The organism is Streptomyces sp. NPDC096152 (genome assembly GCF_044763235.1).
Lineage (GTDB): Bacteria > Actinomycetota > Actinomycetes > Streptomycetales > Streptomycetaceae > Streptomyces.
The window spans coordinates 1,200,865-1,249,362 of record NZ_JBIWFW010000001.1; the positions used below are offsets into that span (position 1 = coordinate 1,200,865).

A 48,498-nucleotide genomic window follows, 5' to 3' on the forward strand; every position below is an offset into this window, starting at 1 on the left:
TGGTTCCTCAGCCGATCGCGGTGACCACCACGGCCACGCTCGGGTGATCCGGCAGCGCCTCCGCGACCGCCGCGCGGATCTGCCGGGCCACCTCCACGGCCCGCTGATCCGTGCGGAGCGCCACCTCCACCCGCACATGCCGGTGCGGCAGCGCGGCCGTCGCCCGCCGCTCCTCGATGTGCACCGGCCGGCCGAGTCCGCCGAGCGCGCCGGCCAGGCGCAGTACACCGGGGACGGCCAGCACGGCCTCGGACACCCGGGTCGCGTCGGTGCCCGCGGGACCCTCGCCCCGGCCGCCCTCGCCGCCCCCGCCGCTCTCCGGGCTCTCGGCGCCTCCAGCGCCGCCGGCTCCCTCGGCCCCTCCGCCGCTCTCGGCGGTGCGGCCGGTGCCGGCCGGGCCGCCGGCCGCGGCAGCCCCCGCGCCCTCCGCTCCCTGCGCCTGCTCGCTCCCCTCGAAGCCCGCGGCCTCCTCGGCCTCTCCGGTGTCCCCGGTCAGCAGCGCCGTCACCCGAAGGTCGACGTCGGTCACCGTCAGGCCGAGGGCCTGTGCCGCGGCCGTCGCGAGAGTCTCCCGCAGGCGTGCCGCCGTGGTGGGCAGCGGCTCGTCCGCCGTCGCGGCGAAGTCCGCGGACACGCGCAGGTCACCGGGCGGCAGCGCGCTCGGCGGAGCGGGGACGGCCGGGTCACGGGCGCTCCCCGGGTCGGCCAGGGTGATGCGCAGGGTCCCCAGCCGTACCCCCGGTGTGCGCTCGGCCGCCCGCCGCAGTACGGCCTCGGCCGCCCGCTCCGTGATCCACGCGCCGTCACTCGGGCCGCCCAGCGGCAGGAGCCTGCCGAGCGCCAGCTGGTGCCGCACCGTCCGCGTCCATCCGTCCGCCGTCATTGCTCCAGCCTGCCGTATCGCGGGGCGCGCGACCCGCCAAGGCCACTTACGGTGGTGGGGGGACGACCGAAAGGGGCGTACGGCGATGACCGATATGACGGAGCCGAACCGGGCGCGCACGGCCGAGGGCGGGACGGACGTGCCGGAGACGAGTGCGGCCCGCAAGGGCCAGGTGACGCGCCGTGGCTTGGGCGACCCCGGCGGGCGGGGGCGCACCACCATCGCCGACGGCGTCGTGGAGAAGATCGCCGGACTCGCCGCGCGCGACGTGCTGGGCGTGCACGCCATGGGCAGCGGTCTCTCGCGGACCTTCGGGGCCGTGCGGGACCGTGTACCGGGCGGCGCCAAGTCGGTGACCCGGGGTGTGAAGGCCGAGGTCGGCGAGGTGCAGACCGCGCTCGACCTGGAGATCGTCGTCGACTACGGCGTGTCGATCACCGATGTGGCGCGCGACGTCCGGGAGAACGTGATCGCGGCCGTGGAGCGGATGACCGGCCTGGAAGTGGTCGAGGTCAACATCGCCGTGAGTGATGTGAAGCTTCCGGAGGAAGAGGAGGAGGAACCGGAGCCGCGGATCCAATGACGGCCCCGGTGACCGATCCGGTGTCACCCCGGTGGGGGCACGCCTCCCCGGGACGACCGCACGACCCTCGACGGCAGTGAAGCTACGGCAGTGGAGCTGAGGAGCGCAGCATGAGCATGGCCGTGGTCGGCATGATCGCCGGCCTGGCATTGGGCTTCGCCGGGTACTTCGGCGGGTTCGGTGCCTTTCTGCTGGTGGCGGCCCTGGGCGCCGTCGGGTTCGTCGTCGGCCGGTTCCTGGAGGGGGACCTGGAGCTGGGCGACTTCTTCCGCTCCCGTGACAACCGCCGGCGGTGACCTCCGTGAGTGGCGGGGCGGGTGAGCTCCGCAGACCCCCGGCCGCCGGATCCGCCGCCCCCCGGCCCGCCGCCGTCGGGCCGCCGGGCTCCGTCGCGCCGGGCGAGCGGGGCGCCCTCCGCGTCGCCGACCGGGTCGTCGCGAAGATCGCCGCGCAGGCCGCCCGCGAGGCGCTCGGCCCGCTGCCGCCGGACGTCGCGTCCCCGCACGCCATGGTGGCCGTGCACCACGACGCCGCGCACATCCACATCCACCTCGACCTCGCCTACCCGTGCGACGTCGGCGGCCGGTGCCGCGCGGTGCGTCGTCAAGTGGAGGAGCGGGTAGGCGCGTTGGTGGGAATGCGGGTGCCGGAGGTCGCCGTCCGCGTGGAGCGGCTGCATCTGGTGCCCGCGCACGGCGCGGTACAGGGGAGGACACGATGAGCGAGCCCTCGGGCTCCGAGAACACCACCAGGCCCCTGCCTGTCCTGGAGAAGGCGGACGCCGGACCGGACGGGTCGGCGGCACCGGACGCGCACGAGCCCGGGCCGGTCCTCGACGGGCAGGACGGGGGCGGCCGCCGCTTCTGGTCCGCCCGCCGGATCCCCGCGGGCGTCGTCGCCGCGCTGCTGCTGATCGTCGCCGCCGCGTTCCTGTACGACATCGCCGCCGTGCGCGCCCACCGTCCCGCCATGCGCTGGCGCCGCGAGCTGGCCCGGCAGCTGGCCGCGCGGCCCCTGGACGACACCTGGGTGCTGGTCGGCGCCGGCGTCGCCGCGGTCCTCGGCCTGTGGCTGATCGTGCTAGCACTCACCCCGGGGCTGCGGCGGCTCCTGCCGATGCGGCGCACGCACGCCGACGTCCGCGCGGGGCTGCACCGGGAGGCGGCCGCGCTGGTGCTGCGCGACCGGGCCATGGAGATCGCCGGTGTGCAGTCCGCCCGCGTCCGGCTGCACCGGCGCAGGGCCGACGTGCGCGCGGTCGTGCACTTCCGCGAACTCGACGACGTACGCGCCGACCTGGACACCGTGCTCACCGAGGCGGTCGCGGGGCTGGGGCTGGCCCGGCCGCCGGCGCTGACGGTGCACGTCGTCCGGCCCGGACGGAAGGGGTGAGGGCCGTGATCGGGGTCGTCAACCGGGTACTGATCGGACTCGTCGGGCTGGTGCTGCTCGTGGTCGGCGGCTCGGTGCTCGCCGTCGGGCTGGGGGTGCGTCCGCCCGCGTGGATCCACGGCGGACGGCACGACGTGCTGCTGAGCACCGCCGAACGGACCAGGTGGCGGGAGACCGGCTGGTGGTGGCCGACCGTCATCGCGGCGCTGGCCGTGCTCGTGCTGCTCGCCCTGTGGTGGCTGACGGCGGTGCTGCGCCGGCGCCGGCTCACCGAGGTCCTCGTCGACACCGGCGACGGCGAGGGCGCGCTGCTGCGGGGGCGGGCCCTGGAGGCCGTCCTGTCCGCGGACGCGGAGGGGATGGACGGCGTCGAACGGGCCCACGTCCGCCTCACCGGCCGCCGGGACGCCCCCGCCACCCATGTACGGCTCCTGCTGGAGCCCCACGTGGATCCGGGGACGGCCCTGTACGAGCTGACGGACGGGGCTCTGGCCCGTGCGCGGGACTCGGCGGCCCTCGCGTCCCTCCCGGCCGAGGTCCGGCTGCTGGGCGTCAAGCACCGCGCGGAGCGGGTGAGCTGACGGCGGCGGGGAGGCACGCGGCCCCGGCGCCCGGCCCGCGGCTTCCTCCGCGAGGGGGACGACGAACCACGGACCGGGCACGCGGGCCGCGGGAGAAGACCGCGGGCCCGACGCCGCGGGCCGCGAAGGGGACGACGAACCGCGAGCCGGGGACGGGGGGCGTCCCCCGGCGGAACGCGGCGGCCCCTGTGCTCAGAACCCGTGCCGCATCCCGCCGTCCACCGGCAGCATCACGCCCGTCAGATACGAGGCGGCCGGGGACAGCAGGAACGCCGCCGTCCGCCCGAACTCCTCCGGCGTCCCGTACCGGCGCAGCGGAATCCGCGCCTCGTTCGCCGCCCGCGTCGCCTCGGGGTCCGCCGACAACCCGTCCAGCTCGCGCACCCGGTCCGTGTCGATGCGGGCCGGAAGCAGGCCCACGACCCGGATGCCGCGCGGGCCCAGCTCGTCCGCCAGTGACTTGGCGAACCCGGCGAGACCGGGACGCAGCCCGTTGGAGATGGTCAGCCCCGGGATCGGCTCGTGCACCGAGCCGGACAGCACGAACCCGATGACACCGCCCGCCTCCAGCTCTGCGGCGGCCGCGCGGGCCAGTCGCACCGCGCCCAGGAACACGGACTCGAACGCCGCCTGCCACTGCTCGTCGGTGTTGTCGGCGACGAAGCCGGGCGGCGGACCGCCCACGCTGACGAGGACGCCGTCGAAGCCGCCGAAGTGCTCGCGGGCCGCCGCGATCAGGCGGGCGGCGGCCTCCGGCTCCGCGTTGTCCACGGCCACCCCGACGGCGCCCGCGCCCAGCTCGGCCGCCGCGTCCGCGACCCGCCGCTCGTCCCGCCCCGTGATGACCACCTTCGCCCCGTCGGCGACGAGCTCGCGCGCGGCCGCGTTGCCCAGTCCGCGCGTGGCCCCGGTGACGACGTACACCCGGTCCTTCAGTCCAAGATCCATGGCCCCTATCCTGCCTCCTCACTCCCGTACAGGGCGAGGGCGGTGTTCACCAGGCCGATGTGGCTGAACGCCTGCGGGAAGTTGCCGAGCTGACGGCCGGACACCGGGTCGTACTCCTCCGACAGCAGGCCCACGTCGTTGGCGAGGCCCGTCAGCCGTTCGAACAGCTCCCGCGCCTCCTTCGTGCGCCCGGTCAGGTGCAGCGCGTCCGCCAGCCAGAACGAGCAGACCAGGAACGTGCCCTCACCGCCCGGCAGCCCGTCGACGGCCGTCGCGTCCGCGCTGTAGCGGCGCACCAGGCCCCTCTCGCCGAGCTCGGCACGCACCGCGTCGACGGTGCCGATCACCCGAGGGTCGTCCGGCGGCAGGAAGCCCACCCGCGGGATCAGCAGCAGGGCGGCGTCCAGCTCGGCGGAGCCGTAGGACTGGGTGAACGTGTTGCGGTCGGGGTCGTAGCCCTTCGCGCACACCTCGCGGTGCACCTCGTCCCGCAGGGCGCGCCAGCCGTCCAGGTCCCCCGGCAGCCCCGGGTCCTCCTCCAGGGCGCGCACCGCGCGGTCGGCGGCCACCCACACCATGACCTTCGAGTGCACGAAGTGCCGCCGCCCGCCGCGCACCTCCCACAGCCCCTCGTCGGGCTGCCGCCACGCCTCGCGCAGGAACTCGAGCAGCGCGCACTGCAGGGACCACACGTCCGGCTTGGCGGACAGGCCCGAGCGCCGGGCCAACGCGAGGGAGTCCATCACCTCGCCGTACACGTCGAGCTGGCGCTGGGTCACGGCCTCGTTGCCGATCCGTACGGGCGTCGAGCCGGCGAAGCCGGACAGCCACGGCAGCTCGAACTCCGGCAGCCGGCGCTCGCCCGCCACCCCGTACATGATCTGGAGGTCGGCCGGGTCGCCCGCGACCGCGCGCAGCAGCCAGTCGCGCCACGACTCGGCCTCCTGCCGGTATCCGGCCGACAGCAGCGCGCCGAGCGTGAGGGTGGAGTCGCGCAGCCAGCAGTAGCGGTAGTCCCAGTTGCGCACCCCGCCCAACTCCTCGGGCAGGGAGGTGGTGGCGGCGGCGACCACGCCGCCGGTCGGCTTGTAGGTGAGGGCCTTGAGGGTGATCAGGGAGCGGACGACCAGGTCCCGGTGCGGGCCGTCGTAGCGGCAGTGGGCCGCCCACGCCCGCCAGTCCTCGACGCTGTGCGCGAGCGACTCGTAAGGGTCGACCAGCGGCGGGCGCGGCTCGTGCGAGGGGTGCCAGGTCAGCACGAACGCCACCTTCTCCCCGGCGGCCACGGTGAACTCCGCGTGCGTGCCGAAGTCCTCGCCCCAGGTGGGCACCTCCGGCTCGCTGCGCAGCCATGCCGAGTCCGGTCCCGCGACGGCGACCCGGTGGCCGTCGGTCCGGCGCACCCACGGCACGATCGAGCCGTAGTCGAAGCGCAGCCGGAGGGTGCTGCGCACGGTCACCCGGCCGCTGAGGCCCTCCACGATGCGGACCAGGTCGGGGGCGCGGTCGCGCTGCGGCATCAGGTCGGTGACCCGCACGGAGCCCTCCGGGGTGTCCCACTCGGTGTCGAGGACGAGCGTGTCCTCGCGGTAGGCGCGGCGGGTGCAGGGGCCGGTGACGCCCCGTGGGGCGATGCGCCAGTGGCCGTTGTCCTCGTCGCCGAGCAGCCTGGCGAAGCAGGCGCCGGAGTCGAAGCGGGGCAGGCAGAGCCAGTCGACGGAACCGTCCCGGCCCACCAGGGCGGCGGTCTGCTCGTCGCCGACGATCGCGTAGTCCTCTATCCGTGGCTGCACGGATGCCGGATGCCCGGCCGGAGGACAAGGCAATCAGCGCGGGCGGCGATCAGGGGACGCCGCGGTCAGACCGCGGCCGGCTCCGTGTCCGTGGCGGACTGCCGTGCCGCCGCTGCCGCCTCCGCGCGTTCCCTGGCCTCGCGCCGGGCCAGGATCACCCAGCCGACCGGGACGCACGCCGAGAACAGCCACCACTGGATGGCGTAGGCCAGGTGCGGACCGATGTCGTTGTGCTCGGGGTCGGGGAGCAGTTCGGGACCGCCGCCCCGGGGCGCGGGGGAGGTCAGCTCGACGTAGCCGCCGAGGACCTGCTTGCCGAGCCGCCGCGCCTGCTGCCCGCTGCTGATCAGCATCACCTGGCGGTCGGGCAGGCCCTTGACGTTCTTGATGCCGCTCTGCGCGGTCGTCTCGTCCGGCATCAGCCGCCCGGTGACGGTGGTCTCGCCCCGCTCGGGCGCCGGGATGCTCGGGAACGCGGTCTGTGCGCCGTTCGCCGGGATCCAGCCCCGGTTGACCATGAGGACCCGGCCGTCGTCGAGGACGAAGGGGGTCAGGACGTGGTAGCCGACCTCGCCGTCGGCGTTGGTGCGACGGCGTACGACCTCTTCGTCCGCGGTGTCGAAGTGCCCCTTCGCGGTCACCCGGCGGTACAGGTCGGAGTGCTTCACCTCGGCGCCGGGCGAGGTCAGCGACTCGGCCGGCACGGGCCGGGCCGCCAGCGAGCCGGCGATCACCTGGTTCAGCGCGACCTTGTGCTCGTGGCGGTGCAGCTGCCAGAAGCCCAGCCGGATCATCGTCGGGATCAGCGCGATCGCGACGATCGTGAGGATCACCCACTGGCGGGTCAGGACGAAGCGGTACACCCCACGACCGTACCTCTCGGGCCGTGGGGTGTTTTCGGCAGGGGTGTCCCTCGGAGGGGTTTCAGGCGTGGTCGACGATCCCGACCCTCCCTTCGGCGCGGGCGCAGTGGGCGCCGCAGTAGAAGTGGCCCTCGACCTCGACGCCCTGGCCGATGATCTGGACACGACAGTGCTCGCAGATCGGTGCCATGCGGTGGATCGCGCAGGAGAAGCAGTCGAAGACGTGCACCGCGCCCTGGGCATGCACCTCGAAGGTCATTCCGTAGTCATTGCCGCATACTTCGCATCTCGCCATGGGGCACAGCGTGAGCGCCGCCCGCCGCGCGGGCGAGCGGGCGGCGGGCGAGTCGCCCGGCAATCACCCATCCGTACGGTCGGCGCCGTACCGGTCCCCGCCGCCCTCCGCGGGCTCGACGTCCCGCAGCAGCTGACCGAAGGCCGCCTCGTCCACCACCGGGGTGCCGTACTGCCGCGCCTTGGCAGCCTTGGACGTGCCGGAGTCCGGATCGTTGGTGACGAGCAGGCTGGTCAGCCGGGACAGGCTGGTGGCCACGTGCAGCCCGGCCTCGGTCGCGCGGTCCTCCAGCAGCTCGCGGTCGACCGAGGTGTCGCCGGAGAACGCCACCCGCATCCCCTGCCTGAGCCGCCCGCCCTCCTCGTACCGACCCGGGTTGGGGTAGGGGCAGGCGGGCCGCCTGCGGGAGGCGCGCCAACTGCCCGGCCGGTAGCCGCCGTAGCCGCCCGTCTGCTGGCGCGGCACGGGCCGGTCCGTCCACTCCGTCAGCGGCAGGCACTCCAGCAGCGGCAGCCGTACGCCGCCTGCCGCCGCCGCCCTGAGGCTCGGCCGGAACGCCTCCGCCAGCACCCGCGCGTCGTCCAGCGCGTGGTGCGCCCGCTGCTGGACGACGCCGAAGTGCGCGGCCAGCGACTCCAGCTTGTGGTTGGGCAGGGGCAGGCCGAGCTCCTTGGACAGCGCGATCGTGCACAGCCGCTGCCGCACCGGGGCCTCGCGCCGTGCCCGCGCGTACTCACGGGCGATCATCTGCCAGTCGAAGACCGCGTTGTGCGCGACGAGCACCCGGCCCGCGAGCCGGGCGGCGAACTCCTCGGCGACGTCCGCGAAGAGCGGCGCGCCCTCGAGCACTTCGCTCGTCAGACCGTGGATCCACACCGGGCCCGGGTCGCGCTCCGGATTCACCAGCGTGTACCAGTGGTCCTCGACCTCGCCGCGCGCGTCCAGCCGGTACACCGCAGCGGAGATGATGCGGTCGTCGCGGGCCAGGCCGGTGGTCTCCACGTCAACGACCGCGTATCCCAGCGGATACGCGGCCGGCCACGATGTGGGGGAGGACGCTGCGGTCGTGCGGTCTTCGAGCATGGTCACTGAGGATAAGGGCCCCGACTGACAGCCCGGTCCCGCAGGTGCCCGCACATCACCTGAAAACGGGCAGAGTTCACGCCGTGAGCCGGTGGCGGTGCGGGCCCGGTGACACCGGGAGTGGGATGCTCGTACATGTGACGGAACCGCTGCACGAAGAGGAGCACGGCGCCCTCGGCTCCCGCCTCAACTGGCTGCGGGCCGCGGTCCTCGGCGCCAACGACGGCATCGTGTCCACCGCGGGCCTCGTGGTCGGCGTCGCGGGCGCGACCGACTCCCGCTCCGCCCTGCTGACCGCCGGTCTGGCCGGACTGCTCGCCGGGTCGATGTCGATGGCCGCGGGGGAGTACGTCTCGGTGTCGACCCAACGCGACTCCGAGCGGGCCGCGCTGGCGATGGAGAAGCGCGAGCTGCGGGAGCGGCCCGGCGCGGAACTGGAGGAGCTGACCGGGCTGTTGGAGGAGCGCGGACTGTCCCGCGAGGTCGCCGCGGAGGCGGCGGAGCAGCTCACCGCGAGGGACGCGCTGCGGGCCCACGCGCGCGTGGAGCTCGGCATCGACCCCGACGAACTGACGAACCCCTGGCACGCGGCCGGGGCGAGCTTCCTGGCGTTCACCGTCGGCGCCCTGCTCCCGCTGCTCGCGATCGTCCTGCCCCCGGCGTCGTGGCGGCTGGCCGTCACCGTCGGCTCCGTGCTCGCCGCCCTCGCCCTCACCGGCTGGAGCAGCGCCCGCCTGGGCGCGGCGCGACCGGGCCGCGCGGTCCTGCGCAACGTGGGAGGCGGCGCCCTGGCGATGGGCGTGACGTACGCGGCGGGGGCGCTGCTGGGCGCGGCGGGGGTCTAGTGCCGTGACCGGAGGGTTCACCGGCTCGCGCGAACCATTCCGGCCACAGCACTAGGTACGGTGGATGGGACGCTCGGCCATCCCCCGAGCGCAGTCCCCCGGCCCGGGACCCGGCCTGAGACCCGGACCGAGACCCGGCCAGAGAACCAGAAGGACCTTCGTCATGCGCGCCACCACCATCCACGCCCCCTACGACATGCGGGTGGAGGAGGTGCCCGAGCCGCTGGTGCAGCTGCCCACCGACGCCGTGGTGCGGGTGCTGCGGGCCTGCATCTGCGGCAGCGACCTGTGGGCGTACCGCGGCGAGGCGGCCCGGCAGCCGGGGCAGCGGATCGGGCACGAGTTCCTGGGCGTGGTGGAGGGCACGGGCAGCGACGTCGGCACCGTCCGCCGCGGCGACCTCGTGGTCGCGCCCTTCATGTGGTCCGACGGTGTCTGCGACTACTGCCGCGACGGGCTGACCACCTCCTGCGAGCACGGCGGCTTCTGGGGCTCCGTCGGCTACGACGGCGGCCAGGGCGAGGCCGTGCGCGTGCCGTTCGCCGACGGCACCCTCGTCCGGCTGCCGAAGGAGGCCGCCTCGGACGACCACCTGCTGTCGGCGCTGCTGACGCTGTCCGACGTCCTGGGCACCGGCCACCACGCGGCCCTCGGGGCGGGCGTCCGGCCGGGCGCCACCGTCGCCGTCGTCGGAGACGGCGCCGTCGGGCTCTGCGCGGTGCTGGCCGCCAAGCGGCTGGGCGCCGAGCGGATCATCGCCCTCGGCCGCCACCAGGCCCGTACCGACATCGCGCGCCGCTTCGGCGCCACCGACGTCGTCGCCGCGCGCGGGGACGAGGCCGTGGCGGCCGTCCGCGAGCTCACCCGCGGCCAGGGCGCCCACGCGGTCGTCGAGGCGGTCGGCACCGAGCAGTCGATGCGCACCGCCATCGGGGTGGCCCGCGACGGCGGCGCCGTCGGCTTCGTCGGTGTGCCGCACGGCAGCGGCACCGGCGTGGACCTCGGCGTCATGTTCGACCGGAACGTGGCGCTGCGCGGCGGTGTCGCGCCGGTCCGCTCCTACATCCCGGAGCTGCTGCCCGACGTCCTCGACGGGACGATCGACCCGTCGCCGGTGTTCGACATGACCGTCGACCTCGGCGGCGTGCCGGAGGGCTACAAGGCGATGGACGAGCGCGCCGCGCTCAAGGTGCTCGTCACCAACGGCTGAGCCGTCATCGGCCGAGTCACCAACGGCTGAGTCACCAACGGTTGACGCCCGGCGCCCACCGACCCGTGGCCGGCGCCTGATCAGGACCAGCGGATCGGCACCGGCAGCGCCGTCAGCAGTCCCGACACCGCGACCACCGCCGCGAGGACGGCGACCTCCGCCCGCGCGGGGGTGCACGCGGTCAGCGGGTCGGGCGACCGGACCAGCCGGACGCGCGCCCACAGGGCGAGCAGCGCGACGGCGGCCACGAGGATCACCTTGGCGAGCAGGGTGCGCCCGTAGGCCGTCGCCGTCAGCTGGTGCAGGACCGTGTCCGCCGGCATCCGGCGCAGCGTGCTGCACACGCCGGTGGCGGTGACCGCGGCCAGCAGGACGGCCGCCACGCGCGCGAAGAGCCCGAGCAGGGCGGGGCCGGCCGGGTGGCCCCGCCAGCACCGCAGGGTGCGCAGGGTGTGCAGCAGCGCGCCCGCCCACAGCGCCGCGCACGCCAGGTGCACCAGCGTCAGAACGGAGCCGAGCAGCGGGCCGTGCTCGGTGGCGGGGTGGGCGCGCAGGGCCTCCGCCGTGAGCACGATGCCCAGCGGCCCCACCTGCGTCAGCGGGCGGCGTGACAGGGCACACAGGCCCGCGACGAGGAAGGCGTTGACCTCCAGCAGGGCCAGCGAGCCGTCCCGGGTCCGGTAGAGCCCGCCCACGTCGATCTGCGCCAGGCTGTGCGGCACCAGATTGCCGGTGGCCACCACGGAGGCGAGACCCAGGGCGGCGAGGAAACCGGTGGCGGCCGCGTACGTGGCGCGGCTGCGCGGGCGTTCGGCGGGGGCACCGGGCATCCGCCGGGTCAGCCCGTTCACGAACAGTTCGCCCAGGGGGACGCTCAGCGCCGCGAACAGCACCGCCCGCAGCACGCCGATGCCGCCCGCTCCCGGGGCGGCGGCCTCCCCGGTGCCGTGCAACGCGGCGGACGGGCCGAGTAACGAGAACAGCGCGGCGAGTCCCAGCAGGGCCAGGACAGCGAGGGCCCGGGCCGTCGCCCGGCGGCGGCCCCCCGCACTCGCGTCGGCCGCCTCGGCCGGCGGTCGTATCAGGGTCATCCCACGAGCTTCCCCAACCGGCACGAAACGGGGCAAGCGGAAGAATGCAACTGGGGCAAACCATTCCGCCCCGGGCACGATCCTCCGCCGGCCTCCATGGCCCCCATGGCCTCCGCGGGGTCAGCTCCCTTCCGGGCTGGCTTCCCCCCCCTCAGCCGGTCGCCCCGCCGGGTCGGCTCCCGTTGGTCAGCCCCACGGGGCTGGCCTGCGCCCGGTCGGCCCGCCGTTTCGGCCTGCGCCCTCTCGGCTCCCGCCGCTTTGGCTCCCGCCGGTCAGCCCCCCCGCGGGGTCGTCTCTGGCGGAAGCCGACGGCGGGTTCGGCTCCGGCGGACCGGGCCCCTCCGGGCAGGCCTCCGGCGGTCAGTCGTTCGCCCGGTGCCAGCGGGGCGCGTCCTCGCCCCAGGGGCCCGGTGGGCGCGTCCAGTCCGTGGGGCCGCCGGCGAAGGCGACCGGGGAACGGGCGTACCGAAGCCGTCCGATCGCGCTGTCCGTCTCGCCGAGCCAGGCATCCGGCCGCCGGTATGCGGCACCCGCCCCGTCCACCCCGCCCGTGCCGGTGGCTGTCCCGGCCCCCCTGACCCCGTCCGCCCCGACTCCCGTCAGCCACACGGCCGTTCGGGCCAGCGCCAGCCGCACGATCCTGGAGCCGCCCGCGTGCGACTGCTCGGTCAGCGCCCGCAGCACCGCCGCCGCGAGCAGATAGCCCGTGCCGTGGTCCAGGGCCTGCGCGGGCAGCGCGCCGGGCCGCCCGTCCGTCCCCTCGATCGCGGCGATGCCGGTGGCGACCTGCACCAGACTGTCGAAGCCCCGGCGCCCGTCCCAGGGTCCGCCGCCGCCCCACGCCGACAGCTGCGCCACGACCAGCCCGGGCCGGCGCTCGGCCAGCGCCTCGGGGGAGAGGCCGAACCGGTCCAGGGCGCCCGGCCGGTACCCGGTGACGACGACGTCCGCCGCGGCCAGGAGGTCCTCGAGGGTCTTCCGGTCGGCCGCGAGGTCCACGGCCGCCGACCGCTTCCCGAAGCCCGTGTCCGCGTGCTGGTCCGCCAGTTCGGGCAGCCCCGGCGGGTCCACCCGCAGCACCTCCGCGCCGAGCAGGGCGAGCGTACGGGTGGCGACCGGCCCCGCGATGACCCGCGTCAGGTCGAGCACGCGCAGCCCGGCGGCGGGCAGCAGGGGCGCGGCCCCGGGCCCGGACCGCGCCGCCCGCACCGGCGGCAGCACACGGGCCGGTGCCGCGTCCGGCCGCTCGCGCACCACGAGGGGCCGTGCGGCCACCGCCGCGCCCTGCGCGTGCGCCGCCCACTCCCGCGCCGTGCGCAGCGCGACGGCGAGGCCGCCCGCGCCGTACACCGCGTCCTCCACCTCGCGTGCGGACCGCTCGGCGAGGAGGCCCGCCACGTCCTCCACGGACGCGTCCCCGCCCAGGCCCAGCGCGCCCAGCAGCCGCGCCCGGTGGTGCGGGTAGTTGGCGTGGGTGCGCACCCAGCCGTCGCCGGTCCGCCAGAACCGCGACAGCGGCGCGAAATTGACGGGGGCCCGCCCGTCGACCAGCAGATGCCGCTCACTGGCGAACGCCGTTGCCACGGCCCCGTCGTCCACCCGCACCGCCGGTACCTCGGCGAGCCCGGCCCGCAGCGCGCCCAGCTCGGCGGCGGCCAGCGCGCACACTCCCACACAGGCGCGCGCCGACTCCCGCACCGGAAGACGGGCTTCGAGCGCTCCCGGGCGCACGACGGTCGACACCCGGGGGACGAGGGCGGGGTCGCCGCCCAGCGCGGACCACGCGTACTTGATGTCGGTCATGACTGCACTATGCAGTATGTACTCAATCAACATATGGACCCGGGCCGTTGGGGCCCGGGTCCACAGGTACCGCGCTACGGCGTCAGACCGTCTCCTACTTCGTCACGGCCGCCAGCGCGTCCGCGATGCCCCAGCCGTAGAAGCCGTTGCGGTTCTTCGGGCCCTCGCACACCGCGTCGACCTTGCCGTCGCCATTGATGTCGTACGGGTCCGTGCAGGGCGCCGCGTCCGCCTCCGCGTACAGCAGCGCCTTCACCACGGCGGCCGGCGCGTGCGGGTGCGTCGACTTGATCAGCGCGGCGACACCCGCGACGTGCGGGGACGCCATCGACGTACCGGCCATGTAGCCCCACTTGTCGCCGGGCAGCGGGCCCAGGATCAGGCCGCTGGTCGCCGGGGGCTCGGGCCGCTGGTACGCCGTCGAGTCGCCGCCGGGAGCCGCGATGTCGACGACGCCGAGACCGTAGTTGGAGAACGACGACTTCAGGCCCTTGGCCCCGGTCGCCGCGACCGTGACGACACCCGGCAACTGGGTCGGTATGTCGAAGCACTTGTGCGGGTCGATCACCCGGTCCCCGGGCGTGGAGTCGTTCGGGGAGGCGGGGTCGGTGATCGAGCGGGACGCGAGGTCGTAGTTCTCGTTGCCCGCCGCCGCGACGTTGACCGTGCCCCTCCTCTCCGCGTACCGCGAGGCCCGGGTGACGGCGTCCACCAGCGCCTTCTGGTCCGGGTCGTCGGTGCAGTTGAAGTACCAGGGGTCGGTGTAATAGCTGTTGTTGGTCACGTCGACGCCGTGCTCGGCCGCCCAGACGAAGCCGCACACCACGGCCTCGGTGTAGAAGAACCCGTCCGGGTTGCCGACCTTGATGCCGGCCACCTTCACGCCCGGGGCCACGCCGGTCACGCCGACGCCGTTCCTGGCGGCCGCGATCTCACCGGCCACGTGGGTGCCGTGCGGACTCTCCGAGGCGCTGGGACGCCAGGCGCCGTCGGCCGTGTCCGGCTTGCCCGACACGCAGTTGACCGAGGCGTTCCGGTCGAAGTTCGGCGCGATGTCGGGGTGGGTGTCGTCGACGCCGGTGTCGATCACGCCGACGGTGACGTCCGGACTGCCGAGCGACTTCTCGTGCGCCTTGTCCGCCTTGATGGCGGGCAGGTCCCACTGGAGCGGCTCCAGCGGGTCCTGCCCCGCGGCCGCACCGGCCCGGGCCGACGCCATCTGCGCGGCGCTGAGCACCTTGGGCGTGCCGCCGTCCGTGGTCGACTGCGCGGGCAGCGGCGCGGTGCGCGTGGCACCCGCCGAGTCGACCCCGCGCGCGGTGCGGACGACCTTGGCGAAGTCCGGGTTCGAGGAGTGGACGACGATCACGCCGATCCGGTCGTACGACGTCACCACGGTGCCGCCGGCCTGCGCGATCGCCTTCTGCACGGAGGCGGACACGCCGTGCCCGGGACGGACGTTGACGACGTAGCTGAGCGAGGTCGCGTCGGCCCCCGGCGCGGCGGGCGCGGCCGGGGCCGCGGACGCCGTGACGTTCGGCAGGAACGCGAGCGCCGACGCCATGGCCATGCCGAGAGGCAGGGCCATGACACGGCGGAAGCGCGGGTGAGGCGCTGTCATGTGATGGTGTCTCCAGTTCGTTCGCGATACGGGCGTGCCGTGCGGGAAGTCCCCGGTGCGCCCGGCTACTTGACCGCGCGCAGCGCGTTGACGACGCCGAACCCGTAGAAGCCGTTCACACGCTTGCCGCCGACGCAGGTGGCGTCCACCACGCCGTCGCCGTTGCCGTCGTAGGGCTCCGCCGGGCAGCCCGGGTTGTCCGCCTCGGCCTTGAGCAGCGCCTGGAGCTGGGCCGGGGTCGCCTGCGGGTGGGTGGACTTCAGCAGCGCGGCCACGGCCGCGACGTGCGGGGTCGCCATCGAGGTGCCCTGCAGGAAGGCGTACTGGTTGTTGGGCATCGTGGAGAGGATGCGGCCGTTCTTCGACGGCGTGTCCGGGATCTGGTACTTGTCGCCGCCCGGGGCGGCGACATCGATGACACCGTCGCCGTAGCTGGAGTAGTACGACTTGGCGCCCTTGACGCCGACCGCGCTGACCGTGACGACGCCGGGCAACTGGGTCGGGATGTCGAAGCACTTGTGCGGGTCGATCGTCCGGCTCACCGTGGTGCCGTCGTCGGGGCTGGAGGCGTCGACGATCGCGTCGGAGTCCAGGTCGTGGTTGGAGTTGCCCGCCGCGGCCACGTTCAGGGTGCCCTTGCCCTGCGCGTAGAGCTGGGCCCGGTTGACCGCGTCGACGATGGCCCGCTGGTCGGGGTCGTCGAGGCAGTTGTAGAGCCACGGGTCCACGTAGTAGCTGTTGTTGGTGATCTCCACGCCGTGGTCGGCGGCGAACACGAAGGCGCAGACGATGCTCTCCGGGTAGAACAGCTGGCCCGCGTCCGGCTGGGCGACCGTGATGCCGGCGACCTTGACGCCGGGTGCGACACCCGCGACGCCGATGCCGTTGCGGGCCGCGGCTATCTCGCCCGCGACGTGCGTGCCGTGGTAGTGGTCGGCGTCCACCGGCCGCCAGGAGCCGAAGGTGGTGTCCGCCTTGCCGCTGACGCAGTTCGCGGACTGGGACGGGGAGAAGTTCGGGGCGATGTCGGGGTGGGTGTCGTCGACGCCGGTGTCGATCACGCCCACGGTCACGTTCCGGCTGCCCGGGTTGATCTTCGCGGCCTGGTCGGCGCCGATGGCCCGCAGGTCCCACTGGTCGGCCTCGAGGGGCTCGCTGTCACCGGCCGACGCCTGCTCGGCCTTCACGGCCTCCGCCTGGGAGAGGTACTGCGCCGCGCCCTCGTCCGTCGTACCGGACGGGCTCAGCGGCGCGGTGCGCGTGGCACCCGCCGACTGCACCCCCGGCACCGCGCGCATCTGCCGGCCGAAGTCGGGGTTCGCGGAGTGGACGACGATGACGCCGATCCGGTCGTAGGTCACGACGACGGTGCCGCCGGCCTCGGCGATCGCCTTCTGCACCGAGGCGATGGTGCGGTGGTCGAGCCGGGTGTTGACGACGTACGCCAGGGTGGGCGCGTCCGCGCTCTGCGCGGCGGACTCCGCGGCGGGCGCCGCCGACGCCGCCGAGGGAAGGAAGCCGAGCGAGGCGGTCAGCGACAGCACGACCGGTACGGCGAGGGCGAGGCGGCGTCTGGAACGCAGATGAGCCATGGGGTCTCCACATCATCCGGGAGCAGAACCGCCCGAGACACAGGTGGTGCTCGGGCAGGTACATGACGGGTGTGCCAGGCGAAACTATCCCCCCGCTTCGCTGGCCAGCAATGACTTGGCAAAGACGACTTCGAAAATCGTTCAGGCGACTTGAACCGCTCCACCCGCGGCGCCGTGCACCTTGGGCAGGGAGCGCGAACACGATCGAGCCCCCTGCCGCAACCGCATCCGCAACGCGAGGAGACTCCGTGGCCACCGAGACACCGCCACCCTCGAAGACGCAGGTCCCGCTCCCATCCGCCGAGGAGTTCACCGCGGTGCACGAGAGCCCGGAGTTCGACGAACTGCGCCGCTCCCACCGCTCGTTCGCCTTCCCGCTCACCGTGGGCTTCATCGCCTGGTACCTGCTGTACGTCCTGCTCTCCAACTACGCGGGCGACTTCATGGGCACCCGGCTCTTCGGCAACGTCAACGTCGCGCTCGTCCTGGGCCTCGCCCAGTTCCTCACCACGTTCCTCATCGCCTGGTGGTACGCGCGGCACGCCGCCGCCAAGCTCGACCCCAAGGCCGAGGCCATCAAGTCCCGGATGGAGGGCGGCGCATGAGCCCCGCGATCACCCCCTCGCTCACGCTCGCGGCCGGTGAGGCGACACAGCACCGGCCGCTGATCATCACCCTGTTCGCGGTGTTCGTCGCCGCGACCCTCGTCATCACCGTATGGGCGGGCCGGCAGACCAAGGACGCCGCCGACTTCTACGCCGGCGGACGGCAGTTCACCGGCTTCCAGAACGGCCTCGCGGTCTCCGGCGACTACATGTCCGCCGCGTCCTTCCTCGGCATCGCGGGTGCCATCGCCCTCTTCGGCTACGACGGCTTCCTGTACTCCATAGGCTTCCTGGTCGCCTGGCTGGTCGCCCTGCTCCTCGTCGCCGAGCCGCTGCGCAACTCCGGCCGCTACACCATGGGCGACGTCCTCGCGTACCGGATGCGCCAGCGCCCGGTCCGCACGGCGGCAGGCACCTCCACCATCGTCGTGTCGATCTTCTACCTGCTGGCGCAGATGGCGGGCGCCGGCGTCCTGGTCTCGCTGCTGCTCGGCATCACCAGCGACGGCGGCAAGATCGGCATCGTGGCGCTGGTGGGCGTCCTGATGATCGTGTACGTCACCATCGGCGGTATGAAGGGCACCACCTGGGTGCAGATGGTCAAGGCGGTGCTGCTGATCGCGGGCGCGCTGCTGCTGACCTTCCTGGTCCTGCTGAAGTTCCACTTCAACGTCTCGGAACTGCTCGGCAGCGCGGCCGACAACAGCGCCAAGGGCTCGGCCTTCCTGGAGCCCGGCCTGAAGTACGGCGCGACGGGCACCACCAAGCTGGACTTCATCTCGCTCGGCATCGCCCTGGTGCTCGGCACCGCGGGCCTGCCGCACATCCTCATCCGCTTCTACACCGTCCCGACGGCCAAGGCCGCCCGCAAGTCGGTGATCTGGGCGATCGGCCTGATCGGCGCCTTCTACCTGATGACCCTCGCCCTCGGCTTCGGCGCCGCCGCGCTGATCAAGCCGGACGAGATCATCGCCTCCAACAAGGCGGGCAACACGGCCGCCCCGCTGCTCGCGCTGCACCTGGGCGGCGTGGACTCCAGCTTGGGCGCCGTCCTGCTCGCCACCATCTCCGCGGTCGCCTTCGCCACCATCCTCGCGGTCGTCGCGGGCCTGACCCTGGCCTCCTCCTCGTCGTTCGCCCACGACATCTACGCCAATGTCATCAAGAAGGGACAGGCCACCGAGAAGCAGGAGCTGGGCGCGGCCCGCTGGGCGACCGTCGGCATCGGCGCGGTGTCGATCGTCCTCGGCGCGCTGGCCCGCGACCTGAACGTGGCCGGCCTGGTGGCCCTCGCCTTCGCGGTCGCCGCCTCCGCCAACCTGCCGGCCATCCTCTACAGCCTCTTCTGGAAGCGGTTCACCACCTCCGGCGCCCTGTGGTCGATCTACGGCGGTCTGGTCACCGCGGTCGGCCTGGTGCTGTTCTCCCCGGTGGTGTCGGGCAAGCCGACCTCGATGTTCCCGGACGTCGACTTCCACTGGTTCCCGCTGGAGAACCCGGGCATCATCTCCATCCCGGTCGGCTTCCTGCTGGGCGTCGTCGGGACCCTGCTGTCCAAGGAGACGCCGGACGCGGCCAAGTACGCGGAGCTGGAGGTGCGGTCCCTGACCGGCACGGGAGCGCACTGAGCACGACGGTGCCGCGGCCGCGTCGTAGCTCCCTACGACGCGGCCGCGTCCCGGCTCGTGGGATCGGGACTCCGTCGTTGTCGGTGCCGTCACGTAGGCTCGCAGTTGACGGAGGACGTTCCGCGACGAGGGAGGGGGCCCACGTGCTCATCGACACCTACGGCCGGGTGGCCACCGACCTGAGGGTCTCGCTCACCGACCGGTGCAACCTGCGGTGCACCTACTGCATGCCCGAGGAGGGCCTGCAGTGGCTGGCCAAGCCGGACCTCCTCACCGACGACGAGATCGTCCGCCTGATCGACATCGCGGTCACCTCGCTGGGCGTCAGGGAGGTCCGCTTCACCGGCGGCGAGCCCCTGCTGCGCCCGGGCCTGGTCGGCATCGTGGAGCGGGTCGCGGCCCTGGACCCCCGCCCGCAGACCTCGCTGACGACCAACGGCATCGGCCTCGGACGCACGGCGTCCGCCCTGAAGGCGGCGGGCCTGGACCGGGTCAACGTCTCCCTGGACACCCTGCGCCCGGACGTCTTCAAGGCGCTCACCCGCCGGGACCGGCACAAGGACGTCCTCGAAGGACTGCGGGCCGCCCGCGAGGCCGGTCTGACACCGGTGAAGGTGAACTCGGTCCTGATGCCGGGCCTCAACGACGACGAGGCCCCGGACCTGCTCGCCTGGGCGGTGGAGCACGACTACGAGCTCCGTTTCATCGAGCAGATGCCCCTGGACGCGCAGCACGGCTGGAAGCGCGAGGGCATGGTGACCGCGGGCGACATCCTGGCCTCCCTGCGCACCCGCTTCGAGCTCACCCCGGAAGGCGCCGAGGAGCGCGGCTCCGCCCCGGCCGAGCGCTGGACCGTCGACGGCGGCCCGCACCGGGTCGGCGTCATCGCCTCGGTCACCCGCCCGTTCTGCGCGGCCTGCGACCGCACCCGCCTGACGGCCGACGGCCAGGTGCGCACCTGTCTGTTCGCCACCGAGGAGACCGACCTGCGCGCGGCCCTGCGCTCCGGCGCACCCGACGAGGAGATCGCCCGCATCTGGCGGCTGGCGATGTGGGGCAAGAAGGCGGGCGCGGGCCTGGACGACCCGTCCTTCGTCCAGCCGGAGCGCCCGATGTCGGCGATCGGGGGCTAGAGAACCCGTCCGGTCCGCCGGGCCGGGACACCTTCGCCGGGCCGGGGGGCCTACGCCTGCTCGGCCGCCTGCCACTCCCGCAGCGTGACGACGTCCTTGAGGAAGCCGCGTACCCCGAGGAACTGCGACAGGTGCTCCCGGTGCTCCTCGCACGCCAGCCACGTCTTGCGGCGCTCCGGCGTGTGGACCTTCGGGTTGTTCCACGCCAGCACCCAGACGGCGTCGGCGCGGCAGCCCTTGGCGGAGCAGATCGGGGTCTCGTCAGTCACAGGTTCGTCTCACAGCCACGCAAACAAGGCGACGCCGAGCAGCCACGGGGGGAGCTGCCCGGCGTCGGTCTGTCGCTCCGACGGGGGATGCGGAGCGCGTACGAAGTATGTCACGGGTAACCCGCCCCCCGGCACCGGAACAACATGATTGATCTGAGCTTTTCTTGAGCTTGGCGTGCGCCGGGATTCCGGTTGTGGCACGTCAGTCGTGCTCACGCCCCGCTGGGCGGTTCCCTTCTCGCGTCCGCCGCCGGGTCCGCCGCCCCATCTTCCGGGTCGGACGCGGCGGAGCCGTCGTTCGTCCGAGGGGGCGAGATCATCGTCCGCATCGGCGTGGTCACGAAGGTCGAGGGGAGCGACGGTGCCCGCTCGCGCCCCGCGTTCGCGACGACCACGGCGATGTAGGGCAGCACCAGACCCAGCACCAGGGCCACGACCGCCACGTATCGTTCGACGCTCCAGAGGACCACCGCGAGGATCACCGACACCGTACGGATCGACATCGAGATGACGTAGCGGCGCTGCCGGGCGCGTACATCCTCCTGGAGGCCTGTCCGGGCTCCGGTGATCCGGAACACCTGGACGCTGCCGCCACCATGCTGCTTCCGCATCGCTTTCCACCATCCGCCCGCATCGGACACCGCCCGGCCCGTATCCGGTCCGCCCGGGCACGGACACCGGTCCGCCACAGCCACCACGTTACGCCGCGCCCGAGCGGCCCACGAGACCGGGTCGACCCCCGCCGGAGCGACCGCCTGCACGAACACCGCCCCGAACGGCCCGCGCGAAGTGCGCCCCCGGGCCGACACGCCGACACTGGGCGTAATGCTCACGTCGAGCCGTACGAGGAGGCAGCCATGGGCTGGTTGTGGGCGATCATCGTGGGATTCGTGCTCGGACTGATCGCCAAGGCGATCCTGCCCGGCAAGCAGCACAGCCCCCTCTGGCTGACCACCATCTTCGGCATGATCGGCGCCCTCATCGGCAACGCGCTCGCCCGCGCGTTCGGCGTCGAGGCCACCCCCGGCATCGACTGGACCCGGCATCTGTTCCAGCTCATCGCCGCGATCGTCGTCGTCGCACTCGGAGACATGGCGTACATGGCGTTGTGGGGCAACAAGAAGAAGCAGCGGGAACAGACGACCGCCTAGCCGGCCCTACGGCGAAGCGGACACGGCGAAGGGGACGGCTCGCGCGAGCCGTCCCCTTCGCCGTGTCACCGTGTCCGGTCAGGCGCCGGTGACCTCGACCGCCGCCAGGTTCTTCTTGCCCCGGCGCAGCACCAGCCAGCGGCCGTGCAGCAGGTCCTCCTTGGCGGGGACCTCGTCCTCGGCGGCGACCTTGACGTTGTTCACGTAGGCACCGCCCTCCTTGACCGTGCGACGCGCGGCCGACTTGCTGGCGACCAGCCCGACCTCGGCGAACAGGTCGACGACCGCACCGATCTCGGTGACCTGGACGTGCGGCACCTCGGACAGCGCCGCCGCCAGCGTCCGCTCGTCGAGCCCGGCCAGCTCGCCCTGGCCGAACAGCGCCCTGGACGCGGCGATCACCGCGGCCGTCTGGTCGGCGCCGTGCACCAGCGTGGTCAGCTCCTCCGCCAGCGCGCGCTGGGCCGCGCGGGCCTGCGGGCGCTCCTCCGTCTGCCGCTCCAGCTCCTCCAGCTCCTCGCGTGAGCGGAAGGACAGGATGCGCAGGTAGCGGGAGATGTCCCGGTCGTCCACGTTCAGCCAGAACTGGTAGAACGCGTACGGAGTCGTCATCTCCGGGTCGAGCCAGACGGCGCCGCCCTCGGTCTTGCCGAACTTGGTGCCGTCCGCCTTCGTCATCAGCGGCGTCGCCAGTGCGTGCACCTCGGCCTCCGGCTCCAGCCGGTGGATCAGGTCCAGGCCCGCCGTCAGGTTGCCCCACTGGTCGCTGCCACCCTGCTGGAGCGTGCAGCCGTAGCGCCGGAAGAGCTGGAGGAAGTCCATGCCCTGGAGGATCTGGTAGCTGAACTCCGTGTAGCTGATGCCCTGGTCGGACTCCAGGCGCCGGGCGACGGAGTCCTTGGTCAGCATCTTGTTGACGCGGAAGTGCTTGCCGATGTCGCGCAGAAACTCGATCGCGGACAGGTTCTGCGTCCAGTCGAGGTTGTTCACCATGACCGCCGCGTTCTCGCCCTCGAAGGACAGGAACGGCTCGATCTGGTGGCGCAGCTTCTCCACCCAGCCGGCGACCGTCTCCGGGTCGTTCAGCGTGCGCTCCGCCGTGGGGCGGGGGTCGCCGATCAGACCGGTGGCACCGCCGACCAGCGCCAGCGGCCGGTGACCGGCCTGCTGGAGCCGCCGCACGGTGAGCACCTGCACCAGGTGCCCCACGTGCAGCGACGGCGCCGTCGGGTCGAAACCGCAATAGAACGTCACGGGACCGTCCGCGAGCGCCTTGCGCAAAGCGTCCTCGTCGGTGGACAGGGAGAACAGCCCCCGCCACTTCAGCTCGTCGACGATGTCCGTCACGGTTCTCGTGTCTCCTCGATGATCCTCGGGCAGTCGGGTGACAGCCGCCTACGAGGTTATACGCCCTGGCTGACAGAGCTCATATTGAAATCCGGGACGCGCAGCGCGGGCATCGCGGCCCGGGTGAAGTAGTCGCTCCACTCCCGCGGCAGCGTCTTCTCGGTCCGCCCGGCCTCGGTCGCCCGGCCCAGCAGGTCCACCGGCGACTCGTTGAACCGGAAGTTGTTGACCTCCCCGGTCACCTCGCCGTTCTCGACCAGGTACACCCCGTCCCGGGTCAGCCCCGTCAGCAGCAGCGTCGCCGGGTCCACCTCGCGGATGTACCACAGGCAGGTCAGCAGCAGCCCCCGCTCGGTGCCGGCCACCATCTCCTCCAGGGAGCGCTCGCCGCCGCCGTCCAGGATCAGGTTCCCGGCCGCCGGCGCCACGGGCAGGCCGGTCAGGCCCGCGCTGTGCCGGGTGGTCGTCAGACGCTTCAGCTCGCCGCCGCCGACCCAGTCGGTGGCGTGCACGGGAAGCCCGTTGTCGAACACCGACTGGTCCCCGCCGGAGGAGTGCGCCACCACGAACGGCGCGCACTCCAGCCCGGGCTCGTTCGGGTCGCTGCGCAGGGTCAGCGGCAGCTCGCCGAGCTTCTCGCCCAGGCGCGTGCCACCGCCCGGCCGGGAGAACACCGTCCGCCCCTCGGCCGCGTCCCGGCCGGAGGAGGACCAGTACTGGTAGATCAGCAGGTCCGCGACCGCGCTCGGCGGCAGCAGCGTCTCGTACCGGCCCGCGGGAAGCTCGATCCGCCGCTCCGCCCAGCCCAGCCGTACGGCCAGCTCCGCGTCCATCGTCGCCGGGTCGACGTCCTTGAAGTCCCGCGTGGACCGGCCCGCCCACGCCGAGCGGGTACGGTCCGGCGACTTGGCGTTCAGCTCCAGCGTGCCGTTGGGCTGGTCGTGCCGCAGGCGCAGCCCGGTCGAGGTGGCGAGATAGGTCGACACCAACTCGTGGTTGGCGAAGCCGTACAGTTCGCGGCCGCCGGCCCGCGCGCGGGCGAAGGACTCGCCGAGCGCCGGCGCGAAGTCGGCGAACACCGCCGACGAGGTCTCCGCGGGGCCGTCCGTGAAGTCGGGGGACTCCGGTACGTCCCGCACCAGGGGCTGCGCGTCCTCGGCGGGCCCGGCGCCGCGCGCGGCGGCCTCGGCTGCCCGCACCAGCGGCTCCAGCTCCTCCGCGGTCACGGCGGACCGCGACACCACGCCCGAGGCGGTGCCCTCCTTGCCGTCGACGGTCGCGACGACGGTCAGCGTGCGCCCGCGGGTGACGCCGTTGGTGGTCAGCGCGTTGCCCGCCCAGCGCAGGTTGGCCGTGGAGTGCTCGTCGGCGATCACGACGCAGCCGTCGGCCCGGGACAGCTCCAGGGCGCGCTCGACGATCTCGTGCGGCTTGTTCGTGCGCGGGCTCATCGACCGGCCTCCTGCGTCGTGTTCAGACTGTGCTTTCCCGGGGGACGACCCCCGGACCCCCGGCCGTTTTCGATGCGGGCGTTCATCGACCGGCCTCCTGCGTCGTGTTCAGAATGTTGACGCCCCTGAAGAGGGCGGACGGGCAGCCGTGAGACACCGAAGCGACCTGCCCCGGCTGGGCCTTTCCGCAGTTGAAAGCCCCTCCCAGCACGTAGGTCTGAGGGCCTCCGACGGCGTCCATGGAGCCCCAGAACTGGGGAGTGACCCCCTGATATGCAAAGTCCCGGACCTGCCCCACGAGGCGGCCGTTCCGGATCATGTATGCCCTCTGACCCGTGAACTGGAAGTTGTAGCGCTGCATGTCGATGGACCAGGAGCGGTCCCCGACGACGTAGATGCCCCGGTCGACGCCGCCGATGAGGTCCTCGGTCGACATCCCGGCCGGGTCCGGCCGGAGCGAGACGTTGGCCATGCGCTGGACGGGCACATGCCCGGGGGAGTCCGCGAAGGCGCACCCGTTGGACCGCTCGAACCCGGTCAGCCGCGCGATCCTGCGGTCCAGCTGGTAACCGACCAGCGTGCCGTCCTTCACCAGGTCCCAGGACTGCGCCTCGACGCCCTCGTCGTCGTAGCCGACGGTCGCCAGGCCGTGCTCGGCGGTGCGGTCGCCGGTGACGTTCATCAGCTCCGAGCCGTACCGCAGCTTGCCGAGCTGGTCGAAGGTGGCGAAGGAGGTGCCGGCGTAGGCGGCCTCGTAGCCGAGGGCGCGGTCCAGCTCGGTGGCGTGCCCGATGGACTCGTGGATCGTCAGCCACAGGTTGGAGGGATCGACCACCAGGTCGTACAGGCCGGGATCGACGCTCGGTGCCCGCATCTTCTCGGCCAGCAGCTCCGGGATCCCGGCCAGCTCGGCGTCCCAGTCCCAGCCGGTACCGGTCAGGTACTCCCAGCCGCGCCCCGCCGGCGGCGCCAGCGTCCGCATGGAGTCGAACTCCCCGCTGGACTCGTCCACCGACACGGCCGTCAGCTGCGGATGCAGCCGCACCCGCTGCTGCGTGGTCACGGTGCCCGCGGTGTCGGCGTAGAACTTGTTCTCGTGCACGGTGAGCAGCGAGGCGTCGACGTGGTCGACGCCGTCGGCCGCCAGCAGCCGCGCGCTCCAGTCGGCCAGCAGCGCCGACTTCTCCTCGTCGGGCACGGAGAACGGGTCGATCTCGTACGACGAGACCCACGTCCTGTCGGCGTGCACCGGCTCCCCGGCCAGCTCGACGTGCTCGTCCGACCCGGCCGCCCTGATCACCTGCGCGGACAGCTTCGCCATCGCCACGGCCTGCGACGCGACCTTGGCGGCGGCGTCCGGCGTCAGGTCCACACCGGAGGCGAACCCCCAGGTCCCGCCGTGCACGACCCGCACCGCGTACCCCAGGTCGGTGGTGTCCGACGACCCGGAGGGCCGCGCGTCCCGGAACCGCCAGGACGCGCCGCGCACCCGCTCGAACCGGAAGTCCGCGTGCTCGGCACCGAGGGAACGCGCCCGCGCGAGGGCGGCGTCGGCCAGGGGGCGTAGCGGAAGCGCCGTGAACGCTTCGTCGATGGAATGAGGCACCGAGGTCTCTCCCTGTCGTCGTGACCTGTGGTTCCTCCGATCATGGCGCGCCGGGTGACCGGCGGACCACACCTTTCGGGCCGAGGCCACTGTTTTCTGTAGGGACTCGACAGTGAGTCCCCCGCGCCACTGTCGGTGCCCGATTGTCCGCGGACGCGGCCCGACCGATAGGTTTTTCGGTGAAGCCGCCTGTCATCCACGTGTTCGGGCGGGCTGCCGGAACGCTTCAGACCGCTATCGAAAGGGTGATCCGTTGAGCCGCTCGGTTCTCGTCACCGGAGGCAACCGGGGCATCGGCCTCGCCATCGCCCGCGCGTTCGCCGACGCCGGCGACAACGTCGCCATCACGTACCGCTCGGGGGAGCCGCCGGCCGCCCTCACGGAACTGGGCTGCCTCGCCGTCCGGTGCGACATCACCGACCCCGAGCAGGTGGAGCAGGCCTACAAGGAGATCGAGGCCCAGCACGGCCCGGTCGAGATCCTGATCGCCAACGCCGGGGTCACCAAGGACCAGCTGCTGATGCGCATGTCCGAGGAGGACTTCACCTCGGTCATCGACACCAACCTCACCGGCACCTTCCGCGTCGTCAAGCGCGCCAACCGCGGCATGCTGCGGGCCAAGAAGGGCCGTGTCGTCCTGATCTCCTCGGTCGTCGGGCTGCTCGGCTCGGCGGGGCAGGCGAACTACGCCGCCTCCAAGGCCGCCCTGGTCGGCTTCGCGCGTTCCCTCGCCCGTGAGCTGGGCTCGCGCAACATCACCTTCAACGTCGTCGCCCCCGGCTTCGTCGACACCGACATGACCCGCGCGCTGGACGACGAGCAGCGCGAGGCGATCATGTCGCAGGTGCCGCTCGGCCGGTACGCGCAGCCGGAGGAGATCGCCGCGACGGTGCGGTTCCTCGCCTCGGACGACGCCTCGTACATCACTGGAGCCGTCATCCCCGTTGACGGCGGACTGGGAATGGGTCACTGATCACCATGAGCGGAATTCTCGAGGGCAAGCGCGTCCTGATCACCGGTGTGCTGATGGAGTCCTCCATCGCCTTCCACACCGCCAAGCTGGCCCAGGAGCAGGGCGCCGAGATCATCCTCACCGCGTTTCCGCGGCCCACCCTGACCGAGCGCATCGCCAAGAAGCTGCCGAAGCCCACCAAGGTCATCGAGCTCGACGTCACCAACGACGAGCACCTCGGGCGCCTGGCCGACGTCGTCGGCGAGGAGCTGGGCGGCCTCGACGGTGTCGTCCACTCCATCGGCTTCGCCCCGCAGGACGCCCTCGGCGGCAACTTCCTCAACACGCCGTTCGAGTCGGTCGCCACCGCCATGCACGTCTCGGCGTTCTCCCTGAAGTCGCTGACCATGGCCTGCCTGCCGCTGATGCAGAACGGCGGCTCGGTCGTCGGCCTCACCTTCGACGCCCAGTACGCCTGGCCCCAGTACGACTGGATGGGCCCGGCCAAGGCCGCCCTGGAGGCCACCAGCCGCTACATGGCGCGCGACCTCGGCAAGCAGAACATCCGCTGCAACCTCATCTCCGCCGGCCCGATCGGCTCCATGGCCGCCAAGTCCATCCCGGGCTTCGGCGAGCTGGCCTCGGTGTGGGACACCCGCGCGCCGCTGGAGTGGGACCTGAAGGACCCGGAGCCGGCCGGCAAGGGTGTCGTCGCCCTGCTGAGCGACTGGTTCCCGAAGACCACCGGCGAGATCATCCACGTCGACGGCGGTCTGCACGCCATCGGTGCCTGACCGCCGCACACCGCCGCCGCCCGACCGCCGCACACCGTCGGTGTCCGGGCACCGCGCGCCGTCGCCGCCCGGCCGTCGCCGCTGAGGCCGGCCCGGCGGCCACGAGGCCCGCACCCGTTCAGGGGCGGGCCTTCGGCGTTCCCGGGGCGCGCGCTCCAGGGTCTCCGGCCATGGCCGCGGCCACGGCCGCGAGGGTGACGGCCGGGGGCCGTCGGGCCCCGCGCCCGGCGCGGGCGCGGTCCGCTCGGCGTCACCCGTTCGGCCCACCTGGAGGGGCGGGCGGAGCAGGCGGCCGGGCACGCTGGTGGGGCGCGGCCCGCCCCCGCCCGTCCTCCCCAGCTCGGCCGAGGAGGTTCCCTTGTGCGCCTGTCCCGCAGCGTGGCCTCAATAACCGTTGCCGTGTCCCTCGTACTGTCCCTGCCGTTCGAGGCGCTGCCTCAGCCGCGCGGGCGCGCGGAGCCACCCGCGGCGTCCGAGCCGTTCGGCGCGACCTGCCGGACCGCCGTCACCGGCTCCCGGGTGACCGCCTACTGCCACAACCCGTATCCGGAGACCGACCGCGTCAGCCTGCACGTCGAGTGCGCCCGCTGGTGGGACCTGGACAGCGACGGCTCACCGGTGGACACCGGCCCCGCGCAGACCGTACGGCTGACCGGGCGCTGCTGGGAGGAGGTCCGCTCGGCGTGGGTCAGTCACGGGCGGGCGGGCTGAACCGGCCGGGGCGGCACAGGAGCGGGTAGCTCGCGGCCTCCTCGGCCGCCGCCTCGGCGTCCCCCGCGCGGATCGCGTCGAGCAGCCGCGTGTGGTCCATGTACGTCTCCGGGGTCAGCTCCTCGCCGACGTCCGCGCGCAGCCAGTCCCGCAGCACCTCGCCGAGGTCGGCGTACATCGCGGTCATCACGTCGTTGTGGGAGGCCGCGACCACCGCCAGGTGGAAGGTCGCGTCCGCCGTCACGAAGGCCTCCGCCGCACCGGACCCCCAGGCCTCCTCGCGCCGCAGCAGCAGCGCGTCGAGCTGCTTGAGGTCCCTCTCGGTGCGGCGCCCGGCGGCCAGCCTCGCCGCCGCGGACTCCAGCGTGGAGCGCAGCTCGGCGATGTGCCGGGGATCGGCGTCGGCGAAGCGGCGGTGCATCACCCCCGCCAGCTCACTGGTCGCCACGACGTAGGTGCCGGAGCCCTGGCGGATGTCCAGCAGGCCGTTGTGGGCGAGCGCCCGGACGGCCTCGCGGACGGTGTTGCGCGCGACCCCGAGCTGCTCCACCAGCTCGGGCTCGGTCGGGATACGGGATCCGACCGGCCACTCGCCCGAGGTGATCTGGTTCCGCAGCGCGGCGATGACCTGCTCGGACAGTGCCGAGCGGCGCGGATGGCTCAGGGGCATGACACACCTTCGCACGTACGGCCGGGGAGACGGACCCCCGACCATGGACAACCAATCATCCCATGATTCTATGATGGACCTCATGGCCAGCGAGGAAGCCCGGACAACGACGCCTACGACCGAACGGCCCCCGGCCGCCACCACCGCCCCGCGGAAGGGCGGGGGAGCGTCCCCGGCGTCCCCGAGCGCGTGGACGATGCGCCTGGTCGTCGCCGGCATCATGCTGTCCGCCCTGAACCTGCGTCCCGCCATCACCAGCGCCGGCGCGCTCCTGGAGGAGATCCGCCACGGGCTCGGCATGAGCGGCGGCGTGGCCGGCCTGCTCACCTCGGTGCCCCCGTTCTGCTTCGCCGTCTTCGGGGGCATGGCGCCCCGGCTGGCCCGCCGCGTCGGACCCGCCGCCGTGGTCTGCGCCGGCATGGCCGCGATCAGCGCCGGGCTCCTCATACGCCCGTACGCGGGCAGCACCCCCGCCTTCCTGGCCGCCAGCGCCCTCGCGCTCATGGGCATCGCGGTCGGCAACGTCCTGATGCCGGTCATCGTCAAGCGCTGGTTCCCCGACCGCGTCGGCTCCATGACCGGCCTGTACTCGATGGCCCTCGCCTTCGGCACCTCGTCCGCGGCCGCGCTGACGGTGCCCCTGACCGGGGCGCTCGGCGGGAACTGGCAGCCGGGCCTCGCCGTGTGGGCGGCGCTCGCGGCGCTCGCCGTGCTGCCGTGGCTGCCACTGCTCCGGGACCGGGGGACGGCGCCCGCCCCGGCTGCCCACGAACCCGCGCGGGAGGAACGGCCGACCACCCTGCGCATCACGCGCAGCCGCACCGCCTGGGCGCTGGCGGTCTTCTTCGGCCTCCAGGCCACCGCCGCCTACATCGCCATGGGCTGGATGGCGCAGATCTTCCGCGACGCGGGCGTGCCCGCCGGCCAGGCCGGAGTGCTGCTCGCCGTGACGATGGTGATGGGCGTACCGCTGGCCTTCGTCATCCCGCGGGTGGCCACCCGGCTGCCCCACCAGGGGCCCATCGTCCTCGTGCTCGGCGTCTGCGGTCTCGCCGGCTACGCGGGCCTGTACCTCGCACCGGCCGCGGGCGCCTGGGCCTGGGCCGTCCTGATCGGCGTGTCGAACTGCGCCTTCCCGCTGGCGCTCACCATGGTCGGGATGCGGGCCCGGACCGGAGCGGGCGTGGCCCAGCTGTCGGCCTTCGCCCAGAGCACCGGCTATCTGATCTCCATCCCGGGCCCCCTGCTGGTCGGCGTGCTCTACCAGGGCAGCGGTGGCTGGGGACTGCCGATCGCGCTGATGAGCGCGCTGATGGTGCCCCAGATGGCGGTCGGCTGCCTGGCGGGACGCGACCGCACGGTGGAGGACGAGGCCGCGCGCTGACCCGCCCCCGCGACGGCGTCCCGGGCGCGGGGTGCGAGACTGGCCCCATGCCAGTGCTCGACCCGAACCCCCCGAACGGCCAGAAGAAGATGCTGCTCGTCTTCGGCTCGTTCTTCGCCATCTTCGTCGTCATCGCCGTCATCGCGACCCTCGCGTCCCCCTGACCGTGTCCTGACCGCGTCGCCTTCCGCTGCCGTGGGCCGTGGTGGGCCCGGCCCCACCGCACGGGTGGGGATGGCCCCACCGTCCCCTAGGGGGTGAGGCTCAGGGTCGAGTGGGTGGATCACCGGATGGGCCGAGGGGCGCGTCGTCCGTAGTTTCTGAGGAGTGGCCGCGCGAGGCGGATCACGGACCACTCGGCGACCCGCGGAGGAACCCATGCCGGCGCACACGCACACCCGGCCCCGCCCGGCGACCACCGGCGGCGCCGGCACCCGCCTGCCCTGGTGGGCCCTGGCCCTGCCCGCCCTGGCCTTCGCCGCCCTGCTCGCCCTGATGCTGAACCCGTCGAACGCCCATGCGGCCACCGGCGACCCCGCGGTCACCCAGCTGCTCCAGCGCGCCCAGGAACTGATCGCCCGCTGATACGGCGCCGGGCCGCCCGGCCGGGCCCCGCCGGTACCGGGTGAAACCCGAGAATCCGCATGTCAACTCCCTGCGCCACATGGCCTGTTTCATGCGAAGCTGGGTCACATGAGCGTCGCAGAACCCCGCAGGATTGTCCTCTTCCGGCATGCGAAAGCCGACTGGCCACAGGTGTCCGACCACGAGCGGCCGCTCGCTGAGCGGGGCCGTATGGACGCCGCAGTCGCCGGGCGCAAGCTGGCCGACAGTGGTCTTCCCTTCGATCTAGCCCTGTGCTCCACGTCGGTCCGGACCCGCGAGACCTGGAAGCTCGCCGTCCACGAGCTGCCGCACCGGCCGAAAACGGTCTACGAGGAGCGGATCTACGAGGCCTCGCCCGGTGAGCTGATCTCCGTGCTCAACGAGACCCCGGACGACGTGCAGACCGTGATCCTGATCGGCCACAACCCCGGTGTCCAGGGGCTGGCCGAGGTCCTGTCCGATTCCGCCGAGCCCGAGGCCCGCGAATGGATGCGCCGCCGGGGCTTCCCGGCCGCCGCCTTCGCCGTGCTCTCCTTCGACGGCTCCTGGAAGAGCCTCGAACCGGCCACGGCATCGCTCGACTCCTACTGGGCGCCCTCGGAGTAGCCGGAAGGACCAGTCTCGGCGCAGGCACGCAGGCACGCAGGCACGCAGGCACGCAGGCACGCAGGCACGCAGGCCGCGCAGACACGCAGGCCCGGTACCGCGCAGGTGCCGGGCCTGCGCGCGATCACCGGGCCGGGCCCGGGCCGCCCGTCCGCCGCTCAGGCCTCTTCGTGCGCGTCCGCCGTCTCGACCTCTTCGCGGGTCACGCCGAGCAGGTACAGGACCGTGTCGAGGAACGGCACGTTCACCGCGGTGTGCGCCGCCTCCCGCACCACCGGCTTGGCGTTGAAGGCGACCCCGAGACCGGCCGCGTTCAGCATGTCCAGGTCGTTGGCGCCGTCGCCGATCGCCACGGTCTGCACCAGCGGCACGCCCGCCTCCGCGGCGAACCGGCGCAGCAGCCGCGCCTTGCCCGCCCGGTCCACGATCTCGCCGGTGACCCGGCCCGTCAGCCTCCCGTCGACGATCTCCAGCGTGTTGGCCTGGGCGAAGTCCAGCCCCAGCCGCTCCTTCAGATCGTCCGTGACCTGGGTGAAGCCGCCCGACACCACACCGACCTGGTAGCCGAGCCGCTTGAGTGTACGGATCAGGGTGCGGGCGCCCGGCGTCAGCCGCACCTCGCTGCGCACCTTGTCCACCACCGAGACGTCCAGCCCCTTCAGCAGCGCCACCCGCGCGTGCAGCGACTGCTCGAAGTCGAGCTCCCCGCGCATCGCGGCCGCCGTCACCTCGGCCACCTGGTCCTCGCAGCCGGCGTGCGCGGCGAAGAGCTCGATCACCTCGTCCTGGATGAGCGTGGAGTCCACGTCCATGACGACCAGGCGCTGCGCCCGCCGGTGCAGGCCCGCCGAGACGACCGCGACATCGACGCCGAGCGCCGCCGCGTCGGTCACCAGGGCGGTGCGCAGCGGCTCCGTCTCCACGCCGGACACCGCGAACTCGACCGCCGTCACCGGGTACTTGGCCAGCCGGAAGATACGGTCGATGTTGCCGCCGGTCCTGGTGATCCGCGCGGCGATCTGGGCGGTCGCCTCCGCCGTGAGGGGGTGACCGAGGACGGTGACCAGGGAGCGCCCGAGACCGCGCGGCCGGTTGTCGCCCCGGCCGGAGATGATCTCCGCCTGCAGCTTCATCGACTCGGCCCAGCTGTGTACGGTGGAGCGCAGATCGCCCTCCAGACCGGCCGGCGGCTGGGTCACGAGCGCGCAGAGCACGATCCGGCCACGGGTGACGACCTGCTCGATGTCGACCACGTCGACGGAGTAGGCGGCGAGGGTGTCGAAGAGTCCGGCCGTGATGCCCGGCCTGTCCTTCCCGAAGATCTTGACGAGAAGGGTGAGGTCGTCGGAGGTCTGCGAAGCGCTCATGGTGTTTCCACCGTATCCGGCACGCCGTGCCTTCTGCCCCTCAGGTCCGCCTGACGGACACGGAACTCTGCGCGTCCGCAAGGTGGCGGGCACCCGACGGCACGGCCACGTCCGGGAGCACGCGTCGGCGCCGGGCGCCGGGCCGTCCCCGCGCGCCGCGCCGTCCCCGGCCGGCCCGGTTCGTCCGTCCCGGCTCAGGGCTTCCTCCCGGGGGGCCGCGGGGGCGCCGGTGGGGGAGGAGGCGGGCCGTCGTCCGGCGGAGGCGGTGGCCAGTCCCCGGGACGGCGCGGCGGGGGGCGCCGCGGCGGGCGTGGGGGCGGCGGGACCGGCCCGATCATCGTGGGGGCGCCGGACACGTCGTCGCCGGGCGGCCGGGCGTCCTCCGGCTCGCGCGACTCGTCGGGCACCCGAAGGTACGGATTGGTGTCCGGGTTCGGCGGACGGTAGGGCGTGCCGGGCGCGTACGGCCCGGCCGGTCCCGCACCTTCCGGACGCGCGCTCCCTTCCGCCGCCGGCCGCCCCCGTGCGCCCCGGCCCTGTCCAGGGTCGCCCCGGCCCGGCGCCGGTTCGGCCCGGCTCCGTCCCCGTTTCCCGGGAGCCCACCCCGGTACCGCCGGAAGCCGCGCCGCTTCCGCCGCGCCCGCCTCCACACCTGCTGGAGGCCGCCCGCGCATGTCGCCCGGCGCCAAAGGCGTTGAGGGCGAAGGCCGTTGCGCGGCCGGTGCCGCCCGGCGCCCCGCGGAGCCGGTCGCGTGGGCCAGCAGCGCCCCGGCCGCCCCCGCCCCGGCACCCCAGACGGCACCCAGCACGAACGCCGTGCCCAGGTGGCCGTGCAGTTCGATCCCGGCGCCGAAGGCGTCGAAACCCAGCACCGACAGCGAGGCCCCGACGGACACACCCGTCAGCCGGACGAGCAGCGGGAACGCCAGCGCGCTCACGACACCCAGCCGCAGCGCGCACCACCCCGCGAAACCGAGCGCACCGGAACGCCGTACGCCCCCCGAGACGGCGTACGAGGCGGCACCCGGGACGTCGTCCGGGACACCACCCCGTGCCCGTCCCGCCGCCGGGACGCCACCACCCGCGAGCCCCGCCGCCAAGGCCCCGACCCACGGCGTCCGCACCGCCGTCAGCACCCCCGCCAGCAGCATCATCAGCGCCGCCGCGAGGCCCAGCAGCCACACCCGGCCGTCCAGTTCGGCCAGGCGCCCCAGCGTGACCTGCCGGTCGGCGTGCACGGTCAGCAGCCGGTCCAGGGGATCGGGCAGCAGCCTGGCCAGTTCGCCGGTCGCCCTGCCGTCCCACGGGACGAACAGGCCGAGCGGGATGCCGATCCCCACCCCGTTGGGCGCGCCGAGCAGCGCGGCCCCGGCGATCCGCCCGGGACGGTCGTCGCCGAGCGCCGCGTACCCCGCCGCCGCGAGCCCCGCCGCCACCGCCACCAGCAGCACGGTGACGAGCGCGGACGCGGCGGGCCGCACCACCCGGTGCACGGCGTCCCAGCCGGGCGGCAGGGGAGCGCGGCGCGAGGCGAGCAGCGCGATCAGCAGGATCCCGGCCGACCAGGCGAGCCCGCCGAGCAGCGTGGGCGCCGTGTCGACGCGGAAACCGACCGCCGCCTTGGCGTCGATGAGCCTGCCGATGCCGTCGGGCAGCAGACCACCGATGTCTCCCAGCTCGCCGAGGCCCGGGATGCTCACCTTCCCCGACCCTCCGCCGCCCGGCAGCCGGTCCAGCCCGAGCGCGCCCCCGTCGATCGTGACGACGTCGTGCCCCGCCCAGGCCAGGCCGCCCAGCGTCGCCAGGAAGAGCGCCACCACCGCGCCCGCGCGGGCGGCGAGTTCGGCGGGCGCGATCACAACTCCCGCGCCGCGCAGGGACCGTAGGAAGAACCAGGACAGGAGGAGCGCGCCGACCAGGCTCACGCCCAGTGGCGTGATCTCGATGGCGGTGTGCGCCTGCGCGCCTTCCAGGCCGAACGCGGACACGTCGCCGGACGGCGTCACCGAACCACCCGCCCCCAGAGCCACCACCGCCGCGGTCATCGGCCCGAGCGACCCCGCCGAGTCGGCTCCGAGCAGATGCAGGCCGAGCGCGGCCGTCGCCGCCATTCCCACCAACGCCCAGCTCACAGCGGCGATCGCGGACACCAGCACGTCCGCCCACGCCACCCGGGCGCGCCGCCCCGTCGTTCCGGCTTCCGTGCCGACACCCATGGCAGACCCCCCGATCCGCGGCGCGACGCGGCCGTCGCGCATGTCCCCCTCGCGGGGGAATACCACTCTCCGGCCCGGTTTCAACCCCGTCAACGGAAACGGTCCGAGCGCGGCCACGACTCTTCACGAGGCCCGAGCACGAGGCCCGGCTTTCGGTCAGAGGGCGGAGCCTGGAATAGTTCCCCACGATGTTCGACATCCCTAGACTCCCTGTGTTGGGGATTATTCGGGGGACAACTCAGTGGGGCATGGAGTGCCGGAACTCGTACTGGAATCAAACGGACGTACCTGGACGCTCGACTCGTCCAGGCCATACACCCTCGGACGCGATCCGCAGGGAGACATCGCCTTCGACGACGCCAGGGTCTCCTGGCGTCACGCCACCGTCAGCTTTAACGGCCGCAGTTGGGTCATCGAGGACCACGGCAGCACCAACGGCACGTTCGTGCGCGGCCAGCGGGTCCACCAGCTGGAGATCGGCCCCGGCACGGCGGTGTACCTCGGCAACGCGACCGACGGCCCGCGGCTGAACCTCTCCGGCGCCGCGGCCGCGGTGTCCACGCCGCAGGCCCAGCCCCAGCAGCCGTACGCCGCCCAGGGCGCGGGGGCCGGCTGGGCGGGGCAGACGCCGGAGCAGCAGGCGCTGCAGGCCGGTTGGCAGCAGTCGGCGCAGCAGCAGGCGCCGAACGCGCCGTCGATCCCGCAGCAGCAGGGCCCCGGCGGTGGCGCGGGGGCGCCGCCGGTCTACGGCGACCGCAGCCCGACCACGTTCCACCAGTTCTCGCTCGGCCGCGTGATGCGCATCGGCCGCGCCCTGGAGAACGACCTGGTCGTCTCCGACCTCCAGGTCTCCCGCAACCACGCCGAGTTCCACGCCACGCCCGACGGCCGCATGGAGATCCGCGACCTCGGCTCCCACAACGGCACGTACGTCAACGGCCAGCCGATCCCCAAGGGCGGCTCGGTGCAGCTGGGCCCGACCGACATCGTCGGCGTCGGCCACTCGACGTTCCGGATCGTCGGCGACCGGCTCGAGGAGTTCGTCGACACCGGTGAGGTCTCCTTCTCGGCCCGCCACCTCACCGTCACGGTCGACGGCGGCAAGCAGATCCTCAAGGACGTCTCCTTCGGCGTCCCGGAGAAGTCGCTCATCGCGGTCATCGGACCGTCCGGTTCCGGCAAGTCGACGCTGCTCAAGGCGCTGACGGGGTACCGACCGGCCAACCAGGGCGACGTCCTGTACGACAACCGCAACCTGTACAAGCAGTTCGCCGAGCTGCGGCAGCGCATCGGTCTGGTCCCGCAGGACGACATCCTGCACAAGGAGCTGAGCGTCAAGAAGGCCCTCACATACGCGGCCAAGCTGCGCTTCCCGGCCGACACCACGGCCGCCGAGCGCGAGGCCCGCATCGACGAGGTGCTGCGCGAGCTGAAGCTCGACATCCACAAGGACAAGAAGGTCACCTCGCTCTCCGGCGGCCAGCGCAAGCGGGTGTCCGTGGCCCTCGAGCTGCTCACCAAGCCGTCGCTGATCTTCCTGGACGAGCCGACCTCCGGCCTCGACCCGGGCATGGACCGCGACGTCATGCAGCTGCTGCGCGGCCTCGCCGACGACGGCCGTACGGTCCTGGTCGTCACCCACTCCGTGGCCGAGCTGGCGATCTGCGACAAGCTCCTGGTGATGGCGCCGGGCGGCTCCGTCGCCTACTTCGGGCCGCCGGAGGAGGCGCTGAACTTCTTCGGCTACGACAGCTGGGCCGACGTCTTCTCCGCCTTCGAGAACTACCGCGACTACGACTGGGCGGGACGCTGGAAGGGCTCGCAGCACTACCAGATGTACGCCGCGGACATCGACGCGGTCGCCCCGCAGTCCGTACACATGCCTCCGCCGCAGGCGATGAAGCCGCCCAAGCCGCAGGGCTGGGGCTCGCAGCTGCTGACGCTGATCCGGCGGTACGTGGCGGTCATCGCCTCCGACAAGGGCTTCCTGGCGCTGACGGTGATCCTGCCGGCGGTGCTCGGCGCGGTCAGCCTGCTGATCGACTCCGACAAGGGACTGCTGGTCAACCCGGTCAACCCGCGCACCGGCGTGCCCATCCCGAACGGCACGGCGACCACGGTCCTCCTGATCCTCGCGGTCGGCGCGTGCTTCGCGGGCGCCGCGAACTCCGTGCGTGAGCTGATCAAGGAACGGGTCATCTACGAGCGGGAGCGCGCGACCGGCCTGTCCCGCTCGGCGTACCTGATGTCCAAGGTGGTCGTGCTCGGCGCCGTCACCGTGCTGCAGGGCCTGATGGTCGGCGTGATCGGCTTCTCCAGCCGGGAGATCCCCGGCAAGGGCCTGATCCTGGGCAGCGCGACGCTGTTCGAGCTGTGCCTGCCGATCATGGCGCTCGGCTTCACCTCGATGATGTTCGGCCTGGTCATCTCCTCGCTGGTGAAGACCGCCGAGAAGACCATGCCGCTGCTGGTCATGTTCGCGATCATCCAGGTGGTCTTCACGGGCTGCCTCTTCACCCTGAACGGCACCGTCGGCGTCAACCAGTTCTCGTACCTGATGCCGTCGCGCTGGGCGGTGGCCGCCGCGGGCACCACGCTGGACTTCAACAACATCGCCCCGAACGCGGACGACCCGACCAACACGGACCCGCTGTGGGACCACCAGGCCTCGGCCTGGGGCCTCGACATGTTCGCGCTGATCGTGCTCGGCGTCGTGTGCGGCTTCCTGGTGGCGCGCTTCCTGCGCCGCCACGAGCCGGAGGTCATGCGCAAGTAGCCGCGTGTGCGGCGCCCGGACGACGGCGAAGGGCACCCGCACGACGGCCCGTAGGACGGCCCGTACGACGCGAAGGGCGGCACCCCCCGACGGGGTGCCGCCCTTCCGGCGTGTTCAGCGAGTCCTCAGAGGTCCGCGCCGACCTCAGTACGCGCTGTTCACGTTGTCGATCGAGCCGTACTTGTCGGCCGCGTAGTTGGCGGCGGCGACGATGTTGGCGACCGGGTCGTAGATGTTCGCCGACGTGCCGGTGACGCGGTACGCCTCGAAGGTGGGCGGGATGACCTGCAGCAGGCCCTTCGACGGGATGCCGTTGACAGCGTTGACGTCCCAGCCGTTGATGGCGTTCGGGTTGCCGGAGGACTCACGCATGATGTTGCGGTGCAGGCCGCTGTAGGAGCCCGGGATGTTGTGCCGGTCCATGATGTCCAGCGCCTCCCGGATCCAGCCGTTCAGGTTGTTGCCGTAGGTCTTGCCGGCGGCGACCGGGGCCATCTTCGGGCGCTGCGCGGACCGGGCGGCGGCCGCCTTGGCCTTGCGGGCCGCCTCGGCCTTGCGCTCGGCGGCGGCCTTCCTCGCGGCGGCCTCGGCCTTCTGCTTCGCGGCGGCCTGGACAGCCTGCTTCCTGGCCGCGATCGCCTGGACCTTCAGGCTGTCGTCCGCGAGCTGGTCGGTGACGCTCGCCTTGATGTCCTTGATCGGCTCGGAGCTGAACTTCACCGGAGCCGGGGCAGCCGCCTCGGACGTGGTCGTGTCGGCCTGGCTGGGCGCGGCCGAGAAGGCCAGAGCGGCGGCACCGAGCGTGGCGGCGCCGGCCAGGGCGACCTTGTGGGCCTGGTTCAGGGAACGACTGCGGCGGCGAATGTTGAGCTTGTCGAGCATGGCGAAATAGACCTCGTGGGGTAGCGCGGAGGTCGCTCTCCGGACTGCGGGGGGCCTGGCCCGGCCCGCACGAACGTGGGCCCCGAACCCACGGCGCTGAGCGACGTGAGCCATTCTTAGCGGCGGCAAAAACCCGAGGCAAAGATGTGATGTACGAAGGGCGATAGTGGATCGCGAACGGACAAAACGGGACAGACGAGGGTGTCTGTCCCGTTCACCGGGGGGTCGAGCGTCTCCTATGTCCGTTCGTACGTGATGCGCACCCTATGTGCGTCCTCACATCGGACCGACTCCGCTCTCACCGGCAGTTGCCGGTGCAACGCACTGCGTGAGTGGCGCGACCGCCTCCCGCAGCGGTGGGGCGGGGCCTCTGCTGCCGCTCTCGGCGGCCCCTCGCCCACCGGTATCCCACCCCGGGCACTCCGCGCTCCGGTGCCACCACGGGATCCGTCCCTGACACGGCTGCCCGGATCACACCCTCGGAAACGCTGGGGGGTATACGGCCCGGATCGCGGATCGCGGATCGCGTCCCGCGGGTCACGGACCGCGGGCCCCGGCCCCGGGTCCTAGGTCCAGCGCCCCGGGCCGGGGCCGCCCCGGGCCCGATCCCGGGGGCGCACCCCGCCGGTACCGTGAGGGCATGAGTCACGGCCCCCGGTCCGGCCTCGCCGCGGTGAGCTCCGCGCTGCTGGCCATGAGCAGGCACCTGGAAGTGCGCGACGTGCTGAAGACGATCGTCGCCTCGGCCCGTGAGCTGCTCGACGCCCAGTACGCGGCCCTCGGCGTCCCGGACGACCACGGCGGCTTCGCCCAGTTCGTGGTCGACGGCGTCAGCGACGAGCAGTGGCGGGCCATCGGCCCGCTCCCGCGCCAGCACGGCATCCTCGCCGCGATGCTGCACCAGGACCGGGCCGAGCGCCTCGCCGACGTCCGCAAGGACCCGCGCTTCGAGGGCTGGCCGGCCGCCCACCCGGAGATGTCCGACTTCCTCGGCCTGCCCATCCGCGACGGCGACGAGGTCATCGGCGCGCTGTTCCTCGCCAACAAGAGCTGCCCGAAGCCGGAGGGCAGCTGCGGCTTCACCGAGGAGGACGAGGAACTGCTGTCGATCCTCGCCCAGCACGCGGCCATCGCGCTCACCAACGCCCGCCTCTACGAACGCAGCCGCGAACTGACCATCGCCGAGGAGCGCTCCCGCCTCGCGCACGAACTGCACGACGCCGTCAGCCAGAAGCTGTTCTCCCTGCGCCTGACCGCCCAGGCCGCCGCCGCCCTCGTCGACCGTGACCCGGCGCGCGCCAAGGGCGAACTCCAGCAGGTGGCCGCGCTCGCCGCCGAGGCCGTCGACGAACTGCGGGCGGCCGTCGTGGAGCTGCGCCCCGCAGCCCTCGACGAGGACGGGCTGGTCGCCACCCTCCGTACCCAGATCCAGGTCCTCGACCGCGCCCACACCGCGCGCGTGACCTTCGCCGCCCGCGCCTTCCGCGCCCTGCCGGCCGCGCAGGAGGAGGCCATGCTCCGGGTCGCCCAGGAGGCCCTGCACAACGCGCTGCGCCACTCCGGAGCGGACCGCGTGGACGTCACCCTGGACCGCCACGGCTGCGGCGCGGTGCTGCGGGTCACCGACGACGGCGGCGGCTTCGACCCGCACGCGGTGCGCAGCGCCGGACGCCACCTCGGCCTGGTCTCCATGCGGGACCGGGCGAGCGGGGCCGGCGGCACCCTGACAGTGGAATCGGCGCCCGGCAAGGGCACCCTGATCGAGATGGAGGTTCCCGGTGGCTGACGCGATCAGGGTGCTGCTCGTCGACGACCACCAGGTGGTCCGCCGCGGACTGCGCACCTTCCTGGAGGTGCAGGACGACATCGCGGTCGTGGGCGAGGCGGCGGACGGCGCCGCGGGCGTCGCCCTGGCCGAGGAGCTGAGGCCGGACGTGGTCCTCATGGACGTCAAGATGCCGGTCATGGACGGCGTGGACGCGCTGCGCCGGCTGCGCGAACTGGACAACCCCGCACGGGTGCTGATCGTCACCAGCTTCACGGAGCAGCGCACGGTGGTCCCGGCCCTCCGTGCGGGCGCCGCCGGCTACGTGTACAAGGACGTGGACCCGGACGCGCTCGCGGGCGCCATCCGGTCGGTGCACGCGGGGCACATCCTGCTGCAACCCGAGGTGGCGGGCGCGCTGTTGTCCCAGGACGAGACCAACTCCGGCCAGGGCAGGGGCGGTTCGCTCACGGACCGGGAGCGCGAGGTGCTCGGTCTGATAGCGGACGGCCGCTCCAACCGCGAGATCGCCCGCGCCCTGGTGCTCTCCGAGAAGACCGTCAAGACGCATGTGTCGAACATCCTGATGAAACTCGACCTGGCGGACCGCACCCAGGCCGCCCTGTGGGCCGTACGCCACGGGGCGACCGGCTGACCCGGAAGGTTCCGCTCCGGGCTGAGATTCATACCGTCGTGGGAATGTCCCCCGGATGGCGCATCCTCCGCGGATCTCCGCCGTTCTCCAGTGCGTGCCGCGGTGATCGCCGCGGCAGTCACCAGGAGGGGTTAAGAAGTGAAGAACCTGAAGAAGGCAGCGGCCGTGACGATGGTGGCCGGCGGGCTGGTGGCCGCCGCCTCCGGCATGGCCTCCGCCACCGACGGCGCGTGGGCGGGCGGCAAGGCCGCGGGCTCGCCGGGCGTCGTCTCGGGCAATGTGATCCAGGCCCCGGTCCACATCCCGGTCAACGCCGTCGGCAACACCGTCAACGTCATCGGCGCCCTGAACCCGGCCTTCGGCAACCTGGGCCTCAACCACTGACCTGCCCCTCGCACCACCGTCGACGCCCCGGCCTCCCGGCCCCACCCGGGAGGCCGTCCGAAGGCGCGCTTCCAGACGCGAGCCGACGAGACGCTCGGCGCGGCCGAGGCGCGCTTCCAGGCGGGGCCCGCCGAATTCAGCCCGTCCGCCGCCTTTCAGCCCGTCCGGCGTTTGAGGACGAGGCCGTCAAGGCCGAAGCGGGGGCCCGGGGGCGGCAGCCCCCGGAGAGGCCCGCACCAACCCCGCCCACCAGGCACCCACGCCCACAAAGGCGACCCGCTACCGCCCAGCCCCCCTCCCCTCCACAACGGAGTTGTACGCCGCCACCTGCGCCCGCCGCGCAGTCCGCTCCACCGGCCGCAAAGCCTCCGCCCGCGCCCCCATCTCGGACGCGCTCACCGCGCCCCCGTGCCCGTTCTCGGCGGCCAGCGAGATCAGCAGCCCCACCCGCCGCGCCAGCTCCAGCACCCGCACCGCCCGCGGCGGATACCCCGGCGCCAGCACCTCCCGCCCCCCCGCCGCCCGCGCCCGGTACGCGTCGATCGCCGCCTCCGCCACCGGCCCGGACCCGGCCACGTCCAGCCGCGCCAGCACCTCGGTCGCCTCCCGCAGCGCCTCCGCCAGCTCCCGCTCGGCCTCACCCAGCGAGGGCACATCCGCCGGCGGAGCCTCCCGCACCGGCAGCACGTGCCAGACGACCTCGGCGTGCACGTCCCCGGCCGGCCCGGCCTCGTAGGCCTCCGGGACCAGCCCGAACGCGGCGCCCTGGCAGACCACCGCCTCCTCGGCGTCCAGCGCCCGCGCGTTGAAATCCGGCGGCCCGCTCAGCCCCAGCGGATGCCCCGGCGCGGGCAGCGCCACCCGCAGCCCGCTCACCCCCAGCGTTCGCAGCCGCCCCAGCGCGAGCGTGAGCCCCACGGGCGCCTCCTCGCCGGGCAGCCCCTCCACCCGGTGGACGGCGTCCTCACCCACGATGGCGAGCACGGCGTCGTCCGGCGAGACAAGTCCGGCAAGAAGAGCGTTTCCCCAAGCGGCGAGGCGTCCAGAACGCGGTTCCGAGTGCATGCCCCCACCCTAAGGACCGGACCGATGGAACGGCCCGGACGGCCAGTGGCGTAGATTTCTTCGAGGGCTGCGCCCACCGGCGCGGCGGACCGAGCCACAGGCGTACGCGACCAGCCGAGACCGGCACACTGCAAGGGGAGACAACGCGCTCATGAGCGATGTTCTGGAGCTTCAGGACGTATCCGTGGTCCGGGAGGGCCGGGCTCTGGTGGACCAGGTCTCCTGGTCGGTCAAGGAGGGCGAGCGCTGGGTCATCCTCGGCCCGAACGGCGCCGGCAAGACCACCCTCCTGAACGTCGCGTCCAGCTACCTCTACCCCAGCCAGGGCACCGCCACCATCCTCGGCGAGACCCTCGGCAGGCCCGGCACCGACGTCTTCGAGCTGCGCCCCCGCATCGGCGTGGCCGGCATCGCCCTCGCGGAGAAGCTCCCCAAGAGCCAGACCGTGCTGCAGACCGTGCTGACCGCCGCCTACGGCATGACCGCCGGCTGGCACGAGGACTACGAGGAGATCGACGAGCAGCGCGCCCGCGCCTTCCTCGACCGGCTCGGCATGACCGATTACCTCGACCGCAAGTTCGGCACCCTCTCCGAGGGCGAGCGCAAGCGCACCCTCATCGCCCGCGCCCTGATGACCGACCCCGAGCTGCTGCTCCTCGACGAGCCCGCCGCCGGCCTCGACCTCGGCGGCCGCGAGGACCTCGTGCGCCGCCTCGGCCGGCTCGCCCGCGACCCCATCGCCCCCTCGATGATCATGGTCACCCACCACGTCGAGGAGATCGCCCCCGGCTTCACCCACGTCCTGATGATCCGCCAGGGCAAGGTCCTCGCCGCCGGCCCGCTGGAGTTGGAGCTCACCTCCCGCAACCTCTCCCGCTGCTTCGGCCTCCCGCTCGTGGTCGAGCAGGTCGGCGACCGCTGGACCGCCCAGGGCCTTCCGCTGTCCTGACCCGGGCCCATCGCGCCCTGTCCGCGGCACAGCCCGCGCCCTACCATGACCATGTGAACGACATCGACGCATGGGTGTGGTGGCTGGTCGGCGCGGCAGCGCTCGGAATCCCGCTCGTCGTCACCGCGATGCCGGAGTTCGGCATGTTCGCGGTGGGCGCGGTCGCCGCCGCGGTCGTCTCGGGCCTCGGTTTCGACCTCGTCGTCCAGGTGCTGGTCTTCGTCGTCGTCTCGGTCGCCCTCATCGCCGTCGTCCGCCCCATCGCGGCCCGGCACAGCAGGCAACGCCCGCAACTGGCCACGGGAGTCGACGCACTCAAGGGCAGGCAGGCCGTCGTACTGGAGCGCGTCGACGCATCCGGAGGCCGCATCAAGCTCGCCGGAGAGGTCTGGTCGGCCCGCGCCCTCGACACCGGCCGCGCCTACGAGGCGGGCGAGGAAGTGGACGTCGTGGACATCGAGGGGGCCACCGCCATCGTCATGTGACCTCGCGCGACGCGGGCACAGCACAACTGAACCGAACACCCCACGAGGCACGCGACGGTCTGTCAGACTCGACCAGCAAGATCTTCAACAGCCATAAGATCTTCCGAAAGCGCCGAGGCGGAGAAGGGGACGGGCACGACGATGGAACCGGTCATCATCGTTCTGATCATTCTGGTGGTGTTGGTCTTCATCGCCCTGATCAAGACCATCCAGGTCATCCCGCAGGCCAGCGCCGCCATCGTGGAGCGCTTCGGCCGCTACACGCGCACGCTGAACGCCGGCCTCAACATCGTGGTGCCGTTCATCGACACCATCCGCAACCGCATCGACCTGCGCGAACAGGTCGTACCGTTCCCGCCGCAGCCGGTGATCACCCAGGACAACCTGGTCGTCAACATCGACACCGTCATCTACTACCAGGTGACCGACGCCCGGGCCGCCACCTACGAGGTCGCCAGCTACATCCAGGCCATCGAGCAGCTCACCGTCACCACGCTCCGCAACATCATCGGCGGCATGGACCTGGAACGCACCCTCACCTCCCGCGAGGAGATCAACGCGGCCCTGCGCGGAGTCCTCGACGAGGCCACCGGCAAGTGGGGCATCCGCGTCAACCGCGTCGAGCTCAAGGCCATCGAGCCCCCGACCTCCATCCAGGACTCGATGGAGAAGCAGATGCGCGCCGACCGGGACAAGCGCGCCGCGATCCTCCAGGCCGAGGGTGTCCGCCAGTCGGAGATCCTGCGCGCCGAGGGTGAGAAGCAGTCCCAGATCCTGCGCGCCGAGGGTGAGGCCAAGGCCGCCGCCCTGCGCGCCGAGGGCGAGGCCCAGGCCGTCCGTACGGTCTTCGAGGCGATCCACGCCGGCGACCCGGACCAGAAGCTGCTCAGCTACCAGTATCTCCAGATGCTCCCGAAGATCGCCGAGGGCGACGCCAACAAGCTCTGGATCGTGCCCAGCGAGATCGGCGACGCACTCAAGGGCCTGTCCGGCGCCATGGGCAACTTCGGCCCCCTGTCCGGCAATTCGGGGGGCGGCAGCGGCTCCTCCGGCACCGGCGGAGCGGGCGCCGAGCGCCGCGAGCGGCCGTCCATCGACTGAGCACCCGCACACGACCCGGGGCCCGCCTTCCTCCCGAAGGCGGGCCCCACGTCACACGGTTCACGCGGCCGGCTGGGCCAGCCACCCCGGCAGCGAGTCGAAGTCGTCCTGCCCAAGCGCCAGCAGCATCGCGTCCGCCGGCGTCGGCTCGAACGGCTGCCGCAGCAGCGGCATCCCCGCCTCCTCCGGAGTCCGGTCCGCCTTGCGGTGGTTGTCCTCCGCGCACGACGCCACCGTGTTCAGCCAGGTGTCCTGCCCACCGTGCGACCGCGGCACCACGTGGTCCACGGTCGTCGCCCGCCTTCCGCAGTACGCGCACCGGTGCCGGTCGCGCACCAGCACACCCCGCCTCGACCACGGGGCTTGTCTTCGGAACGGCACCCTTACGTACCGGCAGAGCCTGATCACCCGGGGCGCGGGGATGTCCACGGCGGCACCCCTCATGCGCAGTTCGGGGTGGGCCTGCTCGACGACGGCCTTGGCCTGCAGCACCAGAACGACGGCTCGGTTCAGCGTCACCGTCGACAGCGGCTCGAAGCTCGCGTTCAGCACCAGCGTGTCCCGCATCCAGCCCACCTCCCGTATGCACCTGCCCACCCCCGGCGGGCTCGGATCAACTCTGGACGGGCGCGTCGAGATGGACAACGCAATAAAAAATGCCCGCCTCCGATCACTTCCAAGACCGGAGGCGGGCAAACGTTCCATGAACGTCGTTCTGCCGGCGAGTGCGTCAGCCGGCGGCCGGGATCTCGTACTCGCCGATGAGCTGGGCGCGCGCCAGCGCGTGGAACCGCAGGTTGAAGCCCACCACCGCCGGGGAGGCGTCCGCGTCCGGACCGAGCTTCTCCTGGTCCACGGCGTACACCGTGAACACATAGCGGTGCGGCCCGTCACCGGGCGGCGGCGCGGCCCCGCCGAACTCCTTCGTCCCGTAGTCGTTGCGCGCGTGCACGGCGCCCTCGGGCAGCCCCTCGAACTTGCCGCCGCCCGCACCGGCCGGCAGCTCCGTCACCGACGCCGGGATGTCGAACACGACCCAGTGCCAGAACCCACTGCCCGTCGGGGCGTCCGGGTCGTAGCAGGTCACGGCGAAGCTCTTGGTCTCCGGAGGGAAACCCTCCCAGCGCAGGTGCGGCGAGGTGTTCCCCGCCGCGTGGACCTGAGCGTCCTTGAGCGTCGCCCCCTCGTGGACGTCGTCGCTCGTGACCGTGAAGGACGGCACGGGCGGATGGAAGTCGTGGGGGAGCGGCCGCCTCTTGAGCTCGGTCACCTCGGTACCTCCTGATCGGTGTCTGAGTGATCCCGGAACAGCGGAATCATCAGCTCCAGAGCCTAGAACCAGTTGCGCCTGCTGCCGACCTCGGCGATCCACTGGTGCACATACGCCGCCCAGTCGGTCCCCTGGTAGTCGTGCAGGCCCACCTGGAACGACCGGAAGGTGTCGCTGCCCTCGCTGAACAGGCCCGGCTTCTTGTCCATCTCCAGCACGACGTCCATCGCGTGCTCGTCGGCCACGAAGCTCAACTCGACCTGGTTCAGCCCGCGGTACTGCGACGGCGGGTGGAACTCGATCTCCTGGTAGAACGGCAGCCGCTGCCGCGTACCGCGGATGTGGCCGCGCTCCATGTCCGCGCTCTTGAACCGGAAGCCCAGGCCGATGAACGCGTCCAGGATCGCCTTCTGCGCCGGCAGCGGATGCACGTTGATCGGGTCCAGGTCGCCCGAGTCCACCGCACGCGCGATCTCCAGCTCCGTGGTCACGCCGATGTGCATGCCCCGCAGCGCCTGCCCGTCGATCATCGTGACCGGCGTCTCCCACGGGATCTCCAGCCCGAACGGCACCGCGTGCACCGCGCCCGCCCGCAGCTCGAAGGCACCGCCGAGCCGCACCTTGGTGAACTCGATGTCCTGCTTGTACTCCTGGTCGCCGCTCTCCACCTCGACCTTGGCCTGCAGCCCGACCGAGAGCCCCTCGATCTGCTGGTCGACGGACCCGCCCTGGATCCGCACCTCGCCCTGGACGACACCGCCCGGAACGACGTTGACCTCGTTGAGCACCGTCTCCACGGAAGCCCCACCGGCCCCGAGGCTCGCGAGCAGCTTCTTGAACGCCATGACTCTCCCTTTACGTGTGGATCCCTGATCCCTACAAACGCGTTCCGGCCGCGCCCGGTTCCGCCGCCCACACCCTGGCAAGGGGAGCGTCTCCCGACCGCCCCTTGACCCGTACCCGTCTGGACTACGCTCGGAAGCCATGATCGCGCCCTCGGACCGTACGCCCCTGCCCAGAGAGTTCTTCGACCGCCCGGTCCTGGAGGTCGCCCCCGACCTCCTCGGCCGCGTCCTCGTCCGCACGACCCCGGCCGGCCCGATCGCGCTCCGCCTCACGGAGGTCGAGGCCTACGACGGCCCGAACGACCCCGGCTCGCACGCCTACCGCGGGCGTACGCCCCGCAACGAGGTGATGTTCGGTCCGCCCGGCCATGTGTACGTCTACTTCACCTACGGCATGTGGCACTGCATGAACCTGGTGTGCGGCCCCGAGGGCCGGGCCGCTGCCGTCCTGCTCCGCGCCGGCGAGATCGTGGAGGGCGCCGAGCTGGCCCGCTCACGCCGGCCCGCGGCCCGCAACGACAAGGAACTCGCCAAGGGACCGGCCCGGCTGGCCTCGGCCCTGGGCGTGGACCGGACCCTCGACGGCACCGACGCCTGCACGGCCGACGACACCCCGCTGCGCATCGCCACCGGGACCCCGTTCCCCTCCACGCGGATACGCAGCGGTCCGCGCACCGGAGTCTCCGGAGACGGCGGCAACGGAGAGATCCACCCCTGGCGCTTCTGGGTCGCCGACGACCCCACGGTGAGCCCGTACCGGGCCCACGCGCCGCGCCGCCGTCGAAGTTGACTCGCGCTGGGAAGGTGCGTAATGTAGCCCGAGCCGCTGAACCGGGTACGGCGATCGCCTGCAGCCGGAGCGGCCAACCCACTACCTACGGCCACCCCTCAGCGGGGTCGAATTCGGCGTGCCCGCATGCCCGAATTCGAACGCGCGGGACCCGATTATGAGTCCCCGGGGGAATCGGCTAACGTAGTGAATGTCGAAAGGCCGACGGGCGAAAGCCCGGAAGCCCACGACAGTTGCCAATATCCCGCCGAGGCGGGATGGCACCGAGGAAATCGGGTCGGAAAGATCTGATAGAGTCGGAAACGCAAGACCGAAGGGAAGCGCCCGGAGGAAAGCCCGAGAGGGTGAGTACAAAGGAAGCGTCCGTTCCTTGAGAACTCAACAGCGTGCCAAAAATCAACGCCAGATATGTTGATACCCCGTCTCCGGTCATCATGACTGGGACGAGGTTC

49 protein-coding genes are annotated in these 48,498 nt (G+C 72.7%); 26 read left to right on the forward strand and 23 right to left on the reverse strand.

All coding sequences use genetic code 11. The features are described 5' to 3' along the window. Positions 1 to 7 precede the first annotated feature (7 nt). Entirely contained in the window at positions 8 to 883 is an 876-nt protein-coding gene (locus ACIQ9G_RS05250; protein ID WP_403606528.1) for a nucleopolyhedrovirus P10 family protein, read from the reverse strand. An 85-nt stretch (positions 884 to 968) separates the two neighbouring features. Here ACIQ9G_RS05250 and ACIQ9G_RS05255 point away from each other — a divergent pair, with 85 nt between their 5' ends. The 5 genes from ACIQ9G_RS05255 to amaP all read left to right on the forward strand — a co-directional run bounded on the left by ACIQ9G_RS05255 (position 969) and on the right by amaP (position 3,439). Beyond that, positions 969 to 1,466 carry an Asp23/Gls24 family envelope stress response protein gene (locus ACIQ9G_RS05255; RefSeq protein WP_403606531.1) on the forward strand — a complete coding sequence of 166 codons (498 nt, stop codon included), beginning with the start codon at positions 969 to 971 and terminating at the stop codon, positions 1,464 to 1,466. 110 nt (positions 1,467 to 1,576) lie between these two features. After that, positions 1,577 to 1,762 (forward strand): hypothetical protein, encoded by a 186-nt coding sequence (locus ACIQ9G_RS05260; RefSeq protein ID WP_356186672.1) that lies wholly within the window; start codon positions 1,577 to 1,579, stop codon positions 1,760 to 1,762. Beyond that, positions 1,759 to 2,187, forward strand: a complete 429-nt coding sequence (locus ACIQ9G_RS05265; RefSeq protein ID WP_403606536.1) for a hypothetical protein — start codon at positions 1,759 to 1,761, stop codon at positions 2,185 to 2,187. The genes ACIQ9G_RS05260 and ACIQ9G_RS05265 overlap by 4 nt, the downstream gene beginning before the upstream one ends. Next, a complete protein-coding gene (locus ACIQ9G_RS05270) occupies positions 2,184 to 2,858 on the forward strand; it encodes a DUF6286 domain-containing protein (RefSeq protein ID WP_403606539.1) in 675 nt (224 codons plus the stop codon). Before ACIQ9G_RS05265 ends, ACIQ9G_RS05270 begins: the two co-directional genes overlap by 4 nt. A gap of 5 nt (positions 2,859 to 2,863) precedes the next feature. After that, positions 2,864 to 3,439, forward strand: coding sequence for an alkaline shock response membrane anchor protein AmaP (gene amaP, locus ACIQ9G_RS05275; protein ID WP_403606542.1), 576 nt, complete (start codon positions 2,864 to 2,866; stop codon positions 3,437 to 3,439). 192 nt (positions 3,440 to 3,631) lie between these two features. On the opposite strand, the gene ACIQ9G_RS05280 is transcribed toward amaP, so the two are convergent. The 5 genes from ACIQ9G_RS05280 to ACIQ9G_RS05300 all read right to left on the reverse strand — a co-directional run bounded on the left by ACIQ9G_RS05280 (position 3,632) and on the right by ACIQ9G_RS05300 (position 8,421). Then, positions 3,632 to 4,387, reverse strand: coding sequence for an SDR family oxidoreductase (locus tag ACIQ9G_RS05280; RefSeq protein WP_403606545.1), 756 nt, complete (start codon positions 4,385 to 4,387; stop codon positions 3,632 to 3,634). 5 nt (positions 4,388 to 4,392) lie between these two features. Further along, positions 4,393 to 6,180 carry a glycoside hydrolase family 15 protein gene (locus ACIQ9G_RS05285; protein WP_403606548.1) on the reverse strand — a complete coding sequence of 596 codons (1,788 nt, stop codon included), beginning with the start codon at positions 6,178 to 6,180 and terminating at the stop codon, positions 4,393 to 4,395. A gap of 65 nt (positions 6,181 to 6,245) precedes the next feature. Next, positions 6,246 to 7,043 (reverse strand): SURF1 family protein, encoded by a 798-nt coding sequence (locus ACIQ9G_RS05290; RefSeq protein ID WP_403606551.1) that lies wholly within the window; start codon positions 7,041 to 7,043, stop codon positions 6,246 to 6,248. Positions 7,044 to 7,104: 61 nt separating this feature from the next. Beyond that, complete coding sequence (locus ACIQ9G_RS05295; protein ID WP_356186658.1) at positions 7,105 to 7,338, reverse strand: hypothetical protein; 234 nt, start codon at positions 7,336 to 7,338, stop codon at positions 7,105 to 7,107. A 63-nt stretch (positions 7,339 to 7,401) separates the two neighbouring features. Next, positions 7,402 to 8,421, reverse strand: coding sequence for a DEDDh family exonuclease (locus ACIQ9G_RS05300; protein ID WP_403606554.1), 1,020 nt, complete (start codon positions 8,419 to 8,421; stop codon positions 7,402 to 7,404). A 137-nt stretch (positions 8,422 to 8,558) separates the two neighbouring features. Here ACIQ9G_RS05300 and ACIQ9G_RS05305 point away from each other — a divergent pair, with 137 nt between their 5' ends. Together ACIQ9G_RS05305 and ACIQ9G_RS05310 are read left to right on the forward strand one after the other, a co-directional pair. After that, entirely contained in the window at positions 8,559 to 9,266 is a 708-nt protein-coding gene (locus ACIQ9G_RS05305; protein WP_403606557.1) for a VIT family protein, read from the forward strand. A 163-nt stretch (positions 9,267 to 9,429) separates the two neighbouring features. Then, positions 9,430 to 10,476: a zinc-dependent alcohol dehydrogenase family protein gene (locus tag ACIQ9G_RS05310; RefSeq protein ID WP_403606560.1), complete on the forward strand. Its 1,047-nt coding sequence runs from the start codon at positions 9,430 to 9,432 to the stop codon at positions 10,474 to 10,476. A gap of 80 nt (positions 10,477 to 10,556) precedes the next feature. Here the strand turns inward: ACIQ9G_RS05310 and ACIQ9G_RS05315 are convergent, their stop codons facing one another. From ACIQ9G_RS05315 to ACIQ9G_RS05330, 4 genes are all read right to left on the reverse strand, one after another. Beyond that, positions 10,557 to 11,567, reverse strand: a complete 1,011-nt coding sequence (locus ACIQ9G_RS05315) for a CopD family protein (RefSeq protein WP_403606563.1) — start codon at positions 11,565 to 11,567, stop codon at positions 10,557 to 10,559. Between the two features lie 360 nt (positions 11,568 to 11,927). Next, positions 11,928 to 13,370: a CoA transferase gene (locus tag ACIQ9G_RS05320; protein ID WP_403606566.1), complete on the reverse strand. Its 1,443-nt coding sequence runs from the start codon at positions 13,368 to 13,370 to the stop codon at positions 11,928 to 11,930. 94 nt (positions 13,371 to 13,464) lie between these two features. Beyond that, positions 13,465 to 14,991, reverse strand: a complete 1,527-nt coding sequence (locus ACIQ9G_RS05325) for a S8 family serine peptidase (RefSeq protein WP_403606569.1) — start codon at positions 14,989 to 14,991, stop codon at positions 13,465 to 13,467. Positions 14,992 to 15,056: 65 nt separating this feature from the next. Further along, a complete protein-coding gene (locus ACIQ9G_RS05330; protein WP_403606572.1) occupies positions 15,057 to 16,583 on the reverse strand; it encodes a S8 family serine peptidase in 1,527 nt (508 codons plus the stop codon). Between the two features lie 248 nt (positions 16,584 to 16,831). Between ACIQ9G_RS05330 and ACIQ9G_RS05335 the strand changes: the two genes are divergently transcribed. The 3 genes from ACIQ9G_RS05335 (at position 16,832) to moaA (ending at position 19,949) form a co-directional block, all read left to right on the forward strand. Continuing rightward, positions 16,832 to 17,188 carry a DUF485 domain-containing protein gene (locus ACIQ9G_RS05335; RefSeq protein WP_403606575.1) on the forward strand — a complete coding sequence of 119 codons (357 nt, stop codon included), beginning with the start codon at positions 16,832 to 16,834 and terminating at the stop codon, positions 17,186 to 17,188. Then, the gene (locus tag ACIQ9G_RS05340) at positions 17,185 to 18,816 is read left to right on the forward strand and encodes a cation acetate symporter (RefSeq protein WP_403606578.1); all 1,632 of its coding nucleotides are present in this window, start codon (positions 17,185 to 17,187) and stop codon (positions 18,814 to 18,816) included. Before ACIQ9G_RS05335 ends, ACIQ9G_RS05340 begins: the two co-directional genes overlap by 4 nt. A gap of 143 nt (positions 18,817 to 18,959) precedes the next feature. Beyond that, positions 18,960 to 19,949 carry a GTP 3',8-cyclase MoaA gene (moaA, locus tag ACIQ9G_RS05345; protein ID WP_403606581.1) on the forward strand — a complete coding sequence of 330 codons (990 nt, stop codon included), beginning with the start codon at positions 18,960 to 18,962 and terminating at the stop codon, positions 19,947 to 19,949. A gap of 50 nt (positions 19,950 to 19,999) precedes the next feature. Here the strand turns inward: moaA and ACIQ9G_RS05350 are convergent, their stop codons facing one another. Further along, the gene (locus tag ACIQ9G_RS05350; RefSeq protein ID WP_403606585.1) at positions 20,000 to 20,218 is read right to left on the reverse strand and encodes a hypothetical protein; all 219 of its coding nucleotides are present in this window, start codon (positions 20,216 to 20,218) and stop codon (positions 20,000 to 20,002) included. Between the two features lie 212 nt (positions 20,219 to 20,430). Next, positions 20,431 to 20,829, reverse strand: a complete 399-nt coding sequence (locus ACIQ9G_RS05355; RefSeq protein ID WP_403606588.1) for a DUF3099 domain-containing protein — start codon at positions 20,827 to 20,829, stop codon at positions 20,431 to 20,433. A gap of 246 nt (positions 20,830 to 21,075) precedes the next feature. Between ACIQ9G_RS05355 and ACIQ9G_RS05360 the strand changes: the two genes are divergently transcribed. Next, a complete protein-coding gene (locus ACIQ9G_RS05360) occupies positions 21,076 to 21,369 on the forward strand; it encodes a GlsB/YeaQ/YmgE family stress response membrane protein (protein ID WP_403606591.1) in 294 nt (97 codons plus the stop codon). A gap of 78 nt (positions 21,370 to 21,447) precedes the next feature. On the opposite strand, the gene tyrS is transcribed toward ACIQ9G_RS05360, so the two are convergent. The 3 genes from tyrS to ACIQ9G_RS05375 all read right to left on the reverse strand — a co-directional run bounded on the left by tyrS (position 21,448) and on the right by ACIQ9G_RS05375 (position 25,773). Beyond that, a complete protein-coding gene (tyrS, locus tag ACIQ9G_RS05365; RefSeq protein WP_403606593.1) occupies positions 21,448 to 22,716 on the reverse strand; it encodes a tyrosine--tRNA ligase in 1,269 nt (422 codons plus the stop codon). 56 nt (positions 22,717 to 22,772) lie between these two features. Then, positions 22,773 to 24,167 carry a metallopeptidase TldD-related protein gene (locus tag ACIQ9G_RS05370; protein WP_403606596.1) on the reverse strand — a complete coding sequence of 465 codons (1,395 nt, stop codon included), beginning with the start codon at positions 24,165 to 24,167 and terminating at the stop codon, positions 22,773 to 22,775. A gap of 82 nt (positions 24,168 to 24,249) precedes the next feature. Further along, positions 24,250 to 25,773, reverse strand: coding sequence for a TldD/PmbA family protein (locus tag ACIQ9G_RS05375; protein WP_403606599.1), 1,524 nt, complete (start codon positions 25,771 to 25,773; stop codon positions 24,250 to 24,252). A gap of 253 nt (positions 25,774 to 26,026) precedes the next feature. On the opposite strand from ACIQ9G_RS05375, the gene fabG reads away from it, so the two are divergent. The 3 genes from fabG to ACIQ9G_RS05390 all read left to right on the forward strand — a co-directional run bounded on the left by fabG (position 26,027) and on the right by ACIQ9G_RS05390 (position 28,230). Further along, positions 26,027 to 26,746, forward strand: coding sequence for a 3-oxoacyl-[acyl-carrier-protein] reductase (fabG, locus tag ACIQ9G_RS05380; RefSeq protein WP_356186607.1), 720 nt, complete (start codon positions 26,027 to 26,029; stop codon positions 26,744 to 26,746). 5 nt (positions 26,747 to 26,751) lie between these two features. Further along, positions 26,752 to 27,519: an enoyl-ACP reductase FabI gene (fabI, locus tag ACIQ9G_RS05385; RefSeq protein WP_403606602.1), complete on the forward strand. Its 768-nt coding sequence runs from the start codon at positions 26,752 to 26,754 to the stop codon at positions 27,517 to 27,519. A gap of 360 nt (positions 27,520 to 27,879) precedes the next feature. After that, the gene (locus ACIQ9G_RS05390) at positions 27,880 to 28,230 is read left to right on the forward strand and encodes a hypothetical protein (RefSeq protein ID WP_403606605.1); all 351 of its coding nucleotides are present in this window, start codon (positions 27,880 to 27,882) and stop codon (positions 28,228 to 28,230) included. Here the strand turns inward: ACIQ9G_RS05390 and ACIQ9G_RS05395 are convergent. Beyond that, positions 28,208 to 28,900, reverse strand: coding sequence for a FadR/GntR family transcriptional regulator (locus ACIQ9G_RS05395; RefSeq protein WP_403606608.1), 693 nt, complete (start codon positions 28,898 to 28,900; stop codon positions 28,208 to 28,210). The genes ACIQ9G_RS05390 and ACIQ9G_RS05395 overlap by 23 nt on opposite strands. A 70-nt stretch (positions 28,901 to 28,970) precedes the next feature. Between ACIQ9G_RS05395 and ACIQ9G_RS05400 the strand changes: the two genes are divergently transcribed. The 4 genes from ACIQ9G_RS05400 (at position 28,971) to ACIQ9G_RS05415 (ending at position 31,496) form a co-directional block, all read left to right on the forward strand. Beyond that, positions 28,971 to 30,284: a CynX/NimT family MFS transporter gene (locus tag ACIQ9G_RS05400; RefSeq protein WP_403606611.1), complete on the forward strand. Its 1,314-nt coding sequence runs from the start codon at positions 28,971 to 28,973 to the stop codon at positions 30,282 to 30,284. Positions 30,285 to 30,331: 47 nt separating this feature from the next. Further along, the gene (locus ACIQ9G_RS05405; protein ID WP_403606614.1) at positions 30,332 to 30,448 is read left to right on the forward strand and encodes an SGM_5486 family transporter-associated protein; all 117 of its coding nucleotides are present in this window, start codon (positions 30,332 to 30,334) and stop codon (positions 30,446 to 30,448) included. A gap of 214 nt (positions 30,449 to 30,662) precedes the next feature. Further along, on the forward strand, positions 30,663 to 30,869 hold the full coding sequence (locus tag ACIQ9G_RS05410) for a hypothetical protein (protein WP_403606617.1): 207 nt from the start codon (positions 30,663 to 30,665) through the stop codon (positions 30,867 to 30,869). Between the two features lie 108 nt (positions 30,870 to 30,977). Next, positions 30,978 to 31,496 (forward strand): SixA phosphatase family protein, encoded by a 519-nt coding sequence (locus tag ACIQ9G_RS05415; protein ID WP_403606620.1) that lies wholly within the window; start codon positions 30,978 to 30,980, stop codon positions 31,494 to 31,496. Positions 31,497 to 31,654: 158 nt separating this feature from the next. Here the strand turns inward: ACIQ9G_RS05415 and serB are convergent, their stop codons facing one another. Both serB and ACIQ9G_RS05425 read right to left on the reverse strand, forming a co-directional pair. Next, the gene (gene serB / locus ACIQ9G_RS05420; protein ID WP_403606623.1) at positions 31,655 to 32,863 is read right to left on the reverse strand and encodes a phosphoserine phosphatase SerB; all 1,209 of its coding nucleotides are present in this window, start codon (positions 32,861 to 32,863) and stop codon (positions 31,655 to 31,657) included. Between the two features lie 194 nt (positions 32,864 to 33,057). Further along, complete coding sequence (locus tag ACIQ9G_RS05425) at positions 33,058 to 35,079, reverse strand: streptophobe family protein (RefSeq protein ID WP_403606626.1); 2,022 nt, start codon at positions 35,077 to 35,079, stop codon at positions 33,058 to 33,060. A gap of 253 nt (positions 35,080 to 35,332) precedes the next feature. Here ACIQ9G_RS05425 and ACIQ9G_RS05430 point away from each other — a divergent pair, with 253 nt between their 5' ends. After that, on the forward strand, positions 35,333 to 37,855 hold the full coding sequence (locus ACIQ9G_RS05430; protein ID WP_403606629.1) for an FHA domain-containing protein: 2,523 nt from the start codon (positions 35,333 to 35,335) through the stop codon (positions 37,853 to 37,855). Positions 37,856 to 37,999: 144 nt separating this feature from the next. Here the strand turns inward: ACIQ9G_RS05430 and ACIQ9G_RS05435 are convergent, their stop codons facing one another. Continuing rightward, on the reverse strand, positions 38,000 to 38,737 hold the full coding sequence (locus tag ACIQ9G_RS05435; protein WP_403606632.1) for a transglycosylase SLT domain-containing protein: 738 nt from the start codon (positions 38,735 to 38,737) through the stop codon (positions 38,000 to 38,002). 640 nt (positions 38,738 to 39,377) lie between these two features. Here ACIQ9G_RS05435 and ACIQ9G_RS05440 point away from each other — a divergent pair. The 3 genes from ACIQ9G_RS05440 to ACIQ9G_RS05450 all read left to right on the forward strand — a co-directional run bounded on the left by ACIQ9G_RS05440 (position 39,378) and on the right by ACIQ9G_RS05450 (position 41,541). Then, the gene (locus ACIQ9G_RS05440; protein ID WP_403606635.1) at positions 39,378 to 40,523 is read left to right on the forward strand and encodes a GAF domain-containing sensor histidine kinase; all 1,146 of its coding nucleotides are present in this window, start codon (positions 39,378 to 39,380) and stop codon (positions 40,521 to 40,523) included. Next, positions 40,516 to 41,157: a response regulator gene (locus ACIQ9G_RS05445; protein WP_403606638.1), complete on the forward strand. Its 642-nt coding sequence runs from the start codon at positions 40,516 to 40,518 to the stop codon at positions 41,155 to 41,157. Before ACIQ9G_RS05440 ends, ACIQ9G_RS05445 begins: the two co-directional genes overlap by 8 nt. A gap of 138 nt (positions 41,158 to 41,295) precedes the next feature. Beyond that, a complete protein-coding gene (locus tag ACIQ9G_RS05450; RefSeq protein WP_403606641.1) occupies positions 41,296 to 41,541 on the forward strand; it encodes a chaplin in 246 nt (81 codons plus the stop codon). A 279-nt stretch (positions 41,542 to 41,820) separates the two neighbouring features. Here the strand turns inward: ACIQ9G_RS05450 and ACIQ9G_RS05455 are convergent, their stop codons facing one another. Next, positions 41,821 to 42,606, reverse strand: a complete 786-nt coding sequence (locus ACIQ9G_RS05455; RefSeq protein ID WP_403606645.1) for a hypothetical protein — start codon at positions 42,604 to 42,606, stop codon at positions 41,821 to 41,823. A gap of 151 nt (positions 42,607 to 42,757) precedes the next feature. On the opposite strand from ACIQ9G_RS05455, the gene ACIQ9G_RS05460 reads away from it, so the two are divergent. The 3 genes from ACIQ9G_RS05460 (at position 42,758) to ACIQ9G_RS05470 (ending at position 45,141) form a co-directional block, all read left to right on the forward strand. Further along, complete coding sequence (locus tag ACIQ9G_RS05460; protein WP_403606648.1) at positions 42,758 to 43,555, forward strand: ABC transporter ATP-binding protein; 798 nt, start codon at positions 42,758 to 42,760, stop codon at positions 43,553 to 43,555. Positions 43,556 to 43,608: 53 nt separating this feature from the next. Then, the gene (locus tag ACIQ9G_RS05465; RefSeq protein WP_403606651.1) at positions 43,609 to 44,040 is read left to right on the forward strand and encodes an NfeD family protein; all 432 of its coding nucleotides are present in this window, start codon (positions 43,609 to 43,611) and stop codon (positions 44,038 to 44,040) included. 141 nt (positions 44,041 to 44,181) lie between these two features. Then, positions 44,182 to 45,141 carry an SPFH domain-containing protein gene (locus ACIQ9G_RS05470; RefSeq protein ID WP_403606654.1) on the forward strand — a complete coding sequence of 320 codons (960 nt, stop codon included), beginning with the start codon at positions 44,182 to 44,184 and terminating at the stop codon, positions 45,139 to 45,141. A 60-nt stretch (positions 45,142 to 45,201) separates the two neighbouring features. Here the strand turns inward: ACIQ9G_RS05470 and ACIQ9G_RS05475 are convergent, their stop codons facing one another. The 3 genes from ACIQ9G_RS05475 to ACIQ9G_RS05485 form a co-directional block, all read right to left on the reverse strand. After that, positions 45,202 to 45,708: an HNH endonuclease gene (locus tag ACIQ9G_RS05475; protein ID WP_403606657.1), complete on the reverse strand. Its 507-nt coding sequence runs from the start codon at positions 45,706 to 45,708 to the stop codon at positions 45,202 to 45,204. Positions 45,709 to 45,871: 163 nt separating this feature from the next. Continuing rightward, positions 45,872 to 46,411 carry a YbhB/YbcL family Raf kinase inhibitor-like protein gene (locus tag ACIQ9G_RS05480; RefSeq protein WP_403606660.1) on the reverse strand — a complete coding sequence of 180 codons (540 nt, stop codon included), beginning with the start codon at positions 46,409 to 46,411 and terminating at the stop codon, positions 45,872 to 45,874. A 62-nt stretch (positions 46,412 to 46,473) separates the two neighbouring features. Beyond that, positions 46,474 to 47,256 (reverse strand): sporulation protein, encoded by a 783-nt coding sequence (locus tag ACIQ9G_RS05485; protein ID WP_403606663.1) that lies wholly within the window; start codon positions 47,254 to 47,256, stop codon positions 46,474 to 46,476. A gap of 139 nt (positions 47,257 to 47,395) precedes the next feature. On the opposite strand from ACIQ9G_RS05485, the gene ACIQ9G_RS05490 reads away from it, so the two are divergent. Beyond that, entirely contained in the window at positions 47,396 to 48,046 is a 651-nt protein-coding gene (locus tag ACIQ9G_RS05490) for a DNA-3-methyladenine glycosylase (protein WP_403606665.1), read from the forward strand. Positions 48,047 to 48,498 lie beyond the last annotated feature (452 nt).

What these genes read in the sequence shown, in the direction of transcription:
- ACIQ9G_RS05340 (WP_403606578.1), top strand. Translation starts at nt 17,185, where the DNA reads ATGAGCCCCGCGATCACCCCCTCGCTCACGCTCGCGGCCGGTGAGGCG.
- serB (WP_403606623.1), bottom strand. Translation starts at nt 32,863, where the DNA reads ATGAGCGCTTCGCAGACCTCCGACGACCTCACCCTTCTCGTCAAGATC.
- fabI (WP_403606602.1), top strand. Translation starts at nt 26,752, where the DNA reads ATGAGCGGAATTCTCGAGGGCAAGCGCGTCCTGATCACCGGTGTGCTG.
- ACIQ9G_RS05395 (WP_403606608.1), bottom strand. Translation starts at nt 28,900, where the DNA reads ATGCCCCTGAGCCATCCGCGCCGCTCGGCACTGTCCGAGCAGGTCATC.
- ACIQ9G_RS05460 (WP_403606648.1), top strand. Translation starts at nt 42,758, where the DNA reads ATGAGCGATGTTCTGGAGCTTCAGGACGTATCCGTGGTCCGGGAGGGC.
- ACIQ9G_RS05255 (WP_403606531.1), top strand. Translation starts at nt 969, where the DNA reads ATGACCGATATGACGGAGCCGAACCGGGCGCGCACGGCCGAGGGCGGG.
- ACIQ9G_RS05310 (WP_403606560.1), top strand. Translation starts at nt 9,430, where the DNA reads ATGCGCGCCACCACCATCCACGCCCCCTACGACATGCGGGTGGAGGAG.
- ACIQ9G_RS05455 (WP_403606645.1), bottom strand. Translation starts at nt 42,606, where the DNA reads ATGCACTCGGAACCGCGTTCTGGACGCCTCGCCGCTTGGGGAAACGCT.
- ACIQ9G_RS05485 (WP_403606663.1), bottom strand. Translation starts at nt 47,256, where the DNA reads ATGGCGTTCAAGAAGCTGCTCGCGAGCCTCGGGGCCGGTGGGGCTTCC.
- ACIQ9G_RS05300 (WP_403606554.1), bottom strand. Translation starts at nt 8,421, where the DNA reads ATGCTCGAAGACCGCACGACCGCAGCGTCCTCCCCCACATCGTGGCCG.
- ACIQ9G_RS05425 (WP_403606626.1), bottom strand. Translation starts at nt 35,079, where the DNA reads ATGGGTGTCGGCACGGAAGCCGGAACGACGGGGCGGCGCGCCCGGGTG.
- ACIQ9G_RS05400 (WP_403606611.1), top strand. Translation starts at nt 28,971, where the DNA reads ATGATGGACCTCATGGCCAGCGAGGAAGCCCGGACAACGACGCCTACG.
- ACIQ9G_RS05250 (WP_403606528.1), bottom strand. Translation starts at nt 883, where the DNA reads ATGACGGCGGACGGATGGACGCGGACGGTGCGGCACCAGCTGGCGCTC.
- ACIQ9G_RS05405 (WP_403606614.1), top strand. Translation starts at nt 30,332, where the DNA reads ATGCCAGTGCTCGACCCGAACCCCCCGAACGGCCAGAAGAAGATGCTG.
- ACIQ9G_RS05320 (WP_403606566.1), bottom strand. Translation starts at nt 13,370, where the DNA reads ATGACCGACATCAAGTACGCGTGGTCCGCGCTGGGCGGCGACCCCGCC.
- ACIQ9G_RS05490 (WP_403606665.1), top strand. Translation starts at nt 47,396, where the DNA reads ATGATCGCGCCCTCGGACCGTACGCCCCTGCCCAGAGAGTTCTTCGAC.
- ACIQ9G_RS05270 (WP_403606539.1), top strand. Translation starts at nt 2,184, where the DNA reads ATGAGCGAGCCCTCGGGCTCCGAGAACACCACCAGGCCCCTGCCTGTC.
- ACIQ9G_RS05360 (WP_403606591.1), top strand. Translation starts at nt 21,076, where the DNA reads ATGGGCTGGTTGTGGGCGATCATCGTGGGATTCGTGCTCGGACTGATC.
- ACIQ9G_RS05355 (WP_403606588.1), bottom strand. Translation starts at nt 20,829, where the DNA reads ATGCGGAAGCAGCATGGTGGCGGCAGCGTCCAGGTGTTCCGGATCACC.
- ACIQ9G_RS05260 (WP_356186672.1), top strand. Translation starts at nt 1,577, where the DNA reads ATGAGCATGGCCGTGGTCGGCATGATCGCCGGCCTGGCATTGGGCTTC.
- ACIQ9G_RS05315 (WP_403606563.1), bottom strand. Translation starts at nt 11,567, where the DNA reads ATGACCCTGATACGACCGCCGGCCGAGGCGGCCGACGCGAGTGCGGGG.
- ACIQ9G_RS05470 (WP_403606654.1), top strand. Translation starts at nt 44,182, where the DNA reads ATGGAACCGGTCATCATCGTTCTGATCATTCTGGTGGTGTTGGTCTTC.
- ACIQ9G_RS05440 (WP_403606635.1), top strand. Translation starts at nt 39,378, where the DNA reads ATGAGTCACGGCCCCCGGTCCGGCCTCGCCGCGGTGAGCTCCGCGCTG.
- ACIQ9G_RS05415 (WP_403606620.1), top strand. Translation starts at nt 30,978, where the DNA reads ATGAGCGTCGCAGAACCCCGCAGGATTGTCCTCTTCCGGCATGCGAAA.
- ACIQ9G_RS05410 (WP_403606617.1), top strand. Translation starts at nt 30,663, where the DNA reads ATGCCGGCGCACACGCACACCCGGCCCCGCCCGGCGACCACCGGCGGC.
- ACIQ9G_RS05280 (WP_403606545.1), bottom strand. Translation starts at nt 4,387, where the DNA reads ATGGATCTTGGACTGAAGGACCGGGTGTACGTCGTCACCGGGGCCACG.
- ACIQ9G_RS05370 (WP_403606596.1), bottom strand. Translation starts at nt 24,167, where the DNA reads ATGAGCCCGCGCACGAACAAGCCGCACGAGATCGTCGAGCGCGCCCTG.
- ACIQ9G_RS05475 (WP_403606657.1), bottom strand. Translation starts at nt 45,708, where the DNA reads ATGCGGGACACGCTGGTGCTGAACGCGAGCTTCGAGCCGCTGTCGACG.
- ACIQ9G_RS05330 (WP_403606572.1), bottom strand. Translation starts at nt 16,583, where the DNA reads ATGGCTCATCTGCGTTCCAGACGCCGCCTCGCCCTCGCCGTACCGGTC.
- ACIQ9G_RS05295 (WP_356186658.1), bottom strand. Translation starts at nt 7,338, where the DNA reads ATGGCGAGATGCGAAGTATGCGGCAATGACTACGGAATGACCTTCGAG.
- ACIQ9G_RS05435 (WP_403606632.1), bottom strand. Translation starts at nt 38,737, where the DNA reads ATGCTCGACAAGCTCAACATTCGCCGCCGCAGTCGTTCCCTGAACCAG.
- ACIQ9G_RS05325 (WP_403606569.1), bottom strand. Translation starts at nt 14,991, where the DNA reads ATGACAGCGCCTCACCCGCGCTTCCGCCGTGTCATGGCCCTGCCTCTC.